General features: G+C 70.6%; 56 protein-coding genes (2 of these 56 running past the window's edge). 32 read left to right on the top strand and 24 right to left on the bottom strand.

Annotation, left to right across the window (positions count from 1 at the left end; all coding sequences use genetic code 11):
- The 3 genes from LPC04_RS14600 to LPC04_RS14590 form a co-directional block, all read left to right on the top strand.
- Positions 1-547, top strand: the 3' portion of a protein-coding gene (locus LPC04_RS14600) for an SEL1-like repeat protein (protein ID WP_275682980.1). 167 nt of this gene lie to the left of the window's left edge; 547 of the gene's 714 nt are visible here — the last part of the coding sequence; its start codon lies off the left edge, out of view; the stop codon is at positions 545-547.
- A 411-nt stretch (positions 548-958) separates the two neighbouring features.
- Positions 959-1,792: an oxygen-dependent tRNA uridine(34) hydroxylase TrhO gene (trhO, locus tag LPC04_RS14595; protein ID WP_275682979.1), complete on the top strand. Its 834-nt coding sequence runs from the start codon at positions 959-961 to the stop codon at positions 1,790-1,792.
- On the top strand, positions 1,776-2,711 hold the full coding sequence (locus tag LPC04_RS14590; RefSeq protein WP_420854725.1) for a pseudouridine synthase: 936 nt from the start codon (positions 1,776-1,778) through the stop codon (positions 2,709-2,711). The genes trhO and LPC04_RS14590 overlap by 17 nt, the downstream gene beginning before the upstream one ends.
- Here LPC04_RS14590 and LPC04_RS14585 read toward each other — a convergent pair.
- Positions 2,689-4,302 (bottom strand): phospholipase D family protein, encoded by a 1,614-nt coding sequence (locus tag LPC04_RS14585; protein ID WP_275682977.1) that lies wholly within the window; start codon positions 4,300-4,302, stop codon positions 2,689-2,691. The genes LPC04_RS14590 and LPC04_RS14585 overlap by 23 nt on opposite strands.
- A gap of 139 nt (positions 4,303-4,441) precedes the next feature.
- Between LPC04_RS14585 and LPC04_RS14580 the strand changes: the two genes are divergently transcribed.
- Together LPC04_RS14580 and LPC04_RS14575 are read left to right on the top strand one after the other, a co-directional pair.
- Positions 4,442-5,245, top strand: a complete 804-nt coding sequence (locus LPC04_RS14580) for an SDR family NAD(P)-dependent oxidoreductase (RefSeq protein ID WP_275682976.1) — start codon at positions 4,442-4,444, stop codon at positions 5,243-5,245.
- Between the two features lie 14 nt (positions 5,246-5,259).
- Complete coding sequence (locus tag LPC04_RS14575; RefSeq protein WP_275682975.1) at positions 5,260-6,402, top strand: sensor histidine kinase; 1,143 nt, start codon at positions 5,260-5,262, stop codon at positions 6,400-6,402.
- Between the two features lie 3 nt (positions 6,403-6,405).
- On the opposite strand, the gene LPC04_RS14570 is transcribed toward LPC04_RS14575, so the two are convergent.
- On the bottom strand, positions 6,406-6,666 hold the full coding sequence (locus LPC04_RS14570; RefSeq protein ID WP_275682974.1) for a hypothetical protein: 261 nt from the start codon (positions 6,664-6,666) through the stop codon (positions 6,406-6,408).
- A gap of 237 nt (positions 6,667-6,903) precedes the next feature.
- Between LPC04_RS14570 and LPC04_RS14565 the strand changes: the two genes are divergently transcribed.
- Together LPC04_RS14565 and LPC04_RS14560 are read left to right on the top strand one after the other, a co-directional pair.
- On the top strand, positions 6,904-7,095 hold the full coding sequence (locus LPC04_RS14565) for a hypothetical protein (RefSeq protein ID WP_275682973.1): 192 nt from the start codon (positions 6,904-6,906) through the stop codon (positions 7,093-7,095).
- Positions 7,096-8,177: 1,082 nt separating this feature from the next.
- Positions 8,178-8,369 (top strand): hypothetical protein, encoded by a 192-nt coding sequence (locus LPC04_RS14560; RefSeq protein ID WP_275682972.1) that lies wholly within the window; start codon positions 8,178-8,180, stop codon positions 8,367-8,369.
- A gap of 74 nt (positions 8,370-8,443) precedes the next feature.
- Here LPC04_RS14560 and LPC04_RS14555 read toward each other — a convergent pair whose 3' ends face one another.
- From LPC04_RS14555 to LPC04_RS14540, 4 genes are read right to left on the bottom strand one after another with little or no spacing between them, the layout of a single operon-like run.
- Positions 8,444-9,226, bottom strand: coding sequence for an ABC transporter permease (locus LPC04_RS14555; RefSeq protein WP_275682971.1), 783 nt, complete (start codon positions 9,224-9,226; stop codon positions 8,444-8,446).
- Positions 9,223-10,152 carry an ABC transporter ATP-binding protein gene (locus LPC04_RS14550; protein WP_275682970.1) on the bottom strand — a complete coding sequence of 310 codons (930 nt, stop codon included), beginning with the start codon at positions 10,150-10,152 and terminating at the stop codon, positions 9,223-9,225. Before LPC04_RS14550 ends, LPC04_RS14555 begins: the two co-directional genes overlap by 4 nt.
- Before the next feature lie 25 nt (positions 10,153-10,177).
- Positions 10,178-11,263: an oxidoreductase gene (locus tag LPC04_RS14545; protein WP_275682969.1), complete on the bottom strand. Its 1,086-nt coding sequence runs from the start codon at positions 11,261-11,263 to the stop codon at positions 10,178-10,180.
- Positions 11,260-12,027: a VOC family protein gene (locus tag LPC04_RS14540; protein ID WP_275682968.1), complete on the bottom strand. Its 768-nt coding sequence runs from the start codon at positions 12,025-12,027 to the stop codon at positions 11,260-11,262. Before LPC04_RS14540 ends, LPC04_RS14545 begins: the two co-directional genes overlap by 4 nt.
- Before the next feature lie 269 nt (positions 12,028-12,296).
- Between LPC04_RS14540 and LPC04_RS14535 the strand changes: the two genes are divergently transcribed.
- Positions 12,297-15,290 carry an ExeM/NucH family extracellular endonuclease gene (locus tag LPC04_RS14535; RefSeq protein WP_275682967.1) on the top strand — a complete coding sequence of 998 codons (2,994 nt, stop codon included), beginning with the start codon at positions 12,297-12,299 and terminating at the stop codon, positions 15,288-15,290.
- 7 nt (positions 15,291-15,297) lie between these two features.
- Positions 15,298-16,038, top strand: a complete 741-nt coding sequence (locus tag LPC04_RS14530) for a PEP-CTERM sorting domain-containing protein (RefSeq protein WP_275682966.1) — start codon at positions 15,298-15,300, stop codon at positions 16,036-16,038.
- 346 nt (positions 16,039-16,384) lie between these two features.
- Here LPC04_RS14530 and alkB read toward each other — a convergent pair whose 3' ends face one another.
- The 3 genes from alkB to LPC04_RS14515 are packed head-to-tail and all read right to left on the bottom strand — an operon-like array spanning position 16,385 to position 18,518.
- Positions 16,385-17,038, bottom strand: a complete 654-nt coding sequence (alkB, locus tag LPC04_RS14525) for a DNA oxidative demethylase AlkB (RefSeq protein WP_275682965.1) — start codon at positions 17,036-17,038, stop codon at positions 16,385-16,387.
- Positions 17,038-17,808 carry an exodeoxyribonuclease III gene (xth, locus tag LPC04_RS14520; protein WP_275682964.1) on the bottom strand — a complete coding sequence of 257 codons (771 nt, stop codon included), beginning with the start codon at positions 17,806-17,808 and terminating at the stop codon, positions 17,038-17,040. Before xth ends, alkB begins: the two co-directional genes overlap by 1 nt.
- The gene (locus tag LPC04_RS14515) at positions 17,805-18,518 is read right to left on the bottom strand and encodes a TetR/AcrR family transcriptional regulator (RefSeq protein WP_275682963.1); all 714 of its coding nucleotides are present in this window, start codon (positions 18,516-18,518) and stop codon (positions 17,805-17,807) included. The genes xth and LPC04_RS14515 overlap by 4 nt, the downstream gene beginning before the upstream one ends.
- A 100-nt stretch (positions 18,519-18,618) precedes the next feature.
- On the opposite strand from LPC04_RS14515, the gene LPC04_RS14510 reads away from it, so the two are divergent.
- Complete coding sequence (locus tag LPC04_RS14510; protein WP_275682962.1) at positions 18,619-19,473, top strand: SDR family NAD(P)-dependent oxidoreductase; 855 nt, start codon at positions 18,619-18,621, stop codon at positions 19,471-19,473.
- A 13-nt stretch (positions 19,474-19,486) separates the two neighbouring features.
- On the top strand, positions 19,487-21,847 hold the full coding sequence (locus LPC04_RS14505; RefSeq protein WP_275682961.1) for an alpha/beta hydrolase fold domain-containing protein: 2,361 nt from the start codon (positions 19,487-19,489) through the stop codon (positions 21,845-21,847).
- Here the strand turns inward: LPC04_RS14505 and LPC04_RS14500 are convergent.
- On the bottom strand, positions 21,844-22,365 hold the full coding sequence (locus LPC04_RS14500; RefSeq protein WP_275682960.1) for a hypothetical protein: 522 nt from the start codon (positions 22,363-22,365) through the stop codon (positions 21,844-21,846). The two genes, LPC04_RS14505 and LPC04_RS14500, sit on opposite strands and share 4 nt — an antisense overlap.
- A 499-nt stretch (positions 22,366-22,864) precedes the next feature.
- On the opposite strand from LPC04_RS14500, the gene LPC04_RS14495 reads away from it, so the two are divergent.
- Together LPC04_RS14495 and LPC04_RS14490 are read left to right on the top strand one after the other, a co-directional pair.
- Entirely contained in the window at positions 22,865-23,980 is a 1,116-nt protein-coding gene (locus LPC04_RS14495; protein ID WP_275682959.1) for an NADH:flavin oxidoreductase/NADH oxidase, read from the top strand.
- Positions 23,981-24,034: 54 nt separating this feature from the next.
- Complete coding sequence (locus LPC04_RS14490; protein ID WP_275682958.1) at positions 24,035-24,421, top strand: VOC family protein; 387 nt, start codon at positions 24,035-24,037, stop codon at positions 24,419-24,421.
- A gap of 6 nt (positions 24,422-24,427) precedes the next feature.
- On the opposite strand, the gene LPC04_RS14485 is transcribed toward LPC04_RS14490, so the two are convergent.
- On the bottom strand, positions 24,428-26,134 hold the full coding sequence (locus LPC04_RS14485) for an AMP-binding protein (protein WP_275682957.1): 1,707 nt from the start codon (positions 26,132-26,134) through the stop codon (positions 24,428-24,430).
- Between the two features lie 232 nt (positions 26,135-26,366).
- Between LPC04_RS14485 and LPC04_RS14480 the strand changes: the two genes are divergently transcribed.
- From LPC04_RS14480 to LPC04_RS14465, 4 genes are read left to right on the top strand one after another with little or no spacing between them, the layout of a single operon-like run.
- Positions 26,367-26,738, top strand: a complete 372-nt coding sequence (locus tag LPC04_RS14480) for a COG4315 family predicted lipoprotein (protein WP_275682956.1) — start codon at positions 26,367-26,369, stop codon at positions 26,736-26,738.
- A gap of 11 nt (positions 26,739-26,749) precedes the next feature.
- Positions 26,750-27,049, top strand: a complete 300-nt coding sequence (locus tag LPC04_RS14475) for a hypothetical protein (protein WP_275682955.1) — start codon at positions 26,750-26,752, stop codon at positions 27,047-27,049.
- A gap of 2 nt (positions 27,050-27,051) precedes the next feature.
- The gene (locus LPC04_RS14470) at positions 27,052-27,573 is read left to right on the top strand and encodes an RNA polymerase sigma factor (RefSeq protein ID WP_275682954.1); all 522 of its coding nucleotides are present in this window, start codon (positions 27,052-27,054) and stop codon (positions 27,571-27,573) included.
- Positions 27,570-28,439: an anti-sigma factor family protein gene (locus LPC04_RS14465; RefSeq protein WP_275682953.1), complete on the top strand. Its 870-nt coding sequence runs from the start codon at positions 27,570-27,572 to the stop codon at positions 28,437-28,439. The genes LPC04_RS14470 and LPC04_RS14465 overlap by 4 nt, the downstream gene beginning before the upstream one ends.
- Positions 28,440-28,458: 19 nt before the next feature.
- Here LPC04_RS14465 and LPC04_RS14460 read toward each other — a convergent pair whose 3' ends face one another.
- From LPC04_RS14460 to LPC04_RS14450, 3 genes are all read right to left on the bottom strand, one after another.
- The gene (locus LPC04_RS14460) at positions 28,459-28,710 is read right to left on the bottom strand and encodes a (2Fe-2S)-binding protein (RefSeq protein WP_275682952.1); all 252 of its coding nucleotides are present in this window, start codon (positions 28,708-28,710) and stop codon (positions 28,459-28,461) included.
- Positions 28,711-28,934: 224 nt separating this feature from the next.
- Positions 28,935-29,411, bottom strand: a complete 477-nt coding sequence (gene bfr, locus LPC04_RS14455) for a bacterioferritin (protein WP_275682951.1) — start codon at positions 29,409-29,411, stop codon at positions 28,935-28,937.
- A 164-nt stretch (positions 29,412-29,575) separates the two neighbouring features.
- Complete coding sequence (locus LPC04_RS14450; protein WP_275682950.1) at positions 29,576-30,127, bottom strand: Dps family protein; 552 nt, start codon at positions 30,125-30,127, stop codon at positions 29,576-29,578.
- Between the two features lie 249 nt (positions 30,128-30,376).
- On the opposite strand from LPC04_RS14450, the gene LPC04_RS14445 reads away from it, so the two are divergent.
- Positions 30,377-31,027 carry a hypothetical protein gene (locus LPC04_RS14445; protein ID WP_275682949.1) on the top strand — a complete coding sequence of 217 codons (651 nt, stop codon included), beginning with the start codon at positions 30,377-30,379 and terminating at the stop codon, positions 31,025-31,027.
- 72 nt (positions 31,028-31,099) lie between these two features.
- On the opposite strand, the gene LPC04_RS14440 is transcribed toward LPC04_RS14445, so the two are convergent.
- Both LPC04_RS14440 and LPC04_RS14435 read right to left on the bottom strand, forming a co-directional pair.
- A complete protein-coding gene (locus LPC04_RS14440) occupies positions 31,100-31,540 on the bottom strand; it encodes a DoxX family protein (protein ID WP_275682948.1) in 441 nt (146 codons plus the stop codon).
- Between the two features lie 265 nt (positions 31,541-31,805).
- Positions 31,806-32,849 carry an aldo/keto reductase gene (locus LPC04_RS14435; RefSeq protein ID WP_275682947.1) on the bottom strand — a complete coding sequence of 348 codons (1,044 nt, stop codon included), beginning with the start codon at positions 32,847-32,849 and terminating at the stop codon, positions 31,806-31,808.
- Between the two features lie 224 nt (positions 32,850-33,073).
- On the opposite strand from LPC04_RS14435, the gene LPC04_RS14430 reads away from it, so the two are divergent.
- From LPC04_RS14430 to LPC04_RS14395, 8 genes are all read left to right on the top strand, one after another.
- Entirely contained in the window at positions 33,074-34,390 is a 1,317-nt protein-coding gene (locus LPC04_RS14430; protein WP_275683202.1) for a GH1 family beta-glucosidase, read from the top strand.
- A 31-nt stretch (positions 34,391-34,421) separates the two neighbouring features.
- On the top strand, positions 34,422-35,663 hold the full coding sequence (locus tag LPC04_RS14425) for an ABC transporter substrate-binding protein (protein ID WP_275682946.1): 1,242 nt from the start codon (positions 34,422-34,424) through the stop codon (positions 35,661-35,663).
- Positions 35,664-35,673: 10 nt separating this feature from the next.
- Positions 35,674-36,609: a carbohydrate ABC transporter permease gene (locus LPC04_RS14420; RefSeq protein ID WP_275682945.1), complete on the top strand. Its 936-nt coding sequence runs from the start codon at positions 35,674-35,676 to the stop codon at positions 36,607-36,609.
- A gap of 210 nt (positions 36,610-36,819) precedes the next feature.
- Positions 36,820-37,668 carry a carbohydrate ABC transporter permease gene (locus tag LPC04_RS14415; protein ID WP_275683201.1) on the top strand — a complete coding sequence of 283 codons (849 nt, stop codon included), beginning with the start codon at positions 36,820-36,822 and terminating at the stop codon, positions 37,666-37,668.
- A gap of 34 nt (positions 37,669-37,702) precedes the next feature.
- The gene (locus LPC04_RS14410) at positions 37,703-38,686 is read left to right on the top strand and encodes an ABC transporter ATP-binding protein (RefSeq protein ID WP_275683200.1); all 984 of its coding nucleotides are present in this window, start codon (positions 37,703-37,705) and stop codon (positions 38,684-38,686) included.
- Between the two features lie 13 nt (positions 38,687-38,699).
- On the top strand, positions 38,700-39,707 hold the full coding sequence (locus LPC04_RS14405) for a substrate-binding domain-containing protein (RefSeq protein ID WP_275682944.1): 1,008 nt from the start codon (positions 38,700-38,702) through the stop codon (positions 39,705-39,707).
- A 78-nt stretch (positions 39,708-39,785) separates the two neighbouring features.
- Entirely contained in the window at positions 39,786-40,841 is a 1,056-nt protein-coding gene (cysK, locus tag LPC04_RS14400; RefSeq protein WP_275682943.1) for a cysteine synthase A, read from the top strand.
- Between the two features lie 206 nt (positions 40,842-41,047).
- Entirely contained in the window at positions 41,048-41,461 is a 414-nt protein-coding gene (locus LPC04_RS14395; RefSeq protein WP_275682942.1) for a hypothetical protein, read from the top strand.
- A gap of 16 nt (positions 41,462-41,477) precedes the next feature.
- Here LPC04_RS14395 and LPC04_RS14390 read toward each other — a convergent pair whose 3' ends face one another.
- Positions 41,478-42,968: a methyl-accepting chemotaxis protein gene (locus LPC04_RS14390; RefSeq protein WP_275682941.1), complete on the bottom strand. Its 1,491-nt coding sequence runs from the start codon at positions 42,966-42,968 to the stop codon at positions 41,478-41,480.
- Between the two features lie 256 nt (positions 42,969-43,224).
- Between LPC04_RS14390 and LPC04_RS14385 the strand changes: the two genes are divergently transcribed.
- Positions 43,225-43,692 (top strand): hypothetical protein, encoded by a 468-nt coding sequence (locus tag LPC04_RS14385; RefSeq protein WP_275682940.1) that lies wholly within the window; start codon positions 43,225-43,227, stop codon positions 43,690-43,692.
- 132 nt (positions 43,693-43,824) lie between these two features.
- Entirely contained in the window at positions 43,825-44,166 is a 342-nt protein-coding gene (locus tag LPC04_RS14380; RefSeq protein ID WP_275682939.1) for an RcnB family protein, read from the top strand.
- Between the two features lie 7 nt (positions 44,167-44,173).
- Here the strand turns inward: LPC04_RS14380 and LPC04_RS14375 are convergent, their stop codons facing one another.
- The 4 genes from LPC04_RS14375 to LPC04_RS14360 all read right to left on the bottom strand — a co-directional run bounded on the left by LPC04_RS14375 (position 44,174) and on the right by LPC04_RS14360 (position 46,094).
- Positions 44,174-44,548, bottom strand: a complete 375-nt coding sequence (locus LPC04_RS14375; RefSeq protein ID WP_275682938.1) for a nuclear transport factor 2 family protein — start codon at positions 44,546-44,548, stop codon at positions 44,174-44,176.
- Positions 44,549-44,589: 41 nt separating this feature from the next.
- Positions 44,590-44,997, bottom strand: coding sequence for a VOC family protein (locus tag LPC04_RS14370; protein WP_275682937.1), 408 nt, complete (start codon positions 44,995-44,997; stop codon positions 44,590-44,592).
- 50 nt (positions 44,998-45,047) lie between these two features.
- Positions 45,048-45,392: a DUF3140 domain-containing protein gene (locus tag LPC04_RS14365; protein WP_275682936.1), complete on the bottom strand. Its 345-nt coding sequence runs from the start codon at positions 45,390-45,392 to the stop codon at positions 45,048-45,050.
- Positions 45,393-45,536: 144 nt separating this feature from the next.
- Entirely contained in the window at positions 45,537-46,094 is a 558-nt protein-coding gene (locus LPC04_RS14360; RefSeq protein WP_275682935.1) for a P-loop NTPase family protein, read from the bottom strand.
- A gap of 188 nt (positions 46,095-46,282) precedes the next feature.
- Between LPC04_RS14360 and LPC04_RS14355 the strand changes: the two genes are divergently transcribed.
- On the top strand, positions 46,283-47,899 hold the full coding sequence (locus tag LPC04_RS14355) for an inorganic phosphate transporter (protein WP_275682934.1): 1,617 nt from the start codon (positions 46,283-46,285) through the stop codon (positions 47,897-47,899).
- Between the two features lie 16 nt (positions 47,900-47,915).
- Entirely contained in the window at positions 47,916-48,830 is a 915-nt protein-coding gene (gene ppk2 / locus LPC04_RS14350) for a polyphosphate kinase 2 (protein WP_275682933.1), read from the top strand.
- A gap of 48 nt (positions 48,831-48,878) precedes the next feature.
- Here the strand turns inward: ppk2 and LPC04_RS14345 are convergent, their stop codons facing one another.
- Complete coding sequence (locus LPC04_RS14345) at positions 48,879-49,883, bottom strand: transporter (protein WP_275682932.1); 1,005 nt, start codon at positions 49,881-49,883, stop codon at positions 48,879-48,881.
- 162 nt (positions 49,884-50,045) lie between these two features.
- On the opposite strand from LPC04_RS14345, the gene LPC04_RS14340 reads away from it, so the two are divergent.
- Both LPC04_RS14340 and LPC04_RS14335 read left to right on the top strand, forming a co-directional pair.
- Positions 50,046-51,221, top strand: a complete 1,176-nt coding sequence (locus LPC04_RS14340) for a hypothetical protein (RefSeq protein ID WP_275682931.1) — start codon at positions 50,046-50,048, stop codon at positions 51,219-51,221.
- 283 nt (positions 51,222-51,504) lie between these two features.
- Positions 51,505-51,690 carry a hypothetical protein gene (locus tag LPC04_RS14335; protein ID WP_275682930.1) on the top strand — a complete coding sequence of 62 codons (186 nt, stop codon included), beginning with the start codon at positions 51,505-51,507 and terminating at the stop codon, positions 51,688-51,690.
- Between the two features lie 875 nt (positions 51,691-52,565).
- Here LPC04_RS14335 and LPC04_RS14330 read toward each other — a convergent pair.
- The gene (locus tag LPC04_RS14330; RefSeq protein ID WP_275682929.1) at positions 52,566-54,752 is read right to left on the bottom strand and encodes a prolyl oligopeptidase family serine peptidase; all 2,187 of its coding nucleotides are present in this window, start codon (positions 54,750-54,752) and stop codon (positions 52,566-52,568) included.
- A gap of 109 nt (positions 54,753-54,861) precedes the next feature.
- Positions 54,862-55,021, bottom strand: the final stretch of a protein-coding gene (map, locus tag LPC04_RS14325; RefSeq protein ID WP_275682928.1) for a type I methionyl aminopeptidase. Its footprint extends 635 nt past the window's final position; 160 of the gene's 795 nt are visible here — the last part of the coding sequence; its start codon lies beyond the right edge, outside the window — the gene reads right to left on this strand; it ends in the stop codon at positions 54,862-54,864.

Raw genomic sequence — 55,021 nt, 5'->3', positions numbered from 1 at the left:
GGATCGCGGCAGCGTCGACGCACGGCATGCGTACGCGGCCTTGCTGGCACATCGCGGCGACGCGGCGTCGCGCCGGCGTCTCGAGATGGTGTTGAGCGACGGCGCGGATGCGGGCGATGCGCTCGCAGCGACGCAGCTCGCCGAGCTGCTCGCGCGCGCGGACGCGTCACGCGCGGACGACGCGCGCGTCGCGCGCCTGCTCGCGCAAGGCGCCGCCGGCCACGTGCCGGCCGCCTCGCGCCTGCAGGCGCTGCGCGTGCCCGACCCCGTTCGCGCGGCCACGTTGATGGCCGAGGCGGCCAATGGCGGCGACGCGCCGGCGATGTTCCTCTACGCCAACATGCTGCGCGCCGGGCAGGGCGTCCCGCGCGACGACGCCCGTGCGCTGGCGCTGTACCAGGCCGCGGCCGATGCCGACTACGCGCCGGCCATCCAGGCCCTGACGATCGCGTACCGCTACGGCGAGCTGGGCCTGCAGGCGGACGCGTCGCAGTCGCGCCTGATGGATCACGAGGCCGCGGAAGCTTTGGCGCACGCCACGCATTAGGGCGCTCGGCAGGCGGAGGGGGCTGGCATCTCCTTCGTCCGCGCGATCTTGCCGACCGCAGCGAGGATCCACGTTGGGGTCACACGTTGGGGTCCACACGTTGGGGTCAGGTCTTGCCTTTTGCCTCTTCGCTGGGGTCAGGTCTTGCCTTTTGCCCGCTCCACCTGGGAGACTGACGATTCATTGCCTCCCTGCCCGGAGAGCAGGAATTTGACGCGCGCAGCCGGACATGTGCTTTTGCCTCGACGTCACGAGGCAAAAGGCAAGACCTGACCCCAGTGGAAGGGCAAAAGGCAAGACCTGACCCCGCGTTGGTGACCCCACGTTGCGAGCCCCGTGCTATCGGCCCTCGACGCGACCAGTTTCGGCGGCCCGCCGGGGCACGTGCGGCCCTGAGACAATCGAGGCTCGATGCCCGAGCCCTCGCCTACCGCCCTGCTGCACAGCGCCTTCTACCGTTTCGTGCCGCTGCCCGATCCCGTCGCGGCTGCCGATGCCTTGCGGGCGCTCGCGCACGAACTCACGGGCAGCATCGTCGTCGCGCACGAAGGCGTCAACGGCACGGTGGCGGGCGCGGCGGACGCGGTCGCGGACTTCGAGGCCGCGCTGCAGACGGCGCTCGCCGGCGCGCTGCGCGGCATGGTCTTCAAGCACAGCGCATGCACCACGATGCCGTTCGGCCTTCTGAAAGTCCACGTCAAGCCGGAGATCGTCGCCCTCGGCCTGCCCGGCGAGCTGCCCGCGCCCGACGAAAACGACGCCAGCCATCTCTCGCCCGCGGCCTGGCGCGAGCTGCTCGCGCGCGGCGACGTCGTGGTGCTGGACAACCGCAACCACTTCGAGGTCCGGCTGGGCCGCTTCCGCGGCGCGCTCGATCCGCAGGTGCACAACTTCCGCGACTTCGTCGCCTACGTGCAGTCGCGCGCGGACGCGTGGCGCGCGGCGAAGCGGCCGGTGGCGATGTACTGCACCGGCGGCATCCGCTGCGACAAGACCGCGCCCTGGCTGCGCAGCCTCGGCCTGGATGTCTTCCAGCTGGACGGCGGCATCCTCAACTACTTCCGGCAGCTGCCCGACGCCGCGCGCGACTGGCAGGGCGAGTGCTTCGTGTTCGACAACCGCGTCGCACTCGACACCGGGCTGCGCGAGACGGCGACCACCGCGGAGCAGGTGTTCGACCCGTCGCATCCCGACGAGGCCTGGCGCCTGCAGCGCGCGCGGCGGCTCGATGGTTCGAGTGACTGACGGCTTCGCGCCTCCGCTGCGCGACGGCGTCGCGGCCAGCCGCGTGGGCGTCGCCGACGGCCGCTTCGCGACGCTGCTGGACTTCCTCGCCGCACGCTTCCCCGCCGTCGCCGACTGGCCCGCGCGGCTCGCGCGCGGCGACGTGCTCGATGCCGACGGCCGCGCGCTCGGAGCCGACGCGCCGTGCGCCGCGGGCAGCCTGTTCTGGTACTGGCGCGACCCGCCGCCGGAACCGCGCGTGCCTTTCGACATCGAGCTGCTGCACCAGGACGAGCACCTGGTCGTCGTCGACAAGCCGCACTTCCTGCCGGTGATCCCGGGCGGCCGCCACCTGCGCGAGACCGTGCTGGTGCGGCTGCGCCAACGCCTGGGCATCGCCACGCTCGCGCCGATGCACCGCCTCGACCGCGAGACCGCCGGCGTGCTCGTGTTCACCGTGCGCGCCGACGAGCGTGCCGCGTACCACGCGCTGCTGCGCGAGCGCGACGTGCACAAGGTCTACGAGGCGATCGCGCCGTGGCGCGCCGATCTCGCGCTGCCGCTGCTTGCGCGCCACCGGCTCGAGAAGCCCGAGGGCCGCGGCTTCATGCAGGTGCAGGTCGCCGACGGCGAGCCCAACGCGGAGGCGCTCGTCGAACTCGTCGAACGCTCGGACGCGCTGGCGCTCTATCGACTCACGCCCCGCACCGGCCGCACGCACCAGCTGCGCGTGCAGATGAGCGCGCTGGGCGTGCCCATCGTCGGCGACCGCATCTACCCGACGCTGTGGCCCGAGCCCGCGGCCGATGCATTGCCCGACTGGTCGAATCCGCTGCAGTTGCTTGCTCGCGAGATCGCGTTCACGGATCCGGTCACGGGCGAGGCGCGGCGCTTCACGAGCCGTCGGCGACTGGCGCTCACAACAGGTCTTCCTGGATGAACGGCGAGAACAGCCACACCTCCAGCAGCGTCGCGATGCTGATCTCGGGCTCGGACTCGAAGACCTTCTCGCCGTCCGGCTCGTCGTCGACCCATTGCACGTCGGTGCCCGACGCGCCGCCGAGCCGCATCCGGTAGGTGCCGGCCGAGCGCAGGTCGTCGATCAGCAGCGAGACGTCGGCCGCCAGTTCGCCGGACTCGACGAACAGGCCCAGCTCCGTGTTCTCGCGCGACGAGCGGAAGTCGAGGTTCATCGAGCCGGCGACCGTGGTGTTCAGGTCGATCACCACGATCTTGGCGTGCAGGCGGCCGGTCGAGGTGCCCAGCATCGAGCCGAACGAATCGTCGAAGGTCGTGTCCATGCGCAGGATGCGCGGGCTCACCTCGTACAGGCTCATGCCCGCCTGCAGCATGCGGCGCCGGTAGCGGCCGTAGGCGGCGCTGACGAAGGGCTCGTCGTTGGAGGCCATCGTGTTGGTGACGAGCGTCACCGCCACGCCATGCTGGCGCACCCGCACCAGGCCGTCCAGCGCGGCCTTGCCCGGCACGAAATACGGCGATGCCAGCAACACCTGCTCGTGCGCGTGGTTGATCCGCTCGCTCAGGTGCGAGATCACGGTCGACTTGTCCATGCCGGACGCCGCCGCGCCGCTGACCTTGTCGGGGCTGTCCGCCACCACCTCGATGCGCCCACGCAGCATCTTCAGCGGGGGCCTGGCCATGTCGTGGCTCAGCGGCGAGTAGTTCAGGAAGTCCCGCGCGCCGGCCATGATCGGGCCGAACAGCATCTCGGCCGACGCGGTCGCGCGCTCGAACTCCTCGCGCCGCGCCTCGGCCTTGGGCGCGCCGGGCTCCAGTGCGTCCAGCGTGTAGACGTGGCGGCTGTTCCAGTACTGGTCGAAGCTGGCGGCCAGCTCGGGCACGGCGTCGCCGGCCACGAGCAGGTCGAAGTCGATGAAGTTGCCGCGCGGGCTGCGGAAGAAGTACTCGTCGGCGATGTTGCGGCCGCCCGCGATCGCGAACACGCCGTCCGCGATGAACAGCTTGTTGTGCATGCGGTGGTTCAGGCGCGTCAGATCGAGCAGCGACAGGCTCCAGCGCGTGACGTTGAGCGCGCGCCCGGCCGGGAACGGGTTGAACAGCCGCACCTGCACGTTGGGATAGGCGGCGATGCCCTGCAGCAGGCGGTCGTTGGCCGCGGTGTAGAGATCGTCGACGAGGATGCGCACGCGCACGCCGCGCACGGCCGCGTCGCGCACCGCGCGCAGGAAGGCGCGGCCGGTGAGGTCGTCGGCGAGCAGGTAGTACTGGATGTCGAGGCTGACGCGCGCCTCGCGGATCAGCGTCAGGCGCGCGTCCATCGAGAACGAGCTGAAGGCCAGCGGCCGGAACGCCGAGCCGCTGCCGGGCGCCAGGTCGGGCGGCAGCAGCGCGGCCAGCGGGCTGTCGGCCGCGGCCGGGATCGCGGTGCTGGGCGTCTTCTGCAGGTCGGCGAGCGAGGCGCAGCCCTGCAGCACCAGCGCCAACATCAGCGCGAGGAATGCGCGCAGCCAGGCGCGCGCGGCGAAGGGGGTGTCGAGGCGAGGCGGCATGGGCTCCTGGGACGAGGTCGACAGCAACACGGGGATGACGTTGCCCGACGATGATAGGCGTCCGCTTGTCCCGCCGTGTGACACGCCATCGCCGGCGCGCCAGAATCGGCCACTCCGTTTCGACCACAAAGGCTCCCCGATGGATCTCCAGCTCAAAGGCAAGCGCGCCCTGGTCACCGGCGGCAGCAAGGGCATCGGCAAGGCCGTCGCGCGGGCGTTGCTGCTCGAGGGCGCCGACGTCGCGCTGCTGGCACGCCACGAGCAGACGCTGCTGGACGCCGTCTCCGAGCTCGCGATGCAGACCGGCGGCGACGTCATCGCCGTCGTCGCCGACACGACGGACGACGAGCAGGTGCGCCATGCGGTCGCCACCGCCGCGAAGCAGCTGGGCGGCGCGATCGACATCCTCGTCAACGCCGCCGCCGAGCCGGCCGGCTACGCCGCGCCGCCGAAGCTCGAGGAGATCGCCGGCGAGGCCTTCCACCGCGAGATGGACACCAAGGTGATGGGCTACGTGCGCTGTGCGCGCGAGGTCGTGCCGGGCATGCGCGCGGCCGGCTGGGGCCGCATCGTCAATGTCAGCGGCCTGGCCGCGCGCAGCAGCGGCAGCGCGATCGGCTCGATGCGCAACATCGCGGTGGCGGCGCTCACCAAGAACATGGCCGACGAGCTGGGTCCGGCGGGCATCCAGGTCACCGTCGTCCATCCGGGCCTGACGCGCACCGAGCGCACGGGGCCGCTGATCGCCGAGAAGGCCAGGTCGACGGGCCGAAGCGCGCAGGACGTCGAACGCGAGATGGCCGAGGGCAACAGCATCCGCCACCTGGTCGATGCCGCCGAGGTCGCCGACGTCGTCGCCTTCCTGTGCTCGCCGCGCTCGCGCGCGATCAACGGCGATGCCATCGCCGTGGGCGGCGGCGCGCCGCGCGCCATCCACTACTAGACGCCGGAGCCGCCTTGCGCTTCAAGACCCTCGACACGCTGTTCGTGCGCATCTTCCTGCTGCTGCTCGTGGCGTTCTCGACCAGCTCGTTCCTGGCGTTCGAGGTCTTCCGCGCGACCGCGCCGCCGCCGCCCTGGCGCGATACGCCGCCGATCCGGCAGTCCATCCATCCGCTGCTGTCCAGCACCACCCCCGTCCCGGCGCCGCCGCCCGGCAAGAGCTGGCCGCCGACGCCCGGGCCGCGGCAGCCGCCGTGGATCTCGATCGGCCTGGACGCCGCCATCAAGCTGATCGCCGTCGCCCTCGCAGCATGGCTCGTCGCCCGCGCGTTGACGGCGCCGATGCAGCGGCTCAGCGACGCCGCGCGGCTGCTGGGTCACTCGCTGTCGCCGACGGCCAGCGTCGGGCTGTCGGTCGCGCCGCCCCAGCTCGACGAGAACCGGGGCACGCGCGAGGTGCGCCAGACGGCGCGCGTCTTCAACGACCTGTCGCGCCAGCTCAAGACCGACTTCGACACGCAGCGCCTGATGCTGGCCACGGTGTCGCACGACCTGCGCACGCCGCTGACGCGGCTGCGGATGCGCCTGTCCGAACTGGAGGGGCATCCGGCGGCGCGCTCGGCGATCGACGACGTGCACCAGATGGACGAGCTGATCGAGAGCCTGCTCGCGCTGTTCCGTCCCGCCACGCCCGCGCCGGGCGGCGGCGACCGCCGCGTCGACGCCTTCGCGCTGGTGCAGGCGATCGTCGACGACCTGCCGCCGACGGGGCCCGAGGTCACGCTCAGCGGCAAGTCCGCCTCCACGCCGTGCCAGCCGGCGGCGTTCCGGCGCATGGTCGAGAACCTGATCGAGAACGCGATCCGCCACGGCGGCGAACACGGGGCGGTGGACGTCGAGGTGACCGCCGGGCCGACCCACGTCTGCGTGGCGGTGATGGACCGCGGGCCCGGCCTCAGCACCGAACAGTTGGCCAATGCGGGCACCCCCTTCCTGCGCTGGGCCGGCGCCGAGAGCGACAGCGGCCGCCGCGCCGGGCTGGGCCTGGGGCTCTACATCACGCGCGCGCTCGCCGAACGCGAGGGCGGTCGCCTGGAACTGGCCGCGCGCCCCGGCGGCGGGCTGTGCGCGACCTTGCACCTGCCGCTGTCGAGCTGAGGCTCAGGGCGCGCCGACGAGCCCGTCGATCGCGCCGCCGCCGGTCTTCGACGGATCCTGCGCGGCCTTGGGCTTGCCGACGCCGCTGCCATCGCCCAGCAGGGACTCGTGCCCGGCCGCCTCGCTGGCGGCGCCATCGCCGCCGGCGGACGGATCCAGCTCGACGCTGGACTGCACCTGCTCGGGCTCGGCCCGCTGCGGTTCGCCGAGGCGGCCGCCCGAGTTGAAGTTCGGGATCGAATTGGGGTCTTGCTTGATGTCCATGGGAAACCTCTCGCGCACGGCGCTGCGCGGCGCCAGGGCCGCTCGTGCCCCTGGTCGGGCAACCCGTGTTCCCTCCTGGACCGCGCCTGCGGTCTCGGTCCGTCGCGCCAGATTGCAGTTCGTTCCGATTCCGCCGCCGGTCGTCGCAAGGCAGTTGGCGGCGTGTGCGCGAACTCCGATAGTCCATCCATCGGAACACGAAACGCGATTCCGGACCAACCACCCCAGGAGCCCGCCATGACCAAGACCACCCCCCAGTTCGCCGCCCTCGCCCTGGCTGCCATCATGACCGTCGCCACCGTGGCGGGCATGAACGGCATCGCGACGAAGCAGTACGCGGTGGCGGACACGCTGGCCATGGCTCCCTACGGCCAGACGCACGTCGCGCAGCAGACCGTGACGATCGTCGGGCATCGCGCCACTGCGTAACCCTCCAGCGCGCGGAGAGCGCGCCTCTTTTGCTCCTTCTTCGAAGCCTCGCCGTGTGCGGGGCTTTTTTTTCTCCGATCTGGCTTGTGTCTCGTCGCTGTTGGATGCCTGCGGCGCTGTGGCCAGCCGCTTGGCGCGGCTGGCGTTCCTGGGGGGCGTGTCGCGGGCGGCAGGGCGGGTAGGGGCGGGGCTCGCGGCCACATGCGACGCTGAATCCGCGCCTGGACGGCGGGATTCGGCGGGCGTGCGCCAAAAATTGCCCTTGCAGGACGCCAGGGAAGTTCACCCGGTGCGCGCCACGCAACGCGCACATGCCCGCCACGCCGTGCAACGGGCCGCGCGCCCCGCCCCTGCCCACCCCGCCGCTGCTGCTTTGTTTTTTTGGGAACGATAAGCATGCCTCGGCCCATCGAGGGCCTCGGCAGCCCCGGCGCCACTCGAACGCTGCGGATTCGACGCTCACTTGCCAGCACGCGGCCGCTGCGCGTCCGCGAAGGCAACCACCGCCACGCGCGAAGCGCTGTTCGCGCGCCAAGCTGCACTTCGCAGAGTTCGGCCGGCACGGGGCTGTCGAGCCCGTCGATGGGGCGAGACACGCAACCTCTTCCAACAGCAAATGCGCCGACCGGCAGGGTGGGCGGGGCTTGGATCGCAGGCGCGACCGGCGCGGCCAGGGCCATGGGTGGCGTATGCGCCAAGCTGCCGGGCGCGGCCCGCAGGCGTCGCGCGGTCTGAATTTGACGAGAGGCCCTGGGATTCAAGGCCGTTCAGGCCGCCGAATCCGACGCACGGCAAGCCGGAGAGCCAAGCCCCCGCACGCCCTGCCGCAGTGACCATGCCGCCCAGGAACGCCCGGCGCAACGCGGCGGGCCAAAGCGCCGCAGGCAGACAAGGCATCGCGTCGAACGATGCAAGTCGAACCCACCAACGGTCCATCGCGCAAATTTGCGTTCCGCACCGCCATCGTCGCGCCCCATCGCAACACGCTTTGAAGCGACGAAGCAAGCTCCGATAGTGAACACATCGGAACACGAAACGCGCTTCCGGACAGATCAACCGCCCGACACCTTCAGGAGCCCATCATGACCAAGACCACGACCCAAGCCGCCGCCCTCGCCCTCTCCGTCCTCATGACCCTGGCCACCGTCGCCGGCATGAACGGCATCGCGACGAAGCAGTACGCGGCCGCGGACAGTCTGGCCATGGCGCCCTACGGCCTGACGCACGTCGCCGTGCAGCACGTGACCATCGTCGGCCATCGCGCCAACGCCTGAACGCCGGCGCGCCACGGGCGCGCCCTCCGCTCCTTCGAGGCCTCGCGACGCGCGGCCTCTTTTTCATTCCGGCGTCAGTTCTTCAGCCGATAGCCGGTCTTGAAGATCCAGGCCACGACCGCCATCGAGATCGCGAGGAAGCCGAGCGTCATCGCGATGCTCAAGCCGACGCTGACGTCGCCCGCGCCGTAGAACGACCAGCGGAAGCCCGAGATCAGGTAGACGACCGGGTTGAACAGCGCGACGGTCTGCCAGAACGGCGGCAGCATCGAGATCGAATAGAAGCTGCCGCCCAGGAAGGTCAGCGGCGTGACGATCAGCAGCGGGATCACCTGCAGCTTCTCGAAGCCGTCGGCCCAGATGCCGATGATGAAGCCCACCAGGCTGAACGTGACGGCCGTCAGCACCAGGAAGACCAGCATCACGAGCGGATGGTCGATGCGCAGCGGCACGAACAGCGCCGCGGTGGCCAGGATGATCAGCCCGAGGATGATGGACTTCGACGCCGCCGCGCCCACGTACGCGATCACGATCTCGATCCACGACACCGGCGCCGACAGCAGCTCGTAGATCGTGCCGGTGAACTTCGGGAAGTAGATGCCGAACGACGCGTTGGAGATGCTCTGCGTCAGCAGCGACAGCATGATCAGCCCCGGCACGATGAATGCGCCGTACGGGATGCCGCCCACCGTCTGGATGCGCGAGCCGATGGCCGCGCCGAACACGACGAAGTACAGCGAGGTGGAAATGACCGGCGAGATGATGCTCTGCATCAGCGTGCGCCAGGTGCGCGCCATCTCGAAGTTGTAGATCGCACGCACCGCATGCCAGTTGGGGTTCGCGACCTGCGTGCTCATTGCTTGCCTCCCTCGACCAGGCTGACGAAGATGTCCTCCAGCGAGCTCTGCCGCGTGCGCAGGTCCTTGTACGGGATGCCGGCGTCGTTGACGTGCTTCATGAAGTCGACGATGCCGCGCGCCTCGCTGCGCGTGTCGTAGGTGTAGGTCAGCTCGGTGCCGTCCGGCGACAGCGCCAGTTCGTAGTCGCGCAGCGCCGCGGGAACCTCGGCGGCCGCGTCCTGCAGCACGAGCGTCACCTGCTTCTTGCCGAGCTTGCGCATCAGCTCGGTCTTGTCCTCGACCAGCAGCAGCTGGCCCTTGGTGATGACGCCGATGCGGTCGGCCATCTCCTCGGCTTCCTCGATGTAGTGCGTGGTCAGGATGATGGTGACGCCGGTTGCGCGCAGCTCGCGCACCAGCTGCCACATGTCGCGCCGCAGCTCGACATCCACGCCCGCGGTGGGCTCGTCGAGGAACAGGACCTGAGGCTCGTGCGACAGCGCCTTGGCGATCATCACGCGCCGCTTCATGCCGCCCGACAGCGTGCGGATGCGGTTGTCCTTCTTGTCCCACAGCGACAGCGCCTTCAGCGTCTTCTCGATGTGCGCGGGATCCGGCGCGCGGCCGAACAGGCCGCGGCTGAACGAAACGGTGTCCCACACGGTCTCGAAGGCATCGGTGGTGAGCTCCTGCGGCACCAGGCCGATCAGCGAGCGCGACAGGCGGTAGTCACCGACGATGTCGTGGCCGTCCACCGTCACGCTGCCTTCGCTGGCGGTGACGATGCCGCAGACGATGCTGATCAGCGTGGTCTTGCCGGCGCCATTGGGCCCCAGCAGCGCGAGGATCTCGCCCTTGCGGATCTCGAGGTCGATCGCCTTGAGGGCGCTGAATCCGGACGCATAGGTCTTGGAGACGTTCTTGACGGACAGGATGGGCTGCATGGCGCGCAGTATCCCGCGCCCGCGTTCATCGTGCTGGCGCGTCCTCGAACGTCCATTCCAGCTCGCGGCGTTCCTCCGCGCTGCGGATGCCCAGCTCGATCAGCCCCATCACCGCCAGCGCCTCCTCGGGCGGCACCGGGTTCGCCGCCTCGCCGCGGATCGCCGCCGCGACGCCCGCGAAATAGGCCATGTGCGCGCCGGGCAGCATCCGCACGGGCTCGACGACGGCCGTGCCGTCGCCCGCGCGCGTGACGCGCGACGCGCGCCCGGGGTCGATGCCCCAGCCGGGCTGCGGCGGCCACGTCGGGCGCACGCCGGCCTTCAGCGCGTCCTCCTGCGCGTCCAGCCCGTCCTTGACGAAGCTCGCCAGCGTGCCGTGCACCGCGAAGCGCGGCGCGCTCGCGGCCATCAGCATGCCGGCGTGCAGGTGCACGCGCAGGCGGTCGTAGCGCAGGCTGGCGTGGAACCAGTCGTCGGCCAGCGCGCCGTCGCGCGTGAGCTCGCGCTCCAGCGAGATCGCGCGCGGGCGGCCGAACAGCTGCATCGCCTGGTCGACCAGGTGCGGGCCGAGGTCGAACCACAGCCCCGCGCCCGGGCCCGCGGCCTCGCGCCAGCGCTGGCGCACCTCGGGCCGCCAGCGGTCGTGGCGCGAGTTCAACTCGACGACGCGGCCCAGCGCGCCGTCCGCCACCAGCTGTTGCAGCGTCAGGAAGTCGCCGTCCCAGCGCCGGTTGTGGAACACCGACAGCACGCGGCCTCGCTCGCGCGCGAGCGCAACGAGCTCGCGCGCGTCGTCCAGCGCCACGGTGAAGGGCTTGTCGACGACGACGTGCCGACCCGCCAGCAGCGCCGCGCGCGCAAGCGGGTGATGCGTGTCGTTGGGCGTGGCGATGACGACGAGGTCGAGGTCGTCGCGCGCGATCAGCTCGGCCGGGGTCGCGTGCACGGTCACGCCGGGCCAGTCGGCGTGCACCTTGGCCGCGTCGGAGCTGGCGACCGCGGCCAGCTCGAGCGCCGGCACCGCGGCGATCAGCGGCGCGTGGAAGGTCTTGCCGGCGTAGCCATAGCCGATCAGCCCGACCTTGAGGCGCGCGTCGGTCGCCACCGTCACTTGGTCATCGACATCAGCGCAAAGACCGCGCCCTGCGGATCGAGGCCGTGCAGCACCCAGCTGCCGCCGGGCACCTGCATCGGGCCCATCGTGACCTGGCCGCCGCGCTGCGCGACGCGCGCCGCCGCGGCGTCGATCGCGTCGACGTGGAAGTAGTAGCGCCAGCCCGGCGTCGGCGCGTCGGGCTCCTTGGTCATGATCGCGCCGGAGGGCACGCCGTCGATCTCGAACAGCTGGTAGGTGCCCAGCGGGCCCATCGGCAGGCCCTCGCCCTTGGTCCAGCCGAACAGCGTCGCGTAGAAATCGAAGACGGCGGCGCCGTCCATCGCGCGCAGCTCGTGCCAGCCGGTGGTGCCCGGCGCCCCGGCGGGCGGCATCGGCGGCGGGTCGCTGCGCAAGGGCTTGAACAGCATGAACGCGGCGTTCTGCGGATCGGCGACGACGGCGAAGCGGCCGATGCCGGGGATGTCCTCGGCCGGACGCAGCACCTTGCCGCCGGCCGCGAGCACGCGCGCCGCCATCGCGTCGACATCGTCGACCGCGAGATAGCCCGACCACGCGGACGGCGCGCCGATCGCCTTCAGCTCGTCGGGCGTCTGCATCACGCCGGCGACCTGCGCGTCGCCGACCATCATCAGCGTGTAGATGCCGCCGGGCATGCCCGAGTCCTGCGCGCTCCAGCCGACGACCTGCTTGTAGAAATCGATCGCGGCGGGCGCGTCGGCGGTCATCAACTCGTACCAGACGAAATGGGCAGCGGACATGGCGGGCTCCTGTCGTGGGTGGGACTGGCGGCGATTATGCGCGGCCCTCGCGGGCACGCAACGGGCTCGCCCGCGCGCCCGAAATGACGGCCATGTGAATCGAGATGTCGACTGCGGGAAAGTCCCCGGGGCCGCTGTGGCGGGCTCACCTGATCGGGGGATGCGGCGACCTCGGACACATACCGGTCACCGTACCGTCATGCGGCGCCAAGACACTGCGGCCGGCTTTCGATTTCCTTTCAGATTCCGCTTCCCACAAGGACACTCCCATGCTCCGGGCCATCCCCCATCGTCTCTCCGCGATCGCACGCGGCGCCACCGCGCTGCTGGCCGCCGTCGCCGTTCCCTCGTTCGCTTCCACGTCGGGGGTGGTCATCAGCCAGGTGTTCGGCGGCAACGGCGCCGCGCCGAATGCGTACGCCTCCGACTACGTCGAGCTGTTCAACGCCGGCAGCACGGCGCAGTCGATCTCGGGCTGGTCGATCCAGTACAGCAGCGCCGCGGGCACGGGCACCTTCGCCAGCAACGGCGTCACCGCGCTGAGCGGCACGCTGCAGCCGGGCCAGCACTATCTCGTGCAGCTGGTCACCACCACCGGCAACCCGCTGCCGGTCGCCGGTGACGTCGCCAACAACGGCCTGAACATCTCGGGCACGGCGGGCAAGGTCGTCCTCGTCAACACGGCGAGCGGCCTGGCCTGCAATGGCGCGTCGAGCGCGTGCAGCGCGGCACAGCTCGCGAGCATCGTCGACCTGGTCGGCTACGGCTCGACGGCCAACTTCTCCGAAGGCAGCCCGGCCCCGGCGCCGTCCTCGACCACCGCGATCCTGCGCGTCAACGGCGGCTGCACCGACACCAACAACAACGCCGCCGACTTCGCCACCGGCACGCCGCTGCCGCGCAACTCGCTGACGGCGCCGGCGCCGTGCAGCGGCGGCACGACGCCGCCTCCTCCGCCGCCGCCGGCCCCGCCGCCGTCCGCCCCGACTGCCGCGATCTGGCAGATCCAGGGCAGCGGCGCGACGAGCCCGTACGTTGGCCAGACGGTCACGACGTCCGGCGTCGTCACCAAGGTCAACAACAACGGCTTCTTCCTGCAGGATCCGATCGGCGACGGCGACCCGGCGACGTCGGACGGCATCTTCGTCTTCACCAACACGGCGCCAACGGTCAGCGCGGGCCAGGCCGTGACGCTCACGGGCAAGGTCTCCGAGTTCAACGTCGGCACGGCGACCAACACCGACACCGCCGCGCACACCGTCACCGAGCTGGGCGGCGTCACCAACCTGACGGTGACCGGCAGCGGCAGCGTCGCGCCGCTGGTGCTGTCGTTCCCGTTCGCGACGCAGGACGCGATGGAGCGCTACGAGGGCATGCTCGTCACGCTGGCCGGCCCGTTCACCGTGCAGCAGAACTACTTCCTCGGCCGCTTCGGCCAGATGACGCTGGGCACCGGCGGCCGCCTGTGGACGCCCACCAACGTCTACCGCCCGAGCGCCGATCCCGCGAGCCAGGGCCAGCTGCTCAATGCCGACAACATCCGCCGCTCCATCGTGCTGGACGACGGCAGCACGCTGCAGAACCCGAACCCGACGCCCTACATCCTGTCCGACAGCTCGCCGCTGGCCGGCACCTCGGTCAACATGGTGCTCGCGGGCGACACGGTGGGCGCCATCACCGGCGTCATCGACTACGGCCTGACGACCTCGTCCACGTCCGACCCGGGCGCGTACAAGATCCACCCGACGCAGCCGGTGAGCTTCACGCGCGTGAGCCAGCCGGGCGTGGTCGACGCCGACGACGTCGGCGCGGCCAACATCCGCGTGGGCAGCGCCAACATCGAGAACTTCTTCACCACGCTCAACGACGGCACCAACAAGTGCCCGCCGTCGAACACGGCCGACGACTGCCGCGGCGCCAACAGCGCCTCGGAGCTCTCGCGCCAGACCAACAAGGTGGTGCGCGAGCTCGCCGGCATGAACGCCGACGCGATCGCGCTGATGGAGCTGCAGAACAACGGCAACACCACGATCCAGTACCTGGTCGACTCGCTCAACGCCTACCTCGGCGCGACGACGTACGCGCGCGTGCCGTTCGCGGCCACGGGCGGCGGCACCGACGCGATCCAGGTGGGCATGATCTACCGTCCGTCGCGCCTGTCGCTGGTGGGCGCGGCGCTGAGCGACACCGCCGCGGTCAACAACCGCGCGCCGATGGCCCAGACCTTCGCGGCCGCCAACGGCGAGAAATTCACGCTGATCGCCAACCACCTGAAGTCCAAAGACTGCGGCGACGCCACGCCGGGCCCGGGCGATGCCGACGCGGGCGACGGCCAGGGCTGCTTCAACGCGCGCCGCGTGCAGCAGGCCGACGAGCTGCGCGCGTTCGCCGCGCGCGTGCAGTCGACGAGCGGCGTGGCCGACACGCTGATGGTGGGCGACTTCAACGCCTACGCCAAGGAAGACCCGGTCTACGACCTGACCAGCAACGGCTTCGTCGACCAGATCGGCCGCTATCTCGACAAGCCCGGCTCGAACTCGTACGGCTACTCGTACGTGTTCAACGGCAGCTCGGGCCGCCTCGACCAGGCGATCACGAGCAGCTCGCTGTCGCCCAAGGTGACGGGCGTCAGCGAGTGGCACATCAACGCCGACTCGCCGCTGGTGATCGACTACAACCTGGAGTTCAAGCAGCCGGCCTGCCCGACCTGCAACCCCGACTACACCCTCGACACGGTCAACACGCCGTACCGCGCCTCCGACCACGACCCGATCGTCATCGGCCTGAACCTGGTGCACGCGATCAACGGCACGTCCGCCAACGACACCATCGTCGGCACCGCCGGCGACGACGTCATCACCGGCGGCGTCGGCGCCGACCGCCTCACCGGCAACGGCGGACGCGACGTGTTCGTCTACACGTCGATGCGCGACGCGGCCGACACCATCACCGACTTCATGCCCAACGACGACCGCCTCGACCTGGGCGCGCTGCTGGCCAGCATCGGCGCGAACGCGTCGACCGCCGTCGCCAACGGCGTCGTGCAGTGGCAGCAGTCCGGCGCCAACACGGTGGTGCTGATCGACGCCGACGGCAAGGCCGGGCCGGCCGTGCCGCACCTGCTGGTCACGCTGCTCAACGTCAACGCCGCCAGCATCGATCCGGTGCGCGACTTCGGCCTGGGCGCGCCCGCGGCCGTCACGTCGGCCGTCAAGGCCTCGGTCAAGGCCGCGGCCGTGCGCACCGCCGTCAAAACCAAGTGAGTTCCCCATGAAGCAAACCTCCTTCGCCGCGCTGTCGGCCCTCGCCCTGGCGCTCGCCGCCGGGTCCGCCGACGCCCAGGTCGCCAACGGCAGCTTCGCCGGCCTGGCCGGCTGGTCCACCGCCGGCGACGCCGCGTCGGTGGCCACGGGCGGCACGCACCTGGTGCTGACCAACGCCTACTCGGACGGCCTGGACGATGCCGACGGCATCAACCGCAACCTGTCGCACAACGATCCGTGGCCCACCGACCTCGGCGGCGGCGACCTCGAGAGCTTCGTCGGCGTGCCCGATGGCGCGCTCGATCCGGACACGGCCAACTTCGTCGACGCCGTGGAGGGCTCGGCCGCGCTGCAGACCTTCACCACCGCGGCGGGCGGCACGCTGTCCTTCCAATGGGACTTCGCGACCACGCAGCCCGGCGGCGACCCGTCGCTGTCCGACCAGGCCTTCGTGGTGATCGACGGCAAGGTGATCACGCTGGCCAGCACGCTGGCCGCGACCAACGTGCTGGCCGGGGGCGCCTACGCGGCCGACACGGGCTGGGCCCGCTGGTCGGCGACGCTGGGCGCGGGCGCGCACACGATCGCGTTCGGCGTGGCCGACGTCGGTTCGGCGAGCGACACATCGGCGCTGTCGGTCACGGGCGTGAGCGTGAGCAGCGTGCCGGAGGCGTCGTCGCTGGCGATGTGGGTCGCGGGTCTCGGGCTGCTGGCAGCGCTGCAGCGCCGTCGCCGCAGCCACGGCTGATCGCTCCTGCATCGATGCGGAGCCGGGGCCGATGCCCCGGCTTTCGAGGACGCGAGCGCCGGCCGGCTGGTTCGCTGCCACGGATCCGTCGCTGTCAACCCCTCGCTTGCCCGAGGCACCGTTTCGTTGTCCACAGCGTCTGGGGACAAGCCTGTGGAAAAGGATGGGTCACCGTCGCGCGGCCCGCCAAATGCCGTGCTTTTTGCTGGATTGCACGCGGACGAGGCAGTGTCACGGATTTGCCATGATTGTCATGTGACACGCGTGTGTCAGCGCCCGCGGCGCCCCAACGCAGTGCGGGGCGAGGCCACCTTCGAAGCATCTGCTTACAGCTGATCACGACCGTTCAGGGCCTGACCTTGCGGAAGGTGAGGTTGATCCGATGGCCTCCGGCGAACGGGTGCTCGCCGTCCTTGAGCGCCAGCACGCCATGGAAGCGCAGCCGCGATGGGCCGCCCCACACGACCACGTCGCCGTGATGCAGCGCGACGCGGCGGGCCTTGTCGGCACGCGCGTCGCCGCCCCACAGGAACACGGCCGGCAGGCCCAGCGACACCGAGACGATGGGCGCGCGCAGGTCCTTCTCGTCGCGATCCTGGTGCATCGACAGCCGCGCGCCCGGCGCGTAGCGGTTGATCAGGCAGGCGTCGGGGACGAAGCCGTCATAACCGGCGCGTGCAGCGGCGTCGCGGGCCAGCGCAAGGAACGAATCCGGCAGCGCCGGCCAGCGCGCGCCCGACTCCGGGTCGACCGGGTCGTAGCGGTAGCCGCGCCGATCCGACACCCAGCCCAGCTCGCCGCAGTTGGTCATCGCCACCGACATGCGAAAGCCGCCCGGCGTGATGAGGTGGCGGAACGGCGCCGCGGCCGTGACGCGGGCGACGTCGTCCTTCAACGCGGCCTCGCGCGCGCTCGCGAAGCCGCGCAGCACCACTGCGCCGGGATCGAGGAGTTCGTCCTCCAGCTCGGGCGTGTCCGCGGCGAACAGGTCCAGCGTCATCAGCCCAGCACGACCCAGGTCGGCGCGTGGTCGCTTGCCTTTTCCTTGCCGCGCTGCTCGCGGTCGACGTTGGCGTCGACGAGATGCGCGGCGAGGTCGGGCGACAGCAGCAGGTGGTCGATGCGCAGGCCCGCGTTGCGCGGCCAGCGGTTGCGCAGGTAGTCCCAGAACGTGTAGATGCGCTCGTCGGGATGCTTCGCGCGGATGGCGTCCGTCCAGCCCTGCTTCAGCAATGCGGCGTAGGCGGCGCGGCTCTCGGGCTGCAGCAGCGCGTCGTTCAGCCACGAGCGGGTGTCGTAGATGTCGAAGTCGGTGGGCACGACGTTGTAGTCGCCGGCCAGCACGACCGGGCGCTTCTCCTTGAGCAGCGACTTCGCGTGCTGGTTGAAGCGCTCGAACCACGCGAGCTTGTAGTCGAACCGGGGGCCGGGCTGCGGGTTGCCGTTGGGCAGGTAGAGCGAGGCGACGACGACGCCGTCGACCTCGGCCTCGATGTAGCGGCTGTGTGTGTCGTCGACGCCGCCGGGCAGCTCACGCAGGCGTTCGACCGGCGTCGCGTCGCGCGCGAGGATGGCCACGCCGTTGTACGACTTCTGCCCCGACCAGATCGCGCCGTAGCCCGCTCCGTGGATCGCCTCCAGTGGGAACGTCTCGTTGGAGGTCTTGATCTCCTGCAGGCAGGCGATGTCGGGTTGCGACTCCTCCAGCCACTCGAGCAGCCGCGGCAGGCGGCCGTTGATGCCGTTGACGTTGTAGGTGGCGATCTTCATGGCACGGCGCGAGCATTCGACATGCCCGACTCCGCCGTCAGCGCGCCCATCGTTCCCATCGCGACGAGCACGCACGTGCGCACGACGTCGCGCCGCGGCAGCCTGTAGCCGCCGGTCATCCACATCTTGGCGACCTGCAGCGCCGCGCCGACCAGCGCGCGGCCCAGCAGTTCGCGCCTCGCCTTGGACAGCTTGAGCGTGGGATGCGTGGCCGACAGCGGCGCGATCGTCAACGCCGCCATCGCGCGCGCCGACTCCTCATACAGCGCGTCCATCTCCGGGCTGACGCCGAGGATCTCGACGAGCAGGATGCGCGCGACGCGCGGGTCGCGCACGGTGTCGAACCACAGCTCGTAGGCGGCGGTGACCTGGCGTTCGATGGCGGCGGCGTCGCCGCGCCAGTCTTCCGACGTGAACGACTCCTGCGTCAGGCGCGTCGCGAAGCGATCCTTCAGCGAGTGGTAGACCGCGGCGAGCAAGGCCTCGAGCGTGGGGAACGACTCGTAGAAGTAGCGATCGGTCAGCCCCGCCGCCGCGCAGACGCCGCGCACCGTCGCGCCGCGGAAGCCCTGCGTGCCGAACAGCTCGACGCCGGCCTTGATGAAGCGCGCGCGGCGCGCGGCCACGCGCTCCTCCATCGCGAGCCCGCCGTACGGACGTGCGGTCGGGGGGTCGGCGGGTTTCGCGACAGACTTCGCGGAGGCGGGCATCCCCCTATTTGACACGAAACATCGCGCCGCCTACGATTCCGCCCACATCTGACGACACGCGTCGTCACTTTCGCGACACAACGACGATGATGGAGACCGAATGGCCGGCATGAAACCCTGGACGCTGCGCGGCGGCGTCGCCGTCGTCACCGGCGCGGCGAGCGGCATCGGCGCGGCGCTGGCCGTCAACCTCGCGCGGCGCGGCATGCATCTCGCGCTGGTCGACCTCGACGCCGCCGGCCTCGAGTCGACCGCCGCGCAGGCGCGCGCCGCGGGCGTCAACGTGAGCACGCACGCGATGGACGTGGCCGACCGCGCCGCCGTCGCCGCGCTGCCGGCCGCCGTGCTCGCGGCGCATGGCCGCGTCACGGCGCTCGTCAACAACGCGGGCGTCGCGCTGGGCGGCCTGTTCGAGCAGGTCGACGCCGACGACTTCGACTGGCTGATGAATATCAACTTCGGTGCCACCGTGTGCCTGACGCGGGCGTTCCTGCCGCTGCTCGCGCGCGAGGGTGCGGCGCAGGTCGTCAACGTCTCGAGCATCTTCGGCATCATCGCGCCGCCGGGGCAGACGGCCTACGCCGCGTCCAAGTTCGCGGTGCGCGGCTTCTCCGAGTCGCTGCGCCACGAGCTCGAGATGAACGGCTCGCCGGTGGGCGTGACGATCGTGCATCCGGGCGGCGTGCGCACCGCCATCTCCGAGAACGCGCGCCTGGCCAAGGGCCTCGACGCGCTGGACGTGCAGCGCGAGCGCGCCAACTGGCGCAGCCTGCTCGCGCTCGCGCCGGAGGCGGCCGCCGAGACCATCGCGGTGGCCATCGAACGCCGCGCCCCGCGCGTGCTGGTCGGCCAGGACGCCAAGGCCGCCGCACTGGTGCAGCGGCTGTTCCCGGTGACGTACTGGAAGCATGTCGCGCGCGACCTCGCGCGCCGCATCAAGCGCAAGCCGGCCTGAAGGAGAATCGACCATGGCCAGCTGGCAAGCAAGACTCGCCCGTCGCATCGTGCGCAAGCGCGTGCGCCCCGCCCTCGGCGACATGACCGACCTGATGCGCGTGCGCAAGGTCATGTCCGCCGCGATGCCGCCGCTCAAGGGCGTCACGTATACGCGCGACGCGCTTGGCGGCGTGCCCGGCGAATGGATCGAGCGCGAGGGCGTCGCCGACATCGCGGCGAGTCCGCGCCCGACGCTGATGTACGTGCACGGCGGCGGCTTCGTCGGCTGCTCGCCGCGCACGCATCGCCCCATCACGTCGGCGTTCGCGCTGCAGGGCTTCCGCGTGTTCGCGCCCGACTACCGGCTCGCGCCCGAGCATCCGTTCCCGGCCCCGCTGGACGACGTCGCCGCCGCCTGGCGCGCGCTGCGCGCGAAGCACGACGCCGACTCGCCGGGCCAGCGCCTCGTCCTCGCGGGCGAGAGCGCAGGCGGCAACCTGTCGCTCGCGCTGATGCTGGTGCTGCGCGACGCCGGCGAGCCGCTGCCGGACGCGGCCGCGCTGTTCTCGCCGGCCACCGACCTCACCGGCGGCAGCCCGTCGATCGACGGCAACGGCGAGCGCGACGCGATGTTCCACGGGCCGTCGCTGGCCAACCTCGGCAACGCCTACCTGGGCGTCGGCGGCGACGCGACGGATCCGCGCGTCTCGCCGTTGTTCGGGGAGCTGCACGGCCTGCCGCCGCTGCTGTTCCACGTCGCCGCCGAGGAGGCGCTGCGCGACGACGGCCTGCGCTTCGCCGAGAAGGCGCGCGCCGCGGGCGTGCATGTCGAGACCAGCGTGTGGCCCGTCGTGCCGCACGCGTGGCAGCTGCTCGCGAAGCTGCCCGAGGCGCGGCGATCGATCGCGCGCGCCGGCGAGTTCCTGCGCGGCGCCACGCGCGACGCGATCGAGCACCTGGACACGCTCATCATCGGCGCCGGCCTCTCGGGCATCGGCGCGGCCGTGCACCTGCAGAACGACTTCCCGGGCCGCCGCTTCGCGATCCTCGAGAGCCGCGGCGCGATCGGCGGCACATGGGACCTGTTCCGCTATCCGGGTGTCCGCTCCGATTCCGACATGTACACCCTGGGGTATGCGTTCAAGCCGTGGACGGACCCGAAGTCGCTGGCCGACGGACCCGCGATCCGCAAGTACATCGTCGACACCGCGGTGGAGCACGGCATCGACCGCCTGATCCGCTTCGGGCACAAGGTGGTGCGCGCCGACTGGTCGTCCGCCGACGCGCGCTGGACGCTGGAGATCGAGCGCGCGGACGGCAGGCGCTCGCGCATCAGCTGCAACTTCCTGCTCGCCTGCAGCGGCTACTACCGCTACTCGGAAGGCCACATGCCCGAGTTCGCCGGCAGCGCCGACTTCCGCGGCCGCCTCGTGCATCCGCAGTTCTGGCCGGCCGACCTCGACTACGCCGGCAAGCGCGTGGTCGTCATCGGCAGCGGCGCGACGGCCGTCACGCTGGTGCCCGAGATGGCGCGCAGCGCGGCCCACGTGACCATGCTGCAGCGCTCGCCGACCTACGTGTTCTCGCTGCCCGCGCGCGACCCGATCGCCGACACGCTGCGCCGCCGCCTGCCGCGCATGCTCGCCTACCGGCTCACGCGCACCAAGAACATCGGCATGGGAATGCTGTTCTTCAGGCTGTCGCGGCGCTGGCCCGCGAAGATGCGCCAGAACCTGATCGGCCTGGTGCGCAAGGCGCTGGGCCCGGCGCACGACGTCGACACGCACTTCACGCCGCGCTACGACCCGTGGGACCAGCGCGTCTGCTTCGTGCCGGACGGCGACCTGTTCGAGGCCATCAAGGCCGGCAGCGCCGACGTCGTCACCGACCAGATCGCCCGCTTCACGCCCGACGGCATCCGACTGCAGTCGGGCCGCGAACTGCAAGCCGACATCGTCGTCTCGGCCACCGGCCTGACGCTGAACCTGCTGGGCGACGTCGCGTTCGCGATCGACGGCCAGCCGGTCGACTTCTCGAAGACGCTGGGCTACAAGGGCATGATGTTCAGCGGCGTGCCCAACCTGATCTACACCTTCGGCTACACCAACGCGTCGTGGACGCTGAAGGCCGACCTCACCGCGAACTACGCGTCGCGCCTGTTCGCGTACATGGACAAGCACGGCCTGCGCACCGCGACGCCGGTCAGCGAGCCCGGCGTCGAGACGCGGCCGTTCCTCGACTTCTCGTCCGGCTACGTGCGGCGCGCCATCGACATGATGCCCAAGCAGGGCGCGAAGGCGCCGTGGCGGCTGTACCAGAACTATGTGCTGGACCTGCTGACGCTGCGCTACGCGCGCATCGCCGACGGCACGCTGCGCTTCGGCAAGAACTAGTCGGTACCGTGCTGCTCGATGCGCACCAGCTCGAAGCTGGTGCCGTCGTGCCAGGGCGTCGCCTTGAACACGCGCTGCGAGTGTTCGGTGCCGACCTTGTAGAGCCGCGCACCGGCGTCGCTCGAGTCGCTGTCGCAGGTCACCGGCTTGTCCTTGTCGGACTTGTCGTCATGGCGGGACTTCGGCGCATCCGGCTTCTTCGCGGCGCGGCTGCAATCGAGCACCGGGCCGTACCTGGCCAGCGCGTCGCGATAGAAGGCGGCGACCTTGTCGATGCCGTCGACGCTGCGATAGCTCGCGACGGCCAGCTTGATGCCGAAGGACTCGCCCCAGAGGCCGAACGAGAAGCCCGTCGGATCGCCGCTGGGGTCGGATCGCCTGATCGAGCCGGGATACGCCGGCAGGCCGACGTCCGCGGCGTCGGCGCTGGCGTGAAGGTCGAGGCCTCCAGCGTCGCTGGCGCCTGCGGCCAGCGCGAGGGCAAGCGCCACGAAGGCAGCGCGGCGAGTAGCGGTCATCCCGATCTCCTGGGTTCTGGAATGTCGCGCAGCGTAGGACCACCGCCGCCTCGGCGCCAACCCGTCGCGACGAGCCGGCGACGCGCGCCGACGAACTGCAGCGGCCGTCGACGAACCGCATTGACCCTGGACGAGCCTGGCCTTGCGCCTTGCGCTGCAATCGCGCTTTCCACCTGGGGTCAGGTCTTGCCTTTTGCCTCCGCTGCGGGGTCAGGTCTTGCCTTTTGCCTGCCGATCCCGAGGGCAAGTCGCGCCGCCGGTCTCGCCTTCCGGATCTTCGCAGCGGCGCAGGCCTGTTTCCGCGGGGCCGTCTTCGAGGTGAACCGGGCAAAAGGCAAGACCTGACCCCAGCCGGGAGGCAAAAGGCAAGACCTGACCCCAACCCGGGTGACCCCAACCCGGACGATCCGCAGCCGCAGTCGACGAACCGCATTGGCCCCGGCCGAGCGCGGCTTTGCCGCCTGCGTTGCAATGGCGTCCTGTCCCGCCCGGAGTGCCCATGTCCGCCCTGTTCCAGCCTTTCAAGATCGGCCGGCTCGAGCTCGAGAACCGCATCGTCGTCGCGCCGATGTGCCAGTACTCGGCCAGCGAAGGCAGCGCCACCGACTGGCACCTGATCCACCTCGGACAGCTGTCGCAGTCCGGCGCGGGGCTGCTGATCATCGAGGCGACGGCGGTGGTCGAGGAAGGCCGCATCACGCCGACCGACCTCGGCCTGTATTCGGACGCCAACGAGGCCGCGCTCGCGCGCGTGCTCGCGGCGGTGCGCGCGCAGTCGCCCATCCCGATCGCGATGCAGCTGGCCCATGCGGGCCGCAAGGCGTCCAGCCGCGCGCCGTGGGACGGCGGACAACAGATCCCGTCGGCCGACGCCGGCGGCTGGGTCGCGCAGGCGCCGTCGGCGATTCCGCACTCGCCGGGCGAGGAGGCGCCGCACGCGCTCGACGCCGCCGGCCTCGCGCGCGTGCGCGACGGCTTCGCCGAGGCGGCCCGGCGCGCGGCGCGACTCGGCCTGGTGGGACTGGAGATCCACTGTGCGCACGGCTACCTGCTGCACGAGTTCCTGTCGCCGCTGGCCAACCAGCGAACCGACGACTACGGCGGCAGCCTCGAGAACCGCATGCGCTTCCCGCTCGAGGTCTTCCGCGCGGTGCGTGACGCGTTCCCGGCCGACCGGCCCGTGTGGGTGCGGCTGTCGGCGACCGACTGGGTCGACGGCGGCTGGGACCTGGACAGCAGCGTCGCCTTCGCGCGCGCCTTGAAGGACGCGGGCTGCGCGGCGATCCACGTCAGCACGGGCGGCGTGTCGCCGCAGCAGAAGATCGCGCTCGGCGCCGGCTACCAGGTGCCGCATGCGGCACGCATCAAGGCCGACGTGGGCCTGCCGACGATCGCGGTGGGCCTGATCACCGAGCCCGAGCAGGCCGAGACCATCCTCGCCAGCGGCGACGCCGACGCCATCGCACTGGCCCGCGCGATGCTCTACGACCCGCGCTGGCCCTGGCACGCGGCCGCGAAGCTGGGCGCCAAGGTGCGCGCGCCCAGGCAGTACTGGCGCTCGCAGCCGCGCGAGTTCAAGGACTTGTTCGAGGGCGCGGCCATCGGCCAGCGTTGACGTCTCGGGCCACCGGATTGCCCGCATCGGCACTCGTCGTCCAAGGAGCCCGCCATGCTGCAGAAGTTTCCGCTCTACGCCTACATCCCCGCCAGGGACGTCGCGCGCGCCCGCCGCTTCTACGAGGACAAGCTCGGCTTCAAGCCGAAGGAGGACGTGTCCGGCGGCGTTGTCTACGAGTTCGCCAATGGCACGTCATGCTTCCTCTATCCGACGCCCAACGCCGGCACCTCGCAGGCGAGCCAGGCGTTCTGGCAGGTGGCCGACGTCGACGCGGAGATCGCCGAGCTGAAGTCGCGCGGCGTCGTGTTCGAGCACTACGACATGCCCGGCGAGCGCAGCCCCAGCGGCGCGATCACCGCCAACGGCGCGAAGGCCGCGTGGTTCAAGGACACCGAAGGCAACATCCTGGCCATCATCGAGTCCGTGCACCGCTACTGACGCGACTCACTCGCCCTTCTCGGGCTCGCGGAACTCCATCGCCCACACCTCGCCGGGTGGGCGCGCGTTCTCGCGCCGGCGCAGCTCGACCCGGCGGATCTTGCCCGACAACGTCTTCGGCAGCTCGCCGAACTCGACGATGCGGATGCGCTTGTACGAGGCCAGGCGCGTGCGCGCGAACGCGAGGATGGACTGCGCCAGCTCCGGGCTGGGCGCGAAGCCGGCGCGCAGGATCAGGATGGCCTTGGGCACCGCGAGCCGGATCGGATCGGGCGACGGGATCACCGCCGCCTCGGCCACGGCCTCGTGCTCGATCAGCACGCTCTCGAGCTCGAACGGGCTGATGCGGTAGTCGGAGGCCTTGAACACGTCGTCGGCGCGGCCCACGTAGGTGATGTAGCCGTCCTCGTCGCGCGAGGCGACGTCGCCGGTGTGATAGAAGCCGTCGCGCATCGCTTCGGAGGTCTTCTCGTCGTCGTCCTGGTAGCCGGTCATCAGCGCGATCGGGCGCGGCGACAGCGACAGGCAGATCTCGCCCTCGTCGGCCAGGTTGCCGTCGGCGTCGAGCAGCGCGACGTCGTAGCCCGGCAGCGGCCGGCCCATCGAGCCGGCCTTGAGCCGCTGGCCGGGCGGGTTGCCCACCTGCGCCGTGGTCTCGGTCTGCCCGAAGCCGTCGCGGATCGTGATGCCCCAGGCGCGCTTGACGATGTCGATCACCTCGGGGTTCAGCGGCTCGCCGGCGCCGACCAGTTCGCGCAGCGAGGTCTTGTACTTCGCCAGGTCCTGCTGCATCAGCATGCGCCACACGGTGGGCGGCGCGCACAGCGAGGTCACCTTGTTCTTCACGAGCACGTCGAGCGCGGCCGGCGCGTTGAAGCGCGCGTAGTTGTAGATGAAGATCGTCGCGCCCGCGTTCCAGGGCGCGAAGAAGCAGCTCCACGCGTGCTTGGCCCAGCCGGGCGAGCTGATGTTCCAGTGCACGTCGCCGGGCTTCAGGCCGATCCAGTACATCGTCGACAGGTGGCCCACCGGATAGCTCTGGTGGTTGTGCAGCACCAGCTTGGGCTTGGACGTGGTGCCGGACGTGAAGTACAGGAACAGCGCGTCGGTGGCCCGGGTCGGCGCGTTGGGCGCGAACGCGGTGGGCGCGGATTGCGAGGCCGCGTAGTCCAGCCAGCCCGCCGGCGCCTGGCCGGCCGGCGCGCCGACGACGACGCGCGTGTAGGCGCCGGGGAAGACGTCGAACTTGGACGCGGCCGACGCGGTGCAGACGACGTGCTTGACGGCGCCGCGGTCGAAGCGGTCGGCGAGGTCGTCGGTGCTGACCAGCGTCGTCGTGGGCACGATGACCGCGCCCAGCTTCATGCAGGCGAGCATCGTCTCCCACAGCGCGACCTCGTTGGGCATCAGCAGCAGCACGCGGTCGCCGCGCGCGACGCCGAGGGCGCGCAGCCAGTTGGCGACCTGCGACGAGCGCTCCGACATGCGCGCGAAGCTGACCTTGTCCTCGCTCCCGCTCTCGTCGACGATCCACAGCGCGGGCGCGTCGTTGCCGCGCGCCATCGCGTCGAAGTGGTCGAGCGCCCAGTTGAACTCGACGAGCTGCGGCCAGCGGAAGTCGCGGTACGCGGTGGCGTAGTCCTCGCGATGGCGGAGCAGGAAGTCGCGGGCGGCCAGGAAGGCGGCCACGCCGGTGCCTGAGGATGCGGTCATGCGTCGTGTCTCCATGCGCCGTCCACCGGGGTGGCGGCGATTGTCGTGGTCGGATCGCCGTGACGCGGCGGTCTCGACATGCAAGCATAAGTGAGGCGGCCGACGCCGGCCTGACACGCGTGTGTCGCGCCGCCGCGGGAAAATTTCGGGCCGGCGGGAATAAACGGGTGCAAGCTTGCGTCCACCCCGGCATGCAGCGCCTGTCGCGGTGCAGATCCAACGAGGAGATCCCATGTTCAAGACTTCGCTCGCCGCCCTGGCGGCCGCGCTGTTCGCCTGCGCGGCCCTGGCCGCCGGCGCGCCCGCCGCCCCGATGAACGGCGTGCTGGCCACGCCGTCCGGCGCCACCGTCTACACCTTCGACAAGGACGCCGCCGGCAGCAGCAAGAGCGTCTGCAACGGCCCCTGTGCCCAGTTGTGGCCGCCCGTCGCCGCGCAGGCGTCGGACATGGCCATGGGCGACTGGTCCGTCGTCACCCGCGACGACGGCAGCAAGCAGTGGGCGTACAAGGGCTGGCCGCTCTACACGTACTCGAAGGACGCCAAGGCCGGCGACATGAGCGGCGACAAGTTCAAGGACGTCTGGCACGTGGTCAAGCCCTGATTCCGACGGCCATGCCGCGCGCGTCGCGTCCTGACGATCCCGCCGGATCGACCGGCGCGGCGCCGTCATGGGCCGCCGACGAGGCCAGCGCCGAGCCCGCGCCGCAGCCCGCCGCCGATACGGCGCAGATGCCGCTGTTCCACGCCGACGGCCCCGCGCCCCCGCGCGTGCGCCGCGCGCGCCTGCGGGCCCGCATCAAGACGCTGCTGACCGCGCGCCTCAAGCGCAAGGCCGCCCCGGCCGCCGCCGGCGAGCCGAGCCGGCCGGCCTCGTCCTGGCCCGACAGCTTCTTCGACCACGGCGGCTCCTGAGCATGCGCACGCCCGACGACGACCTGCTCGCCTGGGTGCCCCGCCTGCGCCGCTACGCCCGCGCGCTCGCGGGCAACCGCGACGACGCCGACGACCTGGTGCAGGACACGCTGGAGCGCGCCTGGGCGCGCGCCAGCCTGTGGCGCAACGTCGCCGACATGCGGGCCTGGCTGTTCGGGATCATGCACAACCTGCACGTCGACGCGCTGCGCCGCGGCCGCCTGGCCACGGTGGCGATGGACGAGGACACGCCCGAAGGCGCCGCCCCGCCGACGCAGGGCGAGCGCCTCGCCGTGCTGGACCTGCAGGCCGCCCTCGCCCGCCTCGTCCCCGAGCAACGCGAGGTGCTGCTGCTCGTCGCGCTCGAGGACATGGCCTACGCCGACATCGCGCGCACGCTGGGCATTCCGCTCGGCACGGTGATGTCGCGGCTGTCGCGCGGCCGCGAACGCCTGCGCCTCTTGCTGGACGGCGCGCCGTCCGTGCCCGGCGGCGACGCCGTGCGCCTGAAAGTCGTCAAATGACCGATGCCTTCCCGCCCCCGCCTTCGGGCCCGGACATCCCCGTCACCGAGGCCGAGCTCCACGCCTACGCCGACCGCCAGTTGACGGCCGAGCGCAGCGCCGAGGTCGCGGCCTGGCTCGCGCGCCGGCCGGACGAGGCGGCCCGCGTGCGCGCCTGGGAGTACCAGAAGCGCGAGCTGCGCGGCCTGTTCGATCCGGTGCTGGACGAAGCCGTGCCGGCCACGCTGCGACGCCGCGCGCGCGGCGGCGCGGGCTGGCGCCGCGCCGGGCTCGCGGCCGCCGCGGGGCTCGTGCTGGCGCTGGCCGCTGGAGGCACCGGCTGGGCCCTGCGCGGCGCGCAGGACGCCGCCCCGCTCGCCGCGGCCCAGGCCGCCGCCAACGACTTCGCCGCCCGCGCCGCGATCGCGCACACCGTCTACACGCCGGAGATCAAGCGGCCGGTGGAGGTCGACGGCGCGCACGAGGACCAGCTCGTCACGTGGCTCTCGAAGCGCATGGGCGCGCCGATGAAGGCGCCGCACCTGCAATCGCTCGGCTACGAGCTGGAAGGCGGCCGGCTGCTGCCCGGCGACCGCGGGCCGGTCGCGCAGTTCATGTACCGCGACGCGGCCTTCCACCGGCTGACGCTGTATGTCTCGAACGAGAAGCCATCCCCCGCGACGCACGGCCTGGCCAACGCCGACCTGCGCGCCGGCGACGCGCCGCGCGTGGACACGGCCTTCCGCTTCGTCAGCGAGGGGCCGGTGAACGTGTTCTGGTGGATGGACGGCCCGTTCCGCTACGCGATCACCGCGGCGGCGGACCGTGCGGCCCTGACGCAGGTGTCCGCGGAGGTCTATCGCCAGTTGGAGCCGCAGCGGCCCTGAAGGCCGGCGCCGCGGGGGTTCAGGCGGCCAGCGGCGCCGTCGCGAGCGCAGCGATGGGGATCACGCGGGCCGCGTTGGCTGCCAGCGTCTCGGCGGCCGTCGGGCGGCAGGCGCGGGCGACGTCGAAGGTGTCTCGGGCGCAGTCGTGGCAGCGGCCACAGGCCGTGGCGACGCGCAGCTCGTCCTGCAGCTCCTCGAAGGAGGCGCAGCCGTGGCGCACTTCGCGTTCGATGTCGCGGTCGGACACGCGATGGCAGACGCAGACGATCACAGGCGCTTCTCCTGCGGTGCGGCGGTCTTGGCGGCGGTCAACGACATGCGGGACGTTCCAGGAAGGGACTACGGTCGTAATCCTAACGCGAATCGTTCGCATTCACAAGACTCGAAACAAAGCCCTTTTGCGGGCTAGTTCCGGACCGGGCGATCCGATCCGGAGCCAGAACGCAAAACGCGCAGCCAGGCTGCGCGTTTCCAGGGTGGCAGCGGCCGACGGCCTCAGCTCACCTCGCCCATCATCGACTGCAGGTAGTTCTGCTCGCCGACCTTGCCGGCGACGTCGAGCTGGGTCTCGAGGAAGTCGATGTGCTCCTCCGTGTCGTCGAGGATCTTCTGCAGCAGGTCGCGCGAGACGTAGTCCCGGGCGGTCTCGCAGTAGGCGATGCCGTCCTTGATGGTGGCCTGGGCCGCGTATTCCAGCTTCAGGTCGCAGTTCATGCACTCGAGCAGGTTCTCGCCGATCAGCAGCTTGCCGAGATCCTGCAGGTTGGGCAGGCCGTCCAGCATGAAGATGCGGTCCATGAGGCGGTCGGCGTGCTTCATCTCGCCGATCGACTCGTCGTATTCCTTCTTCGCGAACTTGTCGAAGCCCCAGTGCTTGTACATCCGGTAGTGGACGAAGTACTGGTTGATGGCCGTCAGTTCGTTCTTCAGCTGGGCCTGGAGGTGCGTGATGACCTGGGGGTCGCCTTTCATGGGGAACTCCTCGTTTTAAGTGTTCGTCGGATGGCGCCCATCCTAGCGCGATCGGCGCGCGCGACCCCCTTCGCGCGCCCTCTTTCGCGACTCGTTTTCGCTCGCGCGCGCGGACGAGAGCGAGTCCCGCGGTGAACGCGAGCGACTCGCAGGGACTGCCGCTTTCAGTGCCCGCCGGTATCCGCGTTCCGGCTCGCCTCGAACAGGAACCAGGCGCGCCGCTCGGTCTCGTCGATCCAGTTCTCGATCAGGCTGGCGGTGGCGATGTCCTTGTTGTCGTCGCAGACCTCGTGGACGGCGCGCAGGCTGGCGGCAAGCTGGATGTTGTCCTGGTGCAGCTCGGCGAGCATGTCCAGCGGGCTCACGAACTCGGCGTCGTTGTCGGACACGCGCTGCAGCCGCGCGATGTGGCCGATGGAACGCAGCGTGGTGCCGCCCACCTTGCGCACGCGCTCGGCGATCGGGTCGGTCATCGCGTAGAGCTGGTCGCCCTGGTCGTCCAGCAGCAGGTGGTAGTCGCGGAAATGCGGCCCGCTCATGTGCCAGTGGAAGTTCTTGGTCTTCAGGTAGATCGCGAACACGTCGGCCAGGATGGCGTTGAGCGCGCCGGAGAGTTCCTTCGTGGCCTTGGCGCCCAGGTCGGTGGGCGTGGCGATGGGCGCGCCGCGGCGCGTCTTGGCGGCGGCGGCCTTCTTGGGGGACAGCGTCTTGGGCATGGATGCACCTCCTGGGGTTTGTGGACGAGCCGCCGCACCGGCGGACGGCCTGCCGGAGATTACCCGTCTGCTAACCACCCTGTCGTAGGACGGGGACTCGACAGCAAGGAATTGGCCGTGTCCCGGCCGCTTATCCGGAGTTTGCGCGACTGTGTCGATGTTGATATAGCGGGGGGATTACGGCGCTCATCGGGGATTCCACCGACGCTCGAGCAAATAGTATTCAGGCATCGAAACCGGAGTCTCACCATGACCCAAGTCCACTCTTCGGGTGGCGCGCAGGCCCCTTTCGCCACCCCCGTGTCGAAAGGCAAGGCCAAGGCCGCCAGCCAGCCTGAGAAGAAGATCGCCGTGCCCAGGGCCGCGGAGACGAAGGCGTCCGGCTCCGGCACGGGCACGGGCAAGCATGGCACCGAGGTGACGATCGGCCAGGAGGCGCTGCACGCGCTGGCGGCCACCGGCGAGTTCCTCGGCAAGGCGGTGCTGACCGGCGTCGAGGACATCGGCGAGGCGGCCTATTACTCGGTCAAGGCGATCGGCACCGGCGTCGTGGACATCGCCAAGGGGCTGGGCAACGCGGCGGTCGACGGCGTCAAGGGCGTCGGCGAAGGCCTGGCGGACACCGCCACGGCGATCGGCCACGGCGTCGTCCACGTCGAGAACGCGATGGGCGACGTCTGGGGCGTGGCCACGCAGGGCGCCAACGCGGCGACCAACCTGGCCACCACGCTGGGCACCGACGCCGAAGTCGCGGTGACCGACCTCGGCACCGCGGCGACCGACGTGGGCACGGGCGCCCGCGCGGTGCTGTCGGGCATCGGCAGCGTCGCCAGCACGGCCGCCAACTACGGCACCTACATCGTCAAGCAGGGCGGCAAGGTGCTCAACGAGCTGACCTGAGCCTCGCGCGTCACGCGCGCGACCGGATCTTCCAGAAGGCGCCTCGGCGCCTTTCCTGCGTCTGGCGTCCGCTCAATAGAGGCTTCGCTGCACCTTCCAGCGGCTGCCCCAGACGATCAGCCAGAGCAGCACGACCTGCAGCGGCAGCCGCAGCCACAGCAGCCAGACGGGGATGTCGAACTGGTCGTGGATGCGAAGCATGTAGATGTTGGCCGGCGTCACCGCGAGCGTCAGCAGGACGAGGCCCCAGCCGGCGGCGCGGCGCGTCCACGGCAGCAGCAGGCCGAACGCGCCCACGAGCTCGAGGACGCCGGTGGCGAGCACGACGTCGACCGGATCGGGGATCTGCGGCGGCACGATGCGGGCCTCGAGGTCGGTCAGCGCGAAGTGCGCGATGCCGCCGAAGAAGAACCAGCAGAACACGAACCACATCGCGGCGCGCTGCCAGCGTCCACCGCGCTTGACGGGCTGCGACGATTCGGCCGAGACGAAGGGCAGGTAGTCCGTGCTCATGACGCGGCTCTCGGCCTGGCGGCTGCGAGGCGAGGGCCTTCAGGCGGCCGGGCGGCGCTCATGCGCACCCTCCCCTTCGGCGTCGGAGGGCAATGGCCGGGCTGGGCAGCAGGGATCTCGTCACGGTTCTCTCGGCCACGTTCGCGGGACGCGGCATCGCTTTTCGATTCGGGCGGCCATGATCGCGCACGACCTGCGCGGCATTGGGTTTTCGTGACGAAAAAAGAGTAACCAATGCTGGCCGGTCGAGCAGCCGCTGTCGCGCTCAGCGCCCCGAGTCGGCGAGCTGCCTGCGCCGGATCTCGCCCTGGCGCTCGAACATCCAGCCGGGATATTCGGCCGGCAGCGCGCTGGCGTCGCCCAGCGCCTTCAACTCGTCGGCCCCCAGCGTGACGTTCGTCGCCGCGATGTTGTCGGCCAGCTGGTCGGGCCGCTTGGCCCCCACGATCACGCTGGTGACCTGCGGCTGGTGCAGCAGCCAGGCGAGCGCGACCTGCGCGACCGACACGCCCCGGGCCTCGGCGATGGGCCGCATCGCATCGATGACGACGTCGGCGCGCGCGCGGTCGACCGGCGGGAAGTCGAAGCTCTGGCGCCGGCTGCCGGCCTCGGCGTTCGCGCCGGTCCGGTACTTGCCGCTCAGCAGGCCGCCCGCGAGCGGGCTCCAGACCATCAGGCCCAGGCCCTCGCTCTTCAACATCGGCACGATCTCGCGCTCGAGGTCGCGTCCGGCCACGGTGTAGTACGCCTGAAGCGACTCGAAGCGCGACAGGCCCAGCCGCTCCGCGACGCCCAGCGCCTTGACGATCTGCCACGCCGCCCAGTTCGACACGCCCACGTAGCGCACGTGGCCGTGGCGCACCAGCTGGTCGAGCGCGCGCACGGTCTCCTCGATCGGCGTGGCCGGGTCGAAGCCGTGGATCTGGTAAAGGTCGATGTGATCGAGCTGCAGCCGCTTCAGGCTGGCCTTGACGCCGTCCAGGATGTGGCCGCGCGAGGCGCCGCGGCCGTTCGCGCCGGGGCTGGTCTCGCCGAACACCTTGGTCGCGACGACCACGCTCTCGCGCGGGATCTTCAGGTTCTTCAGCGCCTGGCCGGTGATGGTCTCGGAGACGCCGCCCGAGTAGACGTCGGCGGTGTCGATGAAGTTGATGCCGGCGTCGATCGCCTGGCCCACCAGGCGATCGGCGTCGGCCTGGCCGAGGTCGCCGATCTTGCCCCAGATGCCGTCGGTGCCGCCGAAGGTCATCGTGCCCAGGCACAGTTCGGACACGAACAGGCCGGTGCGGCCGAGAGGATGGTTGCGCATGGAAGCTGCTCCGTCGGGGATGGACTCGGCGTGCAGCATAGGTGCGCGCCCAAAGACATGCGGGGCGGCGGGGTCATGCGCCGGGGCGTCGGTGTTTCCACTGATACGAGGCCCTGCCTCCGCAGCCAGAATCGCGCCACGTGGAATCGGTTCCACGCTCGTTCCGATCCAGGTACGTCTTGAACAACGCCATCCCTCCCATTTCCCCGCCGGCCGGCTCCGCCATGCGCCGGCCCGGCTTCGTGTTCGGCGCGGCCACCGCGTCGTACCAGATCGAGGGCGCGGCGCACGAGGACGGCCGCGTGCCGTCGATCTGGGACACCTTCTCGCACACCCCCGGCAAGACGCACCAGGGCGACTCGGGCGATGTCGCCTGCGACCACTACCACCGCTACGCGCAGGACGTCGCGCTGCTGGCCGACCTCGGCTTCGACGCCTACCGCTTCTCCATCGCCTGGCCGCGCGTGATGGATGCCGACGGCCGCATCAACGAGCGCGGCGTGGACTTCTACAAGCGCCTGCTCGACCAGCTCGACGCCCACGGCATCAGCGCGTGGGCCACGCTGTATCACTGGGACCTGCCGCAGCACCTGCAGGATCGCGGCGGCTGGCTCAATCGCGACACGGCCTGTCGCTTCGCCGACTACGCCGAGCAGATGGGCCGCCTCTTCAAGGGCCGCATGGCCGGCTGGATGACGCTCAACGAGCCCTACTGCTCGGCCTACATCGGCCACACCGAGGGCCGCCACGCGCCGGGCCTGACCGACGCGCGCTACGGCGTCGAGGCCATGCATCACCTGCTGCTGGGCCATGGCCTGGGCACCAGCGCGCTGCGCGCCAACGACGACGCGCCGGTGGGCCTCGTCGCCAACGTGTGCCAGGTGACGCCCGCGAGCGAGTCGCAGGCCGACCTCGTCGCCACCGAGCGCGCAGCCGCCGCGTCCAACCACTGGCCGCTCGATCCGCTGTTCCTGGGCCGCTACCCGGCGCCGCTGCGCGAGCTGTGGCCGCAGGCCGGGGCGCCGATCCGCGACGGCGACATGGCCGCCATCGGCGTGCCGCTCGACTTCGTCGGCATCAACTACTACTTCCGCCAGGTGATCGCCAGCGACGGTGGCCACGGCTTCGTCGTGCAGCCGCTGCCCGGCGTCGAGCGCACGCAGATGGGCTGGGAGGTCTTCCCCGACGGCCTGCGCGACCTGCTGCTGGAGTTCAAGCAGCGCTATCCGCAGCTGCCACCGGTCTACATCACGGAGAACGGGATGGCCAGCGACGACGCCGTCGAGGGCGGACGCGTGCATGATGCGCAGCGCGCGCGCTACTTCAACAGCCACCTCGCGGCGGTCGACGAGGCGATGCGCCGGGGCGTCGACGTCCGCGGCTACTTCGCGTGGTCGCTGATGGACAACTTCGAATGGAGCTACGGCTACGAGAAGCGCTTCGGCCTCGTGCACGTGGACTACGCGACGCAGCAGCGCACGCCCAAGGACTCGGCGCTGGCGTTCAAGCAGTTCCTCTCGCAGCGCCGCGCCGGCGCCTGAACCGACAAGACAAGGCAAGGAGACACAAGACATGAGCAACAAGACCACCCGCCTGGCCCTCGCCCTCGCCTGCGCGTTCGGCGCGGCCGCGGGCGCGCACGCGCAGGCCAACCGCGCCGAGGTGCTGCACTGGTGGACGTCGGGCGGCGAGTCCGCGGCCGTCAAGGAGCTGGCGAGCGCGTACACCGCGGCAGGCGGCACCTGGGTCGACGCGGCGATCGCCGGCGGCGAGCAGGCGCGTTCCGAGGCCGTCAACCGCATGGTCGGCGGCAAGCCGCCCACCGCGGCGCAGTTCAACACGTCCAAGCAGTTCCTCGACCTGATCGACCAGGGCATGCTCAACAACGTCGACGCCGTGGCGGCGAAGAACAACTGGGACAAGATCCTGCCCGCGCCCATCCTGTCGTCGATCAGGATCAAGGGCCACTTCTACGCGGTGCCGGTCGACATCCACATGCCCGCGTGGTTCTGGTACTCGAAGGCCGCGTTCGCCAAGGCCGGCATCGCGGCCGAGCCGAAGACGCCCGACGAGTTCTTCGCCGACCTCGACAAGCTCAAGGCCGCCGGCCTCGTGCCGCTCGCCTTCGGTGGCCAGCCATGGCAGGAGAAGGTCACGTTCTACGCGTGGCTCGCACACGTCGGCGGTCCCGACATGTACATGAAGCTGTACCGTGACAAGGACGCGGCGATGGTGATGACACCGCAGTTCAAGGCGCTGCTCACGTCGTTCAAGCGCCTGCACAACTACGTCGACGCCGGCTCGCCCAACCGCAACTGGAACGACGCCACCGCGATGGTGATCTCTGGCAAGGCCGGCGTGCAGATCATGGGCGACTGGGCCAAGGGCGAGTTCGCCACCGCGCACCAGACCGCGGGCAAGGAGTTCGGCTGCTTCCCCGGCTTCGGGCCGAGGTCGCCCTACCTGGTCGCGGGCGACGTGTTCGTGTTCCCCAAGATCACCGACCCGGCGCAGGTCAAGTCGCAGCAGCTGCTCGCCACCGTCTTCACGTCGCCGGCGACGCAGGTGGCCTTCAGCAACAAGAAGGGCTCGATCCCGATCCGCACCGACGTCGACGTCAAGAGCCTCGACCTCTGCGCGCAGCAGGGCGTGACGATCATGAAGGACATCTCGCGCCAGCTGCCCACGCCCGAGATGCTGATCTCGCCGGACCTCGAGGGCTCGCTGCAGGACGTCATCACCAAGTTCTGGAACACCAACGAGTCGGCCGACGATGCGGCCAAGGCGATCGCAGCCGCCCTGAAGAACGGTTGATACTCGCCGGATGACGAGTCGCCGCCCTCTCCTTCGCCACGCCGTCGCCTGGGCGGCGCTGCTGCCGATGGTGGCGACCGTGCTGTGGGTCTACGTCGGCAGCGTGCTGTGGTCGATGCGGATCTCGGTGAGCAGCTCGCGCACGCTGCCCATCCCGGACTACGTGGGCCTCAAGCAGTACGCGCGCCTGTTCGACAGCGAACGCTGGACGCTGTCGCTGCAGAACATGGCGCTGTTCGGCGTGCTGTTCATCGTCGGCTGCCTCGCGATCGGCTTCCTGTTGGCCGTGTTCATCGACCAGCGCGTGCGCGCCGAGGGCGTGCTGCGCACGATCTTCCTGTACCCGTACGCGATGTCCTTCGTCGCCACGGGGCTCGTGTGGCAGTGGATGCTCAATCCCGAACTGGGCATCCAGTCGACGGTGCGAAGCTGGGGCCTGCCGAACTTCACCTTCGACTGGATCGTGCGCCAGGACGCGGTCATGTACGCGATCACCATCGCCGCCGTCTGGCAGGCCTGCGGCCTCGTGATGGCGCTGATGCTGGCAGGCCTGCGCGGCATCGACGAGAGCCTGTGGATGGCCGCGCGCATCGACGGCATCCCGAAGTGGCGCGTCTACCTCAGCATCGTGCTGCCGATGCTGGGGCCGTCGTTCGGCACCGCGTTCGTGCTGCTGTCGGTGAGCGTGGTCAAGGTGTTCGACGTCGTGGTCGCGATGACGCAGGGCGGGCCCGGACTCGCGAGTGAAGTGCCGGCCAAGTTCATCATCGACAACCTGCTGGTGCGCGCCAACATCGGGCTCGCGTCGGCGGCGTCGACGGTGCTGCTGCTGACCGTGCTCGTGCTGCTGGCGCCGTGGTTCTACGCCCGCGCGCGCGCGTCACGCCAGGGCGAGCGCGCGGCGCGCGCGATGCAGGCGAGCGCCACGCAGGGAGCGGCCGCATGAGCGCCGCCCGGCCGCCCGGAGGCGCTCGCCCCGAAGCCGTCAGGCGGAGGGTTGCCTGATGAGCGCCGCCCGGCCGCCCGAAGGCGCTCGCCCCGAAGCCGTCAGGCGGAGGGTCGACTGATGAGCGCCGCCGTCGTGCCCAGCCAGGGTCTCGGCGACGACGCGATCGCGGAGCGCCGGCGCGGCGCGCCGCGGCGCGCGGGCGGCCGCATGCCGCGGCCCGCGCGCATCGGCCTGTACGTCTTCCTCGTCAGCGCGGCGCTGCTGTTCCTGCTGCCGCTGTACGTGATGCTGGCCACGTCGATCAAGCCGATGGAGGAGATCCGCCTCGGCAACCTGTTCGCGCTGCCGGTCAGGATCACGCTGGAGCCGTGGGCGCAGGCGTGGATGTCGGCCTGCACCGGGCTCGAGTGCGGCGGCATCCGCACCGGCTTCATGAACTCGGTGGCCATCGTCGTCCCCAGCACCGTGCTGTCGATCCTGCTGGGCGCGTTGAACGGCTATGCGCTGTCGTTCTGGCGGCCCCGCGGGGCGCAGGCGTTCTTCGTCGTGCTCTTGACGGGCGCCTTCATCCCCTACCAGGTGATGCTGTTCCCGCTGATCCGCTCGCTCGCCGCGATGGGCCTGTTCGGCACGCTGCCGGGCGTGGTGCTGATCCACGTGCTGTTCGGGATGCCGGTGATGACGCTGCTGTTCCGCAACTACTACGCCGGCGTGCCGCACGAGCTGTTCATGGCGGCGCGCATCGACGGCGGCGGCTTCTGGCGCATCTTCGTGCAGCTCATGCTGCCGATGTCGCTGCCCATTGTCGTCGTCGCGATGATCATGCAGGTCACCGCGATCTGGAACGACTTCCTAGTCGGCCTCGTGTTCGCCGGCCACGACTGGCTGCCGATGACGGTGCAGCTCAACAACATCATCAACACCACCACCGGCGAGCGCCTTTACAACGTCAACATGGCGGCCACGCTGCTGACGTCGCTCGTACCCCTGACCGTCTACCTCGTGTCGGGCCGCTGGTTCGTGCGCGGGATCGCCGCCGGCGCCGTGAAAGGCTGAATTGAACGTCTCGATCAAGCAACTCGCGGTGCGCATGGGCTCGACGCTCGTGCTGGAGCACCTCGACCTCGACGTCGTCGAAGGCGAATTCCTCGTGCTGCTGGGCCCGTCGGGTTGCGGCAAGTCGACGCTGCTGCATGCGGTCGCGGGGCTGATCGACACCGAGGCCGGCAGCGTGCACATCGGCGGGCAGGACGTCACCTGGGCCGACCCGAAGGATCGTGCGATCGGCATGGTGTTCCAGTCGTACGCGCTCTATCCGACGATGAACGTCGAGCGCAACATGTCCTTCGGCCTGCGCGTCGCCGGCCTGCCGAAGGCCGAGATCGCACGACGCGTCGCCAAGGCGTCGTCGATGCTGCAGCTCGACGCGCTGCTCGCGCGCAAGCCGGCGCAGCTCTCGGGTGGCCAGCGCCAGCGCGTCGCGATCGGGCGCGCGCTGGTGCGCGAGGCGCAGGTGTTCCTGTTCGACGAGCCGCTGTCCAACCTCGACGCCAAGCTGCGCACCGAGCTGCGGCGCGAGCTGAAGGCCCTGCACCGCGATCTCGGCGCCACGATGATCTACGTCACCCACGACCAGGTCGAGGCAATGACGCTGGCCACGCGCGTGGCCGTGATGCGCGGCGGCCGCATCCAGCAGATCGGCACGCCGGGCGAGGTCTACGCGCGGCCGGCCAACACGTTCGTCGCCGGCTTCCTCGGCTCGCCCAGCATGAACTTCGTCGACGGCGAGATCGCCGGCCGGGGCGTGACGCTGGGCGTGCGGCCGGAGCATGTCGCGCTACTTCCTGGCGACGACGCGGAGATCACGCTGGTCGAGGCGATGGGCGCGCACGAGGTGGTCTGGCTGGACATGGCGGGCCACCGGCTGGCGGCCATCGCGCCGGCGGAGGACGTCCATCGGATCGGCGATCGGGTCGGCGTGCAGATGGATCTGGATCGCGCCATCGTGTTCGACCCGGTGTCGCAGGAACGCATCGAACTGCCGGCGAGCGCGTTCCAGCCGCGTTCGCGCTGATATCGTCAAAGCCATGGCAACCATCAAGGACGTCGCAAGGCTCGCCGGCGTGGGCGTGGGCACCGCGTCGCGCGTGATCAGCGGCAAGGGCTCGTTCTCCGAAGCCGCGGCGGCGCGCGTGGAGGCGGCCGCGCGCCAGCTCGGCTTCCGGCCGAGCGCGATCGCGCGCGCGCTGTCGCTGCAGAGCACCGGCACCATCGGCGTGTTCGTGCCCGACTTCAAGGGCCCGTTCTACGGCCCGCTGCTGGACGCCATCGACGCCGAGCTGCGCCTGCACGACCGCCACATGGTCGCTGCCAACGGCTGCGGCGACGAGGACACCCGCCAGCAGTCGCTGGACGGCGCGCGCTTCCTGATCGAGCGCGAGTGCGACGGCATCATCCTGTGCAGCACGGCGCTGCGCGACGCGGACTTCGCCGCGCTGCGCGAGGCCTTCGCCAACCTGGCCATCGTCAACCGCGACGTCAAGGGCATGAAGACGCACTGCTTCACCGTCGACCACCGCGCCGCCGGCCGCGCCGCCGCCGACGCGCTGCTGGCGCACGGGCATCGCCGGATCGCGGTGATCTCCGGGCCGTCGGGCGTCGGCGACAACAAGCAGCGCCTGCAGGGCCTGTTCGACCGCCTCGGCGAGGCGGGCATCGCGATGGCCTCGATCCCGACCGAGGAAGGCGACTTCAGCGCGCCCTCGGGCTGGGCCGCGTGCGAGCGCCTGGTCGCGCGCAAGCCCAAGGTCACGGCGCTGTTCTGCGCCAACGACCAGATGGCCATGGGCGCGATCAGCTATCTCGGCCACCATGGCATCCGCGTGCCGCAGCAGTGGTCGGTGATGGGCTACGACGACTCCGATGTCGCCGCGTTCCTGTCGCCGCGCCTGACCAGCGTGCGCATCCCGATCGCCGAGATGGCGCTCAACGCCTGCCGCCAGTTGCTCAACACGCGCTTCGGCTCGGGGCTGGCGGTGTCGCGCAAGTTCGTGCCGACGGTGGTGATGCGCGATTCGCTGGCGAAGGCGCCCTGAGCGGCCCTTGAACGCGGGAGCCGGGGTGCGGGCGGCCGGCATCGGCGCTACGATGCCCGCTCACCCAAGGAGCACCGCATGACCCGCTACGCCAACATCCTCGAAACCGTCGGCCGCACGCCGGTCGTACGCATCAACAAGCTCGCGCCCGAGGGCATCGAGCTGTGGGTCAAGGTCGAGGCCTTCAATCCGCTCGGCTCCGTCAAGGACCGCCTGGCGCTGGGCGTCATCGAGGCCGCCGAGAAGAGCGGCGAGTTGAAGCCCGGCCAGACCGTCGTGGAGGCCACCAGCGGCAACACCGGCATCGGGCTGGCGATGGTCTGCGCGCAGAAGGGCTATCGGCTGGTGGTAACGATGGCCGAGAGCTTCAGCGTCGAGCGCCGCAAGCTGATGCGCTTCCTCGGTGCCAAGGTCATCCTCACGCCGGCGGCCGAGCGCGGCACCGGGATGGTCAGGAAGGCGGCCGAGCTCGCCGCGGCGCACGGCTGGTTCCTGACGCGCCAGTTCGAGAACGAGGCCAACGCCGACATGCACTCGCGCACCACCGCGCGCGAGATCGTCGACGACTTCGCCGGCAAGCGGCTCGACTGGTGGGTGACGGGCTTCGGCACCGGCGGCACGCTGCGCGGCGTCTCGCGCGTGCTCGCGCAGGAACGCCCCGAGACGAAGATCGTCGTCTGCGAGCCGTCCGACGCACCGATGCTCACCAGCGGACAGCCCCAGCAGAGCAACCCGGACGGCACGGCCAGCGCGAGCCATCCGTCATGGAAGCCGCATCCGCTGCAAGGCTGGAGCCCCGACTTCATCGGCAAGCTGACGCGCGATGCCGTCGATGCCGACGTCATCGAGCGAGTGATCACCGTCAGCGGCGCGGACGCGATGCACTGGAGCCGCCAGCTCGCGCAGAAGGAAGGCCTGTTCGTCGGCACCTCCAGCGGCGCGACCTTCGCCGGCGCTCTCGAAGTCTGCAAGGCCGCGGCACCGGGCTCGGTGGTGCTGTGCATGCTGCCCGACACCGGCGAGCGCTACCTCAGCACGCCGCTGTTCGGCGACATCGGCGTCGACATGAACGACGACGAGCTCGCGATCATGCGGTCGACCCCGAGCAGTCACCTGGCCCCCAGGACCGCCTGACCGGCCTCGCCGGCCATGCCACAAAGGCATCCCGGCGCGCAGGCTGTCACGCAATGACCTTGGACCTCTGTTTTCAGCAATAGTGAATTTCGGCGATCCGGGTTTTTCTCGCCGGCGCTCGTTCGTAAAGTGACGTCACCCCGGTGCGTCGCATACCCCACGAAGGTATGCGGCGCCTTGAAACCTCACAACGAATCGAGATCGCCATGCAAACCCGTCACCTGCTCTCCTCCGCCGCCATCGCCCTGGCCTTCTGCACGTCCGGCGCGTTCGCGACCGACGTCGGTTGCCGCCTCGTCGCCAACGGCGTCGAGAAGTGCGACGTGCCCACCGGCGCCGAGCGCAGTCGCGACGAGGTCGTCGCCGAGATCCACGCCAAGGCTGATGCCTCCACCGGCTGCCGCACCGTCGCCAACGGCGTGCAGAAGTGCGACGTGACGACGGGCCGCGAACGCACTCGCGAGGACGTCGTCGCCGAAGTGCTCAACGGCTCGTCGGGCTACGCGATCGCCGGCTGCCACACCGTGGCCAACGGCGTGCAGAAGTGCGACGTGCCGAGCCTGTCGCAACGCGACACCGCCCTGGCCAAGGCGCCGGCGCAGGCCGTCGAGGCGCACTGAGCCGGGGGCGCGGCGCTCAGTGGCGCTGCACGGTCTTGTAGATGCCGCAGCCGAGCACCAGGTCGTCGCCCACCGGGACGACGAACGAGGTCTTCGGCGCGACCTGTCCGGTGGCCGGGTTGAGGAAGTCGTAGTCGACCCAGCCGCCGCCCTGCGCGGCCGCGGCCCAGACGTCGTGCGTCAGCTGCGCGACGTCGGTGCCCAGGATCTGCGCGGCCGTCTTGCGCAGGTTGTGCGGCTTGCCGGCGAACGCGTGATAGACCAGGTGCCGGTCCCAGGCGAACACATACATGTCGCGATCGGCGAAGCCGTTCGCGGCATCGGTGATCTCGGGCAGGCAGGCCGCGCCGCGGCGCTTGTAGAGCGCGACCGCCCTGCTCACCAGCGCATGGGCCTCGTCGGCGGTGCCCTGGCGCAGCCGGAACGAGCTCACGGTGCGCGCCAGCCTGCGCGCGCGTTCGCCCAGGCCCGATGATGCCGACGAGGTGCGTTCCACCATCGTCGCGTTCTCCTGCGTGATGTCGTCGAGGCCGCGAATGGCCTCCGACATCTGGCTCAGGCTGGTGCTCTGCATCTCGGCCGCCGACGTGATGGCGCGCACGTTGCCGGCCACCTCGCCGATGCCCGAGACGACGCTGGCCAGCAGGTCGCCCACTTCGTCGATGTGCGACGCGCCCGAGGCCACCTGCTCGCTGGAGCGCGCGATCAGCGACTTGATCTCCTGCGCCGCGCCACTGCTGCGCAGCGCCAGCGAGCGCACCTCGGCGGCCACCACGGCGAAGCCGCGGCCGTTCTCGCCGGCACGCGCCGCCTCGACCGCCGCGTTCAGCGCGAGGATGTTGGTCTGGAAGGCGATGCCGTCGATCACGCCGATGATGTCGTGCACGCGCTGCGAGCTGGCGCGGATGGCATGCATCGTCTCCACCGCCTCGCGCATGCGGCTGCCGCCGGATTCGGCCATCTCGTGCACGCGGCTCGCGAGCCGTTCGACGGCGCGGGCATCGAGCGCGTTCTGCTTCACCGAGCCGCTCAGGTCCTGGACGCTGGCCGACGTCTGCTCGAGGCTTGCGGCCTGGCGCTCGGTTCGCTGCGCCAGCTCGCCGGTGCCGGCCGCGAGCGACTCGCTGGCCTGCGACACGAACGTCGCCTCGCTGCGGATGTCGGCCACCAGCGCCGACATGTTCGCGTTCATCTCGTCCAGCGACGCGGCGATCGCGCCGAACTCGTCGCGGCCTTCGGCGCCGATGCGGCCCGACAGGTCGCCGTCCTTCATCGCCCGCACGCCGGCCTGGAGCGGTCGCAGCGAGCGCGCGAGGGCGCCATGCAGCGACAGGCTCAGCGCCACGGCGGCCGCGCCGAGCGCGAGGCAGACGATTGCCATGGCCGCCCCGCCTTCGAGCTGCAGCAGGCGCACGCCGGCGCACAGCGCCAGCGCGACGCAGGTGGCGCCCAGCAGGGCGATTCGGCGGCGCACGGAGGCGCCTTCGGCGAGATTGATTCGTTCCATCCCTGGATCCCTTTCGCGGCCGCACGGAGTCGGCTCTGTCATCGAGGATTCTTGGCCATCTCGCGCCCGTCAAACCGTCGAAAAGGCCGGTGCCGCGGGGCATCTCGCCGCGCAGTCGCGACAAGCGCAATGAGCCGTCAAGAACTCCCCGCACGCGGCGGGCCGCGTTGGAGAAAGCGCCCGATTCACGGCGCTCATCGAGCGGTCGAAATTCACGGCCGCTCCTAGACTGACCAGGCGCAAAGGAGTGCAAGCAATGCCCATGGTCACCCCCTCCCTCAACCTGCCGCAGCCGGCCGCCACGACGTCGTCGGCGCCAAAGACGGCCGCGGCGCCGCTGCCGCCGATCGCGCCGCCCGTGTCCAACGCCGCGCAGGCGAAGATGCCCGATGCGCCGAGCACGACCGTCACGCTGAGCCCGCAGGCGATGAGCGCGATGGCGGCTTCCAGCCATCCGTCGTCGAGCCCGATGTCCAACGCCTCGGCGCCGGCGCCCGCCCCGGCCGCGCAGGACGGCTCGCTTTACGATTCCATCAAGATGGGCATCTCGACCGCGGTCGCGGACGTCGGCGACGCGATCGCGGACGGCGCGCATGCCGTCGTCGATGGCGTCGAGACGACGCTGTCGACTGCCAACAAGGTCGCGACCGGCATCGTCGAGCTGCCCTTCGCGGCGGTGTCCAAGGCCGCCGACGCGGTGGGCGCGCTCATCGACAAGCTCTGACCCCCGGACGAGCAGCCGCGTTCGACTTTCGTTGCGCCCACGTCAAGATACGCAAAGCGCCTTGACGCCTACAGACGCCGTGGTGCTGGCGTGAAGAATGGACTTCGTCACCCCTTTATTGAAGGAACAATGATGAAGCTCCAACGCATCTCCGCTCTGCTGGCCGCCCTGATGATGGCCGTGCCGCTGGTCTCGATGGCCGACGACCATCACGACCGCGACCACGATCGCCCCGACTGGGATCATCCGGGCTATCGCCATGACGAATACCGCGGCGTCGGCCCCAACCACGAATGGCGTCGCGGCGGCGCGCTGCCCGCCGAATATCGCGGCGACCGCTACGTCGTCAACGACTGGCGCGGCCATCACCTGAGCGAGCCCCCGCGCGGCTACCACTGGGTGCAGGTCAACGGCGACTACGTGCTCGCCGCCGTCGCCACCGGCATCATCCTCGACACGCTGCTGACCCAATAAGCGGCCGCTACGTCCGGCACGGCACGCGCTGCGCCGGATCGTAGAAGAAGGTCTCCTCGGCGATCCGTTCGCCTTCCCAGCGCTGCCACGCGAGTTCCTCCATGTGCGTGACGCTGCCGTCGCGCCAGACGAAGTGGAAGATCCAGCGGATCACCACGTGGTCGCCATTGACGAGCACCGGTCGCACGCAGGTCGACGTGACGGACTCGGCGCGTGCCATCACTGCGCGCTCGTTGGCGACATGCGCGTCGCGCCCCACGCGCGGCGTGCCCTGGTTCTCCTGCATGGTCGAGTGCTCGGCGTAGAACTGCTCGCACGCCTCGGCGTGGGCATTGCTCTCGACCAGCGCGATGAAGCGCTCCAGCGTGTCCGTCGTTGGCATCGTGACCTACCGTCCGCGCGACGCGCGGCGCGGCGATGATGTCACATCCCCACGGGCTTCAACAGCGTCGCCACGATCGCATGCTGGTAGGTCGTGATCTCCCACGGGTTGCCGTCGGGGTCGGCGAAATAGAGCGACCACGACAACTGGTGATCCTCGGGCTCGACCGGCCTCTTGAGCTTGTCGACCAGGTGCTGTCGCCATGCGACGAACTCCTCGGCGCCCACCGACAGCGCGATCACGCTGCGGCACGGCTGCGCCGGCGCCTCGAACAGCGCGATGTGCACGGTGCCGGACGAGTTCGACAGCGTCAGCGGGCCGCCGTCGGCCCAGGACTCGAGCTCGGGCACGCGCTTGAAGCCCATCACGTCGGCATACCACTGCTCCGCCCGGTTGCGGTTCGTGGCGTAGAGGTGGATGTGGTCGATGCGGTCGAAGGCAGGAATCATGGCGAGTCTCGGGTCGGCGGGTTGCGGGCGAAGCGTCGGGGCAGCAATCTTCAGTCATCCAGCGGATCGTGTCCCCAGTTCATCAGCGACCAGCGCCAGCGCGTATGGCGGACGTCGCCGTCCGGCCGCTGCGCCAGGTGGCGATGCACGTAGCCGACCACCTTGCGCATGTGCGCCACGTCCGAGTCGCTCAGGTCGGCGTCGTCCTTGCGCAGCAGCTCGACGATGCGGCGGCCCGAATGGTGGCCCACCGACTCGCTGCCCTCGCCGTGCGCGATGCCGACCGCGCGCGACTCGCCCGTGGCCAGCCACTTCTCGAGCGCCGCGGGCGACATGTTGACCGCGGCCTTGAACTCGCGCAGCGTGGCCGTCGGGTCGTCGGGCTGGGCGGGCATCTCAGCGACCCCCGCTCGACGCACCCGTCTGGTGCACGGCCTTCGCGGCGCGCATTTCCAACTCGAAGTCTGACATGCGGCTCTCCACCAACCTGTTCATCCGAACAGGCAAGCGGCATTCCCCGCGAGCGCGGGCGTGACGCGTCAGCGCGCGAACGAGCCCGCGCGCGCGCGCGCGCGCGACGTGGCAGCCGCGGCCTGCCAGGCGCTCTGCATCAGCTCTAGCTCGGCCAGGCGGGTGACGAGGCGCTTCGGGCCGGCGTAGCCCTCGAACACCGCGCGATGGCCGGCGAGCGACATCGAGCCGTCCAGGTCGTAGTACGAGCGAACCCACCCGAGCAGGTCCTCGAGATGGTCGTCCTGCTCGCGCTTGCTGCGGTACTTGTGCGGCTCCCACGGGCGCGCGCGGCAGTTGGCGACGCAGACGTCCTGCCCCGGCTCGAGAAAGATCAGCAGCGGGCGGTGCCGCAGCACGGCCTCGACCAGGTCGCCGTAGCAGCCGTCGATGACCCAGTCGTCGGACTCGCGGCAGAACTGCGCCAGGTCGGCGAAGACGAGTTCATCGGGCCGCTGCACGGCCACCTGGTCGGGCTCCCACACCAGCGTGTCGAGATCCAGCATCGGCATACGCTGCGTGCGCGCCAGCGATTTCGCGAGCGTCGACTTGCCCGATCCCGCATTGCCGAGGATGACGATCCGCATTGGCTGGCCCGTGGTGGCGACTCATCGATTGTCCTCGACCCGGGCGCGCAAGTCATCCGGCCCGGCATCAGGGTTTGCATACAGCCGAGGGTGGCCCGCGACACCGAGCTTTCCCGCGACTGTCACCCCGGTGTCACGAAGCGACTCCACGATCCGCGGGTTCGATTCAAGAAGAGGGACAGCACACCATGAACACCATCGTCAGCCCGACGACGCTCGCCGACGCGGCGGCCCCGAGCCGGCCCCGCCTCGACCACAAGCCCGGCAAGGGCACCTGGGCGGTCTTCGTGCTGCTGCTGCTGGTCGGCCTCGGCTACACCGCGTACAGCATCTCGACCGACTACGCCGCCAGCGGCGAGACCGCCACCTCCCTCTGGCCGTTCATCCTGCTGGGACTGGCGCTGGTGATCGCGCTCGGCTTCGAGTTCGTCAACGGCTTCCACGACACGGCCAACGCGGTGGCGACGGTGATCTACACCAACTCGCTGACGCCGCAGGTCGCGGTGGTGTGGTCGGGCCTGTTCAACTTCCTGGGCGTGCTCGTCTCGAGCGGCGCGGTGGCCTTCGGCATCATCTCGCTGCTGCCGGTGGAGCTGATCCTGCAGGTCGGCTCCAGCGCCGGCTTCGCGATGGTGTTCGCGCTCCTGATCGCCGCCATCATGTGGAACCTCGGCACCTGGGCGCTGGGCCTGCCGGCCTCGTCGTCGCACACGCTGATCGGCTCCATCATCGGCGTGGGCGTGGCCAATGCGCTGATGCACGGACGCGACGGCACGAGCGGCGTCGACTGGTCGCAGGCGGTCAAGATCGGCTACTCGCTGCTGCTGTCGCCACTGGTGGGATTCGTCGTCTCCGCGCTGCTGCTGCTGGCGCTGCGCACGCTGGTCAAGAACAAGGCGCTTTACGAGGCCCCCAAGGGCAACACGCCGCCGCCTTGGTGGATCCGCGGCCTGCTGGTGCTGACGTGCACGGGCGTCTCGTTCTCGCACGGGTCCAACGACGGCCAGAAGGGCATGGGCCTGATCATGCTGATCCTGGTCGGCACGGTGCCGATCTCGTACGCGCTGAACCGCGCGATGCCGGTCGAGCAGACCACGGCGTTCGCCGCGATCGCCCAGGTGACGCAGGCCTCGCTGTCCAAGGTCTCGACCGGCACGGCGCCCGCCGACCCGGCCAAGCCGCTCACGCTCTACATCCGCACGAAGCAGCTCACGCCGGACGTCATCCCGTCGCTGGCGGCGGTCGCGGGCAGCATCGGCGACCAGGTGCGCCAGCACGACACCCTCGCCAAGGTGCCGGCCGCCGTGGTGCCGAACGTCCGCAACGACATGTACCTGGTCTCGGAGACGATCCGCCTGCTGCTGCTGGACAAGACCGTCACGCTGGACAACCAGACGCTCGCGAACATCAAGGAGTTCAAGAAGCAGATCGACGGCGCGACCAAGTTCATCCCGCTGTGGGTGAAGGTGGCCGTGGCGATCGCGCTGGGCCTGGGCACGATGGTCGGCTGGAAGCGCATCGTCGTGACGGTCGGCGAGAAGATCGGCAAGACGCACCTGACCTACGCGCAGGGCATGTCGGCCGAGCTCGTCGCGATGTTCACCATCGGGCTGGCCGACAACTTCGGCCTGCCGGTGTCGACCACGCACGTTCTCTCGTCCGGCGTCGCGGGCACGATGGCGGCCAACAAGTCGGGCCTGCAGTGGTCGACAATCCGCAACCTGGCGATGGCGTGGGTGCTGACGCTGCCGGCCGCCATCCTGCTGTCGGGCAGCCTGTACTGGTTGTTCGCCAAGCTCTTCTGAAGCGGAGTCCGAAAGAATGAATGCCCTGTTCGACCAGGATGCGATGCGCCGCCGCATCGAGCGCGAGCTCATCGACGGCTACGACGAAGAGATCGAGATGGAGATGGAGGACCGGCTGGTGGCGGACCCGCTGGACGCCAGCAGCGAGGACGCCGGCGAGCGCGTGCGCTACTTCCGGGAGCTGTTCCGGCTTCAGGGCGAGCTGGTGAAGCTGCAGGACTGGGTCGCGGCCTCGCGCCAGAAGGTCGTGATCCTGTTCGAGGGCCGCGACGCCGCCGGCAAGGGCGGCGTGATCAAGCGCATCACGCAGCGCCTGAACCCGCGCGTCTGCCGCACCGTCGCCCTGCCCGCGCCCAACGACCGCGAACGCACGCAGTGGTACTTCCAGCGCTACGCCGCGCACCTGCCGGCCGCCGGCGAGATCGTGCTGTTCGACCGCAGCTGGTACAACCGCGCCGGCGTCGAGCGCGTGATGGGCTTCTGCAGCGACGACGAGTACGAGGAGTTCTTCCGCTCGGTGCCGGCCTTCGAGGGCATGCTGCAGCGCTCGGGCATCAAGCTGATCAAGTACTGGTTCTCGATCACCGACGACGAGCAGGAGCTGCGCTTCCTGGGCCGCATCCACGACCCGCTCAAGCAATGGAAGCTGAGCCCGATGGACCTCGAGAGCCGCCGCCGCTGGGAGGAGTACACCAAGGCCAAGGAAGTGATGCTGGAGCGCACCCACTCGGCCGAATCGCCGTGGTGGGTCGTGCAGGCCGTCGACAAGAAGCTGGCCCGGCTGAACTGCATCCACCATCTGCTGAGCCAGTTCCCGTACACCGAGATCGAGCACCCGGCGGTGCACCTGCCGGAGCGCCTGCGCCACGAGCACTATTCGCGCCAGGCCGTGCCGGAAGACATGATGGTGCCGGACGTCTACGGCCAGTAGCTTGCGCGGGCCGCGCGTTCTTCGGGGACGTGCGGCCCGATTTCTTTTTCAGTCCCGGCGGCGGAAGGCCAGCCAGCCCGCCAGCGCCGTGAAGCCGACGACGATCGCCGCCACCCAGTGGAAGCCGTGCGGATCCTGCGCCAGCGGAATGCCGCCGACGTTCATGCCCAGCAGGCCGGCCACGAGGTTGATCGGCAGCGCCAGCACCGTCACGACGGTCAGCGTGAACACGCTCGAGTTGGTGTGCTCGCCCACCTGCGCGGCGATCTCGTCCTGCAGCAGCTTGATGCGCTCCTGCAGCGCGGCCAGGTCGCGCAGCACCAGGGAAAACTCCTCGGTGGCCTGACGCAGCGCGTCGAGGTCGACCTCGTCCGTCCACGGGGGCGGCTGGCGCAGCAGCCGGAACAGCGCGCCCGGCTCCGGCGCGAGCAGCCGCTGCAGCCGCACGAGCACGCGGCGCAGCTTGCCGAGATCCTCGCGCTTGTCGCCGAGGCGGCCGACCAGCAGCTTGTCCTCGACCTCGTCGACCTGCAGCGTGGCCTGGCGCACGATGCGCACCAGCACGTCGGCCTGGTCCTGCAGCAGGCGGTCGAGGAACAGCAGCGACGAGCGGAAGCAGACCCCGTCGCGCACGGCCTGGCGCAGGCGGTCGATCGAGCGCAGCGCGTGCACGCGCGCGGTGATCGCCATGCGCGGGCCGACGTTGACGCACAGCGTCTCGATCTGCGACGGATCGAACGAGAACTCGAAGGCCACGTCGTTGACCACGGCCACCAGCGTGTCGCGGGCGTCCTCGATGCGCGTCGAGCGCGAGCCCTCGTGCAGCGCCGCGAAGAACTCGGGCGCGACCGCCAGGTTGCGTTCGATCCACGGCTCGGCGCCGGCGTCGGCGAGGTTGAAGTGCAGCCAGACGAAGTCGCTCGTGCCGACCGAGGGCTGGCCGGCCAGCCAGTCGAGCGCGCGCGGCAGGTCGATGGCGACGCCCGGCTCGCCGCCGGCGAACAGGAAGCCGCAGATCAGGCCATCGGGATCGGAGCCGTAGGACGGGTGCATGAGGGCGGGGACGACCTGCCGCGGGTTGCGGCAAACTTCCGATCGTCCTGCGCCGCGATGACTGCACGATGACAGCGCCTTGCCGGTTCGCACGGCGGCGCCCATTTACAGGCCCGTGGCAAGATCGACGCATCGGCCTCCGTGCCAGTCCCGATCCTTCGAATGAACGTCCTCCTTCGCGCGGCGATCGCGCTGCTCGCGACCTCGCTCTCGCTGCAAGCCGGCGCTGCCGATGCCGCGGCATCTGCGGCATCGGCCCCCGCGCCGGCCGCGCCGTCCCCGGACAAGTGCCAGGCGCCGACAGCCGATCGCGCCGCCAACCGCGCCTGCGCCGTCGGCCTGTGGCGCCACGCCGAGGCCGAGCGCACCGCCGGCCGCAACGACGCCGCGCTGGCCGCCCTCGCGCGCGGCGACCGGTTCTCGCCCGACGACCTGCGCTTCGCCATGGCCCACGCGAGCCTCTCGCTGAAGCTCGCCGGCCAGCTCACGCCCGCCGGCATCGATGCCGCGGCCAAGGCGGCTCCCGGCGACGTCGGGCTGGCGATGTTGCATGCCGAGCTGTCCATCGCGAAGCGGGACTTCGCGGCCGCGCTCGCCGACGTCGACGGCGTGCTCGCGAAGCGGCCCGACGCGCCGCTGGCCTGGGAGACGCGCGCGACCGCCGACGTGGCCCGCCCGGACTTCGCCGCCGCCCACGCCGACGTCGCCCAGGTGCTGCGCCTCGAGCCCCGGTCGCCGGTCGCGCTGCGCCTGCGCGGCCTGCTGCGCAACAACGGCGGCGACCATGCCGGCGCGCTGGCCGACTACCAGGCCGCCCGCGCCATCGCGCCGCGCCCCGAGGATCCGTTCATCATCGGCTCGACGCAGTTCCTGCAGCGCCAGTTCGGCGACGCCGCCGCCACGCTGGCCACGCGCGCGCCGCCGGCGCCGGACGGCACCTACTGGCGGCTGTGGCGCTACCTGGCGCTCGCGCGGCTGGACGGCGTCGAGCGCGCCAGCGGGGCGCTGGGCCCCGGCACGCCGCCGGGCACCGGCACGCTCTGGCCCGGGCCGGTGGTGGACTTCCTGCACGGCTCGATCGACGCGGCCACGCTGCTGGACATCGCACGCAAGTCGCAGGAGGCCCACGACGTCTCGCAGGTCTGCGAGGCGCACTTCTACATGGCCGAGGACGCGCTGCTGCGCCAGCACGGCGACGCCGTCGCGCTGTTCCGACAGGCGGCCAACGATTGCCCGCGCAACTTCCACGAGTACGAAGGGGCGGTCGCCGAACTGAAGGCGGCCGGCGCGACGCCGGTGGCGAGCGCCACGGTGCCGGAGACTTCGGCGGCCCGCTGACGCCTGCGCCGCGAGCCAGGGCTCCGCGGTCGATCCGGGCGGCGAGGGATCGCCGCGCAGCGTTCGCGCGATCAGGAAGGCGAGCAGCGGAATGAAGATCGCAAGGATGTATTGCGTCCGCGAAACGCCGATTCCGAATGGGAACCAGATGCCCGGCACGCCGAGCGGATCGAGCAGCTCGGCGCCGAAGAACGCAAGAGCCGTGAGTGCCAGGGTGACCAGCGCGAGAGTGCGCGGCGTCCGGCCGCGGACAATGCGCACCGCGATGACGGCAAGCAGTGCAATGGCTGCGAAGCGGCTGGCGCTGGTCACGCCGGCCGAGCGCGTCACGACTCCGGCGATCTGCGCGACCATGATCGCGACCGTCGCCGCATCGATGCTTCTCCACGGACGCTGGCGCCAGCGATTCCAGGCCAGCGCCCAGGCCGCCACCGTGGGCATCCACATGAACCTCGCCAGCACCGAGTAGGTCGGCAGGTCCATCGCGTCGGTCCAGGAGACGAGCGCATTGTCGAAGCGACGCACTGCCGTCAGCGCGAGCGCGATGCCGGCGAAGGCCAGGAAGCCCCGTTCCTCGCTGCGAGGCCGGCACCAGGCCGCCAGGCCGACGAGCAGGAGCATCGCCAGCGGCTCGATCGCATCGACGACGTAGCCCGCGATGGTTCGATCCCATTGCACGCGGTGGAGCCTGTCGCTGACGGGCCGGGGCGCCAGGATCGGCGCACTGTGCATGCCGCCGCTGCCCGCGCTGCTTCCGGGCCGCGGCAGCATGAAGACGCGCAGCGCGAGGATGCCGCGCGTGCCCGCGGCGCCGGCGGGCAGGGCGAACTGCAGCGGCCGCGTGCCGACGACACGCGGGTGCGGCCCGAGCCTGCCGGAACCTCCCAGCCGCTGTCCGTTCCAGTAAAGCTCGTAGCCGTCCTCCACGGCCGTCGGCCCGAGGACGTCCCACGACGCCGCGCCGCCCGGCACGTCCACCGCGCGCCGGTACCAGGCGTAGCCGGTGTAGCCGGGATGTCCATGCGCCATCCACCCGCTGACATGGTCGGGCAGGCCGACGTCGGCGTCGTGGCTGCCCGGCCGGGCGGTCAGGTCGATGGTGTCCCAGGCGCCGTCGTCGACGCTGGCGTCGGCCCAGTGCGGGTCATCGCCCGTGTGGAAGCGCCAGCGGCCGTCGAGCAGGATCGCCGCGGCGCGCAGCGACGGCGGGTCGTCTCCGCCTCCGCGCGCCAGCGCGCCGATCGCGGCGGCCGACGCCAGCAGCGTCGCCAGGATGATGCCCGCAACGAGCCGGCGTCGCGTGGCGGCTGTCGATTCGGCCATCGCGAAGGCCTTCCGCAGGACCTACCTGGCCGCGGGCTGGAACCGCGCGTCCCCGAACTGCCAGAGCATGAAGCTCCACTTGTCCGCCACCTGCTCCTGCAGCTGCGTCTTCGTGGCCCCCGGGCCATGGCCGGCGTCGAAGCCCATGCGCAGCAGCACCGGCTTGCCCGAGGCCGTGGCGGCCTGCAGGCGGGCGGCCATCTTCATCGACTCCCAGGCCGAGACGCGCGCGTCGTTGTAGCCCTGCATCAGCAGCGTGGCGGGGTACTTCACGCCGTCCTCGACGTGGTGGAACGAGTCCATCTCCAGCAGGGCGTCGAACTGCTTCCTGTCCTTGACGGTGCCGAATTCGGGGATGTTGGCCGGGCCGCCGGACTGCAGTTCCTCGCGCACCGAGTTGAGCGCGCCCACCTCGGGCACGGCCACGGCCCACAGGTCGGGACGCTCCGTCATCGCGCGGCCGATGGCGAGGCCGCCGGCGCTGCGGCCGTCGATCGCCATCTTCGCGGGGCTGGTGTAGCCCTGCTTGACCAGGTAGTCGCCGCAGGCGATCAGGTCCTTCCACGTGTTGGGCTTGGTGAGCAGCTTGCCCGCCAGGTGCCACTGCTCGCCGTAGACGCCGCCGCCGCGCACGTGGCAGGTGGCCTGCACGCCGCCGAGCTCGTACCAGGCGAGCTGGCGCGGCAGGTACGCGGGATTGTTGGTGATGCCGTACGAGCCGTACGCGTGCAGCTCCAGCGGATTGCTGCCGTCGAGCTTCATCGACTTCGGATAGACGATGGACAGCGGCACCTCGAGCCCGTCGTGGCTCTTGACCATCACTTCGCGCGATTCGATCTCGGCCGGGGCGCCGAACGGGCCGACGGCCTGCAGGCCGGTATCGGCGATCTGGTCGTCGCGCACGCCGACGGCGTAGTAGGCGCTGTCGTGCGTCCACGAGTCGACGGACACGATCACGCCGGGCCGGCTCAGGTCGGCGTCGACGATGCGGATCGCGCCCGACACGGGCATCGCGACAGGCACGGGCTGCGCGTCATTCGCATACCCCACCCTGTACAGCTTGCCGGCGACGCCGTCGCGCGTCTGCACGTACAGCGCGTCCTTGGCCGCGGCGATGTTGTCGATGACCTCGCGGCTGGGCGCGACCACGACGCGCGCCAGCGCCAGGTCGGGATGCGTCATGCTGGTCTGCAGCACCTTGAAGCGCGAGGCGCTCTGGTGCGACAGCAGGTAGAGATCGTCGCCGTGGATCGCGAAGCCGGTGATGTCCGACTCGCGGCCGAACAGCTTGCGCCACTTCAGCTTCGGGTCGAGCGCCTGGCCCTGCGGCGCGGCGTAGAGGTCGAACTCGTTGGCGACGCCGTTGGCGGGGATCGCCACCGTCCACTTCGTGCCCGCGATCGGCGCGACGAACGGGAATTCCGCGGCGGCGATCTTCAGGTGGTCGTCCTTGCCGGCGACGATCACGGCCTGGTCGGCGCCCTGCCCCTTCATGCGGTGGAAGAACGCGGTCTGGCCGACGAGCTTCTCGCTGTCGGGCGCGTCCTTGGGCAGCAGGCGCTGGCGCAGGTAGAAGAAGCCGCTGTCGTCGGCGGCCCAGTTGGCGTCGCTGTATTGCGCGCGGTCGATGGGCACGGCGAGCTCCTTGCCGGTCGCGACGTCCATGACGTGGATCACCGTCTGCTCCGAGCCGCCCGCCGACAGCCCGTAGGCGACGAAGCGGCCGTCGTGCGACGGCGCGAAGAACTCGATGGCGTGCGGCGAGCCGGTGGCCTTGGCGAGGGTCTCCGGGTCGACGAGCAGGCGGTCCTCGCCCTTCATGCCCTGGCGCACGTAGAGCTTGCCCTGCTCGTCGCCGGCGAGCCGCTTCTCGACGAATACCAGGCCGCCCGCGCTCAGCTTGACCTGCGTCACGCGCGCGGTCACCGAGGCCTCGAGCTCGCCGATGCGGGCCAGCAGCTTCGCGCGACCCGGGATCGCGTCCAGCGTGGCGCGCGCGAAGTCGGCCTGGGCGTGCGCCCACTGCTGCACGTCGGGCGCCGACAGGTCTTCCATGTAGCGGTAGCTGTCGGTCACGACGGTGCCGAAGTAGGCGTCGCTGGCGGCGCGGACGGGAGCGACCGGGGGCATGGCGCCGGCGTGTGCCAGGGCGCACGCGCCGGCCAGGGCGGCGCAGCTCGCGCGCAGCGCCGGGATCGAACGGGGCATCGGAAGCTCCAGGACGTTGTCGGAGCGCGGAGTATGCCAACGCGCGCGGGCCGCCAACGTCAGCAATTACGCGCGTGCGCGCGGTCGAGCTACGGCCCGTTACGAACGGTCAGCCGATGGCCGGATAGCTGCCGGTGCCTTCCGGCCACGGTGTCAATACCTCGAATCCGTCATGCGTGACGGCCACCATGTGCTCCCACTGCGCCGACAGCGAGTGGTCGCGCGTGACCACCGTCCAGCCGTCGGCCAGCTCGCGCGTGCCCGGCTTG

This window comes from Scleromatobacter humisilvae, from assembly GCF_023231945.1.
Taxonomy (GTDB): Bacteria; Pseudomonadota; Gammaproteobacteria; order Burkholderiales; family Burkholderiaceae_C; genus Scleromatobacter; species Scleromatobacter humisilvae.
The sequence above is the reverse complement of the archived record's forward strand: the minus strand, read 5'-3'. Positions and strand labels throughout refer to the sequence as shown.

Coding starts and splice junctions, on each gene's coding strand:
- LPC04_RS14415 (WP_275683201.1), top strand. CDS start 36,820: ATGCCGCGGCCCGCGCGCATCGGCCTGTACGTCTTCCTCGTCAGCGCG.
- LPC04_RS14485 (WP_275682957.1), bottom strand. CDS start 26,134: ATGACCGCATCCTCAGGCACCGGCGTGGCCGCCTTCCTGGCCGCCCGC.
- LPC04_RS14570 (WP_275682974.1), bottom strand. CDS start 6,666: ATGGACATCAAGCAAGACCCCAATTCGATCCCGAACTTCAACTCGGGC.
- LPC04_RS14510 (WP_275682962.1), top strand. CDS start 18,619: ATGGCCGGCATGAAACCCTGGACGCTGCGCGGCGGCGTCGCCGTCGTC.
- LPC04_RS14560 (WP_275682972.1), top strand. CDS start 8,178: ATGACCAAGACCACGACCCAAGCCGCCGCCCTCGCCCTCTCCGTCCTC.
- LPC04_RS14540 (WP_275682968.1), bottom strand. CDS start 12,027: ATGTCCGCTGCCCATTTCGTCTGGTACGAGTTGATGACCGCCGACGCG.
- LPC04_RS14450 (WP_275682950.1), bottom strand. CDS start 30,127: ATGCCCAAGACGCTGTCCCCCAAGAAGGCCGCCGCCGCCAAGACGCGC.
- LPC04_RS14355 (WP_275682934.1), top strand. CDS start 46,283: ATGAACACCATCGTCAGCCCGACGACGCTCGCCGACGCGGCGGCCCCG.
- xth (WP_275682964.1), bottom strand. CDS start 17,808: ATGAAGATCGCCACCTACAACGTCAACGGCATCAACGGCCGCCTGCCG.
- LPC04_RS14435 (WP_275682947.1), bottom strand. CDS start 32,849: ATGCGCAACCATCCTCTCGGCCGCACCGGCCTGTTCGTGTCCGAACTG.
- cysK (WP_275682943.1), top strand. CDS start 39,786: ATGACCCGCTACGCCAACATCCTCGAAACCGTCGGCCGCACGCCGGTC.
- LPC04_RS14550 (WP_275682970.1), bottom strand. CDS start 10,152: ATGCAGCCCATCCTGTCCGTCAAGAACGTCTCCAAGACCTATGCGTCC.
- LPC04_RS14380 (WP_275682939.1), top strand. CDS start 43,825: ATGAAGCTCCAACGCATCTCCGCTCTGCTGGCCGCCCTGATGATGGCC.
- LPC04_RS14395 (WP_275682942.1), top strand. CDS start 41,048: ATGCAAACCCGTCACCTGCTCTCCTCCGCCGCCATCGCCCTGGCCTTC.
- LPC04_RS14440 (WP_275682948.1), bottom strand. CDS start 31,540: ATGAGCACGGACTACCTGCCCTTCGTCTCGGCCGAATCGTCGCAGCCC.
- LPC04_RS14445 (WP_275682949.1), top strand. CDS start 30,377: ATGACCCAAGTCCACTCTTCGGGTGGCGCGCAGGCCCCTTTCGCCACC.
- LPC04_RS14490 (WP_275682958.1), top strand. CDS start 24,035: ATGCTGCAGAAGTTTCCGCTCTACGCCTACATCCCCGCCAGGGACGTC.
- LPC04_RS14430 (WP_275683202.1), top strand. CDS start 33,074: ATGCGCCGGCCCGGCTTCGTGTTCGGCGCGGCCACCGCGTCGTACCAG.
- LPC04_RS14405 (WP_275682944.1), top strand. CDS start 38,700: ATGGCAACCATCAAGGACGTCGCAAGGCTCGCCGGCGTGGGCGTGGGC.
- LPC04_RS14480 (WP_275682956.1), top strand. CDS start 26,367: ATGTTCAAGACTTCGCTCGCCGCCCTGGCGGCCGCGCTGTTCGCCTGC.
- LPC04_RS14565 (WP_275682973.1), top strand. CDS start 6,904: ATGACCAAGACCACCCCCCAGTTCGCCGCCCTCGCCCTGGCTGCCATC.
- LPC04_RS14555 (WP_275682971.1), bottom strand. CDS start 9,226: ATGAGCACGCAGGTCGCGAACCCCAACTGGCATGCGGTGCGTGCGATC.
- alkB (WP_275682965.1), bottom strand. CDS start 17,038: ATGACGCTGGACCTGTTCGCCGCGGACACGCCCGAGCTGGAGGACGAA.
- LPC04_RS14425 (WP_275682946.1), top strand. CDS start 34,422: ATGAGCAACAAGACCACCCGCCTGGCCCTCGCCCTCGCCTGCGCGTTC.
- LPC04_RS14475 (WP_275682955.1), top strand. CDS start 26,750: ATGCCGCGCGCGTCGCGTCCTGACGATCCCGCCGGATCGACCGGCGCG.
- LPC04_RS14340 (WP_275682931.1), top strand. CDS start 50,046: ATGAACGTCCTCCTTCGCGCGGCGATCGCGCTGCTCGCGACCTCGCTC.
- LPC04_RS14515 (WP_275682963.1), bottom strand. CDS start 18,518: ATGCCCGCCTCCGCGAAGTCTGTCGCGAAACCCGCCGACCCCCCGACC.
- LPC04_RS14330 (WP_275682929.1), bottom strand. CDS start 54,752: ATGCCCCGTTCGATCCCGGCGCTGCGCGCGAGCTGCGCCGCCCTGGCC.
- LPC04_RS14370 (WP_275682937.1), bottom strand. CDS start 44,997: ATGATTCCTGCCTTCGACCGCATCGACCACATCCACCTCTACGCCACG.
- bfr (WP_275682951.1), bottom strand. CDS start 29,411: ATGAAAGGCGACCCCCAGGTCATCACGCACCTCCAGGCCCAGCTGAAG.
- LPC04_RS14535 (WP_275682967.1), top strand. CDS start 12,297: ATGCTCCGGGCCATCCCCCATCGTCTCTCCGCGATCGCACGCGGCGCC.
- LPC04_RS14585 (WP_275682977.1), bottom strand. CDS start 4,302: ATGCCGCCTCGCCTCGACACCCCCTTCGCCGCGCGCGCCTGGCTGCGC.
- ppk2 (WP_275682933.1), top strand. CDS start 47,916: ATGAATGCCCTGTTCGACCAGGATGCGATGCGCCGCCGCATCGAGCGC.
- LPC04_RS14580 (WP_275682976.1), top strand. CDS start 4,442: ATGGATCTCCAGCTCAAAGGCAAGCGCGCCCTGGTCACCGGCGGCAGC.
- LPC04_RS14410 (WP_275683200.1), top strand. CDS start 37,703: ATGGGCTCGACGCTCGTGCTGGAGCACCTCGACCTCGACGTCGTCGAA.
- LPC04_RS14385 (WP_275682940.1), top strand. CDS start 43,225: ATGCCCATGGTCACCCCCTCCCTCAACCTGCCGCAGCCGGCCGCCACG.
- LPC04_RS14375 (WP_275682938.1), bottom strand. CDS start 44,548: ATGCCAACGACGGACACGCTGGAGCGCTTCATCGCGCTGGTCGAGAGC.
- LPC04_RS14465 (WP_275682953.1), top strand. CDS start 27,570: ATGACCGATGCCTTCCCGCCCCCGCCTTCGGGCCCGGACATCCCCGTC.
- LPC04_RS14420 (WP_275682945.1), top strand. CDS start 35,674: ATGACGAGTCGCCGCCCTCTCCTTCGCCACGCCGTCGCCTGGGCGGCG.
- LPC04_RS14495 (WP_275682959.1), top strand. CDS start 22,865: ATGTCCGCCCTGTTCCAGCCTTTCAAGATCGGCCGGCTCGAGCTCGAG.
- LPC04_RS14530 (WP_275682966.1), top strand. CDS start 15,298: ATGAAGCAAACCTCCTTCGCCGCGCTGTCGGCCCTCGCCCTGGCGCTC.
- LPC04_RS14500 (WP_275682960.1), bottom strand. CDS start 22,365: ATGACCGCTACTCGCCGCGCTGCCTTCGTGGCGCTTGCCCTCGCGCTG.
- LPC04_RS14590 (WP_420854725.1), top strand. CDS start 1,776: ATGGTTCGAGTGACTGACGGCTTCGCGCCTCCGCTGCGCGACGGCGTC.
- LPC04_RS14335 (WP_275682930.1), top strand. CDS start 51,505: ATGGCTGCGAAGCGGCTGGCGCTGGTCACGCCGGCCGAGCGCGTCACG.
- trhO (WP_275682979.1), top strand. CDS start 959: ATGCCCGAGCCCTCGCCTACCGCCCTGCTGCACAGCGCCTTCTACCGT.
- LPC04_RS14345 (WP_275682932.1), bottom strand. CDS start 49,883: ATGCACCCGTCCTACGGCTCCGATCCCGATGGCCTGATCTGCGGCTTC.
- LPC04_RS14365 (WP_275682936.1), bottom strand. CDS start 45,392: ATGCCCGCCCAGCCCGACGACCCGACGGCCACGCTGCGCGAGTTCAAG.
- LPC04_RS14470 (WP_275682954.1), top strand. CDS start 27,052: ATGCGCACGCCCGACGACGACCTGCTCGCCTGGGTGCCCCGCCTGCGC.
- LPC04_RS14505 (WP_275682961.1), top strand. CDS start 19,487: ATGGCCAGCTGGCAAGCAAGACTCGCCCGTCGCATCGTGCGCAAGCGC.
- LPC04_RS14360 (WP_275682935.1), bottom strand. CDS start 46,094: ATGCGGATCGTCATCCTCGGCAATGCGGGATCGGGCAAGTCGACGCTC.
- LPC04_RS14390 (WP_275682941.1), bottom strand. CDS start 42,968: ATGGAACGAATCAATCTCGCCGAAGGCGCCTCCGTGCGCCGCCGAATC.